Raw genomic sequence first — 42,316 nt, forward strand, 5'->3', positions numbered from 1 at the left:
GTGACTCCGCCGAACGACGCACCGTAGCCGATACTAGTGGGAACAGCGATGACGGGGACGCCTACGAGTCCGGCAACGACGCTGGGCAGCGCCCCTTCCATGCCGGCGCAGACGATGATGACGCGCGCGGAACTCAGGGCATTGCGATGGGCAAGCAGGCGGTGAATGCCAGCGACGCCAACATCGTAAAGACGCTCAACGCGATTGCCCATCAACTCGGCAGTGACCACCGCTTCTTCGGCAACGGGGACATCGCTGGTTCCGGCGGAAACGACCGCGATAATTCCCTTCCCCAGTTCGTCAGTATTCTGGCGTAGTACGAGTGTGCGCGCGACCTCATCGTACTCGGTTTTGCGAAGCTTCTTGCGAACGGCACGGACCTGCCCGGGGACGACGCGAGTAGCGAGCACGCTATTTCCCTGACTTGCGAGACGGAAAAAAATTTCCGCCAAGTGCGCGGGAGCCTTGCCGGGGCCGAAAATGACTTCGGGCATTCCAACGCGGAGCGCCCGATGGTGATCGACCTTTGCGAAGCCGAGATCTTCAAAAGGTAGATGCCGAAGCTGCTGCACCGCGTCGTCGGGTGAAAGCTTGCCGCGGCGTACTTGCTCGAACAGTTTCTTGATATCAGTGGCGTTCATGCTTTTCCAAACAGATTACACCACCAACTTGCCCTCAGTGGCCAAGGCAGGCTGCTGAAGAATTTGAAGCGCGCGCCACGCGGGGTCATCCTGAGTTGCTTTCTCAGGCCACGACGCGGCGCTTTTGCTTGCGAGTTCGCCGGACGATGGCGAAGTAGGTGAGATGTGCGGCTCCGGGACGCGTAAGGTCGAGGAAGAAGAGCGAGCGAACAAAGCGCTTGTGCACGCGTCCGGAGACGAAGGCGTCGTAGAGTTCGCTTCCCAGCATGGCTCCGAGTTGTTGAGCGACGAACTCACGCTTCTCGCCCGAGTAGGAACGGCGTTCGGTAATAAGCTGCGGCACTTTCCGGTACTTGCGGACGTTGTTTTCAAAATCCTTGTGCATGGCCATGAAGTCGATCATGTGCAGGAAGTCGCGATACGAGAAGCGCGTGGTGTTCTCCACTTCTTCGCGGGAGAGCGCGTAAAGCGCATAGAGGTCGCGCTCGCGAACCGCCGGACGAGCTGGGTAGAGCACGCGGGAACCGAAATATCCGAGTGCTTCTTCAATGCAGCGAAGGTACAAGTAGTCGTCGGAAATGACCTGGTTGGACAATTGCCGCTCGACGCGTTCGGCCTTCTGCAGGTTGCTGGCGCCGACGGCTCCGCGACAGGCGGCATGGATGAAGTGCGTGACTTCTTCCGTTCCGTGCATCATCTGAAAGCGGTGAACGAACAAGACGTTCCTTCCCGGTAGATAGCAGGAGCCGAACTGCTCGACGTGGCCGATGACGCGGTGAACGTCTTCGTCGCTGACGCGCTTTCGGTACAGAACCTTGCGAATGCCGTCCAGGGTGGTGCGACAGCAGACTTCCGGAAACAGATCGACGAGGAACTTCGGCTGCGTGCTGTTCGTGGCCGAATACTTGTCGATATTGAAATAACGGATGAGCGCGTCCGTAAGGTTGTAAACCGTGGGTGCGAAATCAGGTACGCCCGCGCGCTCCTGCCGCCATCGCTCAAGGCACAGGCGGTAGCTCTCGTACTTTTCCAGGGGCGTTGAGGTGAAAACGCAAATTACATCGGACGAGACGCGGACGGCGTCGATGCGCTCGGCAGGTTCACCGGCCGCACGCCAATAGAGTGGATCGATGTTTTGCAAAACGGTGAGCACGTCGTGCTTCGGCAGGAGGCGTTTCAGGAGTCTAGGCAGATGCTCGGGCGCGAGATGCGATTCGCCGAAGAGGACAACGATCACCGCTTCCGGGTTGTGCACGCTGATCTCCGCAATCTTTTCGACGGCGTGGCGGTCGCGTGCGCCGATGCGTCGCAGGTCGCCACGCGGCATGCAATCGAGACCATACACGCGAACGCCATGGGCACGGGCAGAAGCGAGCAATTCAGCGAAGGGTCGCCAGTCGTATCCCCAGTCGAGATCGAAACGTATGCGCTCGCGCAACTCGGATTCGTCGATTTCGCCGCGCTGCCATTCGTCCACGATGTGTTGATCGCGCGAGAAGATGGTTTCGAGTCCGAGCACGACGGAACGGCCGCAATCGGCGAGTTCGCGGATAACGCTGGCAGCGAACTGCTGAGAGGCTGGCAGGGCGTGGTAATCGCCAATCAGCACGATGTCGGCAGAGTGCAGCGACTGATTAACCTGCTGTGGCGTAAGGACGGATTCGTAGGCTTGGTAGGCGTCGGCAAAGGAGCGAAGATATTTGCGGCGACCATGGGAATCGGCGGCACGAATATGGCGCTCGACCTGCATAAGCGCGTGCAGTTGTGCGGCGCTCCTGCGTGATCGAAGTTTGGACGTGGCGGCCATTTCGCCGTTTGGCGGCCCCGGCAACTAAATTGGACAGCCAGAGCTGCTTTCCTTGCTTCTGCCCAGGGGAACGCACTAACCTACATTGGATGCATTCAAACGTAAGCACATTCGCACAGACGATCACAGTGGCAATCACCGGAGCCAGCGGCTCCGCTTTCGCGCGGCAACTGCTACTCACGCTGGACGGTGACGAGCGAGTGCGAACGGTGAACTTCATCGCCAGCGACAACTCGTTGCGCGTGATGGCGGAAGAACTTGGCTTGAAGGGGCGCGGCAACCTGGTTGCGCAGCTGCTTGGGCACGAGTCGCAGAAAATTCAACAGCAGAATAACGACGACATAGGCGCTAATGTCGCGAGCGGGTCCTATCCGACCGATGCGATGATCGTGATTCCCTGCTCGATGGGAACGCTGGCAAAGATCGCAAACGGACTGGCCGACCGCCTGATTGAACGCGCGGCGGACGTTTGCCTGAAAGAACGCAAACCGCTGGTGCTTTGCGTACGAGAGACTCCGCTGAACAAGATCCATCTACGGAATATGTCGCTGGCAGCCGATGCCGGAGCGACGATCTACCCGCTGATCCCCACCTTCTATAACAAGCCTGAGTCGCTGGATGAAATTGCGCGGGAGTTCGGCAACCGTGTGCTCAAGCACGTTGGAGTGCCCCAGCCGGACGCCTACACCTGGAGAGGGTAAGGCGCAAGAATTTTTGCTGATGGGCCGGAAACCCGCGCCAATCACGCGCCTGCCGATGTTGACGACATTGACAATACCAGCGATCGACCGTTATCATCTCGGTACACTTGGAGAGGAGGTGGTCCGATGGCAAAAGGTTCAGACTGTAGCCATAAACGACTAATAAGTGAGGTGGCTGAGGCTTAGGGCGCGTTCGCTCCCTAGCTCGCCGGACTTTCCGCCCGTCTAACAACGGGCAATCATTACGAAGTCTGTCGCAGGGCACGATGGTCAACCGGGCGTACATTGGGTTACGCGCGGGAAGCCGGAGTGAGCCCGCCTCAGGCCAATTCAAGACAGCTTACCGGCGCCCCGTCTGGCTACAGAGGCGGGGCGTTGATTTTGGTTTCGACAGGGACGCCTGCCACTACACCGGTTTTTTGTTGCCGGCACTGCCGAGTCCCTTGCGGATGACGTTTGCGGTGATTTCCCGAATGGTGAGAGTGGCGAGGTCCTCAAGGATGATCCACTTGACTTCGCTGACGTCGGTGGCTGCCTGGAGAGTTCCGGACACGGGGCGGCAGAGGAAATCGATCAGAACAAAGTGGTACTGCGTGCTCCCGTCAGGGTCCGCGAAGATACTGTCGAAGACGTCGAGCACTTCTCCGGCTTCGACAACAAGGCCGGTTTCTTCGAGGACCTCGCGCGCTGTGGCCTCCCGCAGCTTCTCGCCGAGTTCGACGACGCCGCCCGGGATGGACCATTCGCCTTTCAGCGGCTCGGTGGCGCGGCGCACAATGAGCGCCCGGTCACCATCGACTACGACGCCTCCCACGCCGACAATCGGTCTCTCAGGATAATCGCGCTTCATGGGCCAGTGCTCCTCCGGGAAAGACACAGTCAGAGAATTGTTTGCTCCTGCATCGTTTAAGAGAAGAATCTGCGGGGACGGAAGTCCACAATCTTCCACCCTTCTTTGCCGCGCTCGAGTTCGAAGCGAAGCTGGTTGCTGCGGCGAACGGCATTGCCCCCGCTGCGCGGTGTTCCTTCAATCTGGAACTCGGCTAGCACGATTCCCTTGAGACCGTCGGTCGAGGTCTGGATGATGCGGAAGTACACGCGAAAACTCTCATAGAACTCCAGGTAGGACTGTATCTGATCCTCGAAGCTTAGATAGCCGTCCATCTTCTCGGCATCGAACGCCGAGAGCACGCGGCGCTGGTTGTGTCCTTCGAGACCGTTGCGAATGTCGTTTAGCACAGCGTTGGCAACCTCCTCCGAAAAATCAGCCGTGGGAGAAATCTGCGGCCGCCCCGTTGAGGTCGTCTGGCGAGTTTGCAAAGTCGGAGTACTTGAAATGCGAGTGTTCTGCGCCGTAGCTGACCCGACGAAAACGGCGAGCAGCACCAACGCTGCTAAAGCGTGCTGAAGATAGCAATGGATCGACACGGCTCACCTCGTTTGAACTGCTGGCGTTTGAACGTTTTGATGTCGTCCAGAGTAGCGCACCATCCGGTAATCATAACCATATTTCGAGCAGTCGCCCGTGGACGAAGCGACGCTCATTTCACAGGCCAGAGCCGAAAATGGACGGCGAAACGTTGTATACTTCGCGCGTTGTCGCAGTAGGCCATAACAACTAACACAACCTCCCTTCCCCGCATCCAGCGGGACCAGAACATCCCCATCAGGCAAGCGCGAGAGGAGCATCGACATATGTTTGCGCGCATAGTTGAAATGAGTATCCGCCCAGACAAAATCAACGATTTCCGAACATTCGCGACCAAAGATATTTTGCCGGTATTGAAGAAGCAGAATGGGTTTGTCGATGCCATGGCGTTAATCGGCGACGATTCAACACACATTTTGAGCCTGACTTTCTGGAAGACGAAAGCCGATATAGAACGTTATGAGCGCGACGACTATGCAAACCTGATTGAGAAGACAAAACTGCTGCTGAACTCGGAACCAAAGGTCAGGGTGTACAACGTTCACACGTCAACTTTCCACCGCATCACCGAGGGCATGGCGGCCTAGTCAGGATTCGGCAATTGCCCGGGGCATGTGTGCTCCGCAGACCCGAGGCGCGAGCCTGCCGGCTCGCCCTCTTGCTGTGCAACGGCAGGTCGCCTCGCGAAACGTCCAGCAGCAGCGACCGTTGTGAAGTTACGTCCGTGAAACAGATTGCAGCAGCGCTGTGGCATTTCACATCTAAACCAGCGTCATGGCACTGGAAGAGTACAAACGCAAACGCCAATTTGAGCAGACGCCGGAGCCTCCGCCAAAAGTGGAAGAGAGCACTGGGCACCGCTTCGTCGTGCAGAAGCACAGGGCCTCGCATCTGCACTATGACTTCCGCCTGGAGATGGAGGGCGTGCTGAAGTCGTGGGCGGTGCCGAAAGGACCTTCGCTCGATCCCGCAGATAAACGGCTGGCAATGCAGGTGGAGGATCACCCCGTCTCCTATTTCGACTTCGAAGGCATCATCCCGCCGGGGAACTACGGAGCGGGCACGGTCATGGTTTGGGACACGGGGACGTGGGAACCATCGCCACCGAAGGAGGACGAAAAAACACCTTCCGGAACATCGGGCAGCAAGTCCGGCAACATGGAGAAGTGGGCGTCGGAGATGCTGAGCAGGGGCGACCTGAAGTTCCGCCTGCATGGCGAAAAGCTCAACGGTGAATTTGTGCTGGCGAAAATGCGTTCGCGCAGGCCAGGGAGTAAAGGGACGGAGTGGCTGCTAATCAAGCATCGCGATGATACCGTGCAGCCCGGCTACAACATCGATGAGTACGACTATTCGGTTCTGACGCGTCGCACGCTGGACGACATCGCGGCCGACGAGGGTTCGGAAGAATGGGAGAGCAACCGGAAGGCGGTACCGGGACAAGCGGCGAAGAGCGACTGGCTGGCAGCTTCGGTAGCGAAGCACGATAGGCTGGTGCGCAACAAACGATCAGATGGCAATACCGCTTCGGTGAAACGATCAAAAACCAACGCGAAGAACGCCGCCAACCCGGTCGCGAATACAACCGTCGCGGCAAAGAGCAACGAGCGCAGGATGACGAGTGCGGCTGCGAAAAAGGCGGCGAAGAGTGTCGGGCGGAGTGCCGTGGCTACGGGCCGAGTGGCGGTCGCCGAACCGAAGTCTGCTAGAGAACTGCGGCCTACGACGGTGAATACACGCCCGAAGAGCGCGGTAAAAAAAAACTCCGCGATAGCCGATGAAAACAGACGAGGCGAGTTGGCATCCCTGAAAGGCGCGGTGGCGGGGCCGATGCCAAAGGCAATTCATCCCATGCTGGCGACGCTGGTCGATGAGCCTTTCGATGACAAAGATTGGCTTTTCGAAGTGAAGTGGGATGGCTATCGCGCCGTGGCGTTCATCGAAGATGGGCAAGTGCGTCTGGTTTCGCGCAACCAGAACGACCTCACCACCGGTTACCCCGAACTGACTTCCCTTTTCGCATCGATCGAAGCGTACACCGCCGTGCTGGATGGCGAGATTGTGGCGCTCGATGAACAAGGGCGATCGAGCTTCAGCCTGATGCAGCAGCGCACGGGCCTGACCGCAGAAGGCAGCAGACGCATACGCGTCTCGAACCCTGATATCCCGGTGCTGTACTACGCCTTCGACTTGCTCTACCTGGACGGCTATAACCTGATGCGCGTCGAACTGGAGAAGCGCAAAGAGCTGCTGAACGAGATCGTGCGGCAGAGTGACCGTCTTCGCATCTCCGAGCACTTTGCCGGCAACGGGGGGCAACTGTTCAAGGTGGCGCGCGAGCGGCAGCTGGAAGGCATTGTTGGCAAGCGGCGCGCAAGTTGCTACATACAGAAACGCACGCGCGAGTGGCTGAAGATCAAGATCACCCACACGCAGGAATGCGTCATCGCCGGATACACCGATCCCAAGGGCTCACGCGAGCATTTTGGATCCGTCGTGCTGGGCTTGTATGACGACAGGAATCGTTTTATTCACGTTGGACAAGCGGGCAGCGGCTTCAGCGAGCGGACGCACGCCGAGATGTGGAAGCGATTGCAGGACATCGAGACCACGAGGAATCCCTTCGGCATGAAAGTGGAGAGCACACGCCAGGTGCACTTTGTGGAACCAAAGCTCGTTGCAGAGATTAAGTTCACGGAGTGGACGCATGAAGGGCAGAGCGGTGCGGTGAAGATGCGTGCCCCCGTCTTCCAGGGATTGCGTCTCGATAAGAAGCCGGTCGAGTGCCGATTCGAGTTTCCAAAATCGGCGCAAGCGGAGGTGCGTCGGGCGGAAGGGGGCGAGGCGGCGTAGAAGCAAGACAGTGCAAAGGAACTCCGCTTGCATTTACCGTTACTTGATGTCTTTCATCGCCAGCAGCGTGCCGTAGTCCTGGCCGCTGGGCGCGACCGCACGGGCCACGATGGCCTGGAAGCCTTCGCGATATTCTGGGTATCTTGCCACGAGTGCCCGCATCAGTGCCGTGTTCTCCTGGAAGGCTTTCGCACTATCCGAAACATCTGCCGATTGATACCTCACGACAAGATTGAGTTCGTCGCCGACGACGACCGGGAACATAGAGGTGAACTCGTAGGTGCGTCCATCGGACCCGGCAAAGTTGACGGGGCCACTGATCGGAATGTCTTTCGGCATCACCTGCTGGGCCTCATCGTAGAGCCGGTCCAATTTGAGAGTGCTGATGAACGGCACGGGGGCAAGCAAGTCGCGCGCCTGCATGTAGTAGAACCAGGCATTGTGCATCTGTCCCTTGTTTTTAAACTCGCGAGCCATGTTGGCGAACCACTCCCCATCATGTCCGCCGACCTGCAGTAACTTGGCGTAGAAGCCTCCCAGCTTCCATCCGGTTGAAAGCTGTTGCAGAACAAGTGTCAGCGCCGCGGGACCCTTCGTGCCCTGCACGTCCTGTACGACGATGGCGTAGCGGCCGGGCGGGAGATTAGGAATACGGAAACCTGCGCTGTTTGGCGTCTGCCCGTTTGCGCCGAAGACTCCGCAAAAGAACTCTGCGCTCTCCTGTGCGGCGGCGCCGGGAAGATCCAGCAGGTAAGTATTGCGAATTGCGGGCTGGTCGCCGGAAAGTACAGCGCGGTTGTCTATCACGGCCCGTTCGATACCACTGAAATCGTTGGCAATCGCCGGTATGGAATTTTGCTTGAGGCCGAAAATGTCACCCTGCACGGCCATGTTGAAGTACTGATGGGCAGCGCTTTCTACGGCACTGCGCGTCGCCGGGTCCATCTCAGGCCCCATGGTGCAGGTTTGAGACGCAACGGGCAAGACGCTCGCCAGCGAAATCAAGAGGAACAGAACGCAACGATACGAAAGTCGTAAATAATCGCGAATCATGGCTTTATAACGTTCCCGCATCAATGCTCGATGCAACTACGAAAAGAAAAGGATACATCCAAGTAGATGCGCAAACAGCGTGGCCTGGATGTTCGAGGCTGCACGTTTCCGCCCGAATGTCTCGACAGATTCACCTGGCTAATCCTACGCTCGCATCAAAATTACAAAGAGGCTGGCCATTGAGACGCCTGCCGAGTGCTAGAATCTGCGCAGAAGGCTCTCCAGCGCAGCGAATTGCTTCACCTCATGCTACGCCTTACATTCAAACTCGTGGCCATCGCCGCACTCTCGGGAGTGCTAGTGGCGCAAACTGCGCCTCCAGCCGCGCGCGGCACTGCAAGAACGCAGAATCGCAAGGCTAAACCGAAAGCGACCCGTACGCAGACGCGCACGGACCCGCCGCCCGTACAACCGCCTCCGCCCCAAACGCCGGAGCAGTTGCCGGCGGCTGCGCCGCAGGTAAGTTATCAGAACGGTCTTCTCAGCATTGCATCGCAAAACTCTACTATCGGCGACATCCTGAACGCGCTGAAGCGCACGATGGGCACCAGCATCGATTCACCTTCCAGCAACCTCGCCGAGCGGGTGGCGGTGAAGCTCGGTCCCGGACAGCCGAAAGACGTGCTGGCATCGCTGTTCAACGGCTCACGTTTCGACTACATCATTCTTGGATCGGCACAGCGTCCCGGCGCAATCGACCGCGTCATCCTTACGCAGCGACAGAGTGGCCCTTCGGCTTCTGCTTCACAGTCCGTCTCAGCGCAGAACTCAGGAGCGCAACCGCACATACGTAGCGGACAAGCTGCGAATTCCGATGCTGCCGATGTTGAAGTTGACGAGGGGAACGAGAGCGAGCAAGACAATGCTCCTGAGCGCGAGATGGGCGAGGACAACTCGTCCGAAGAACCGCCGCCAGATAATCAACCGCAGCAGCAGCCGGGCACGCCACAACCGGGTGAAACGCCAGCCGTACCGCAGGTCGTCAACCCGGGTGCATCGCAGAACCCAGGCATGCAGTCCACTCCCCCTACGGCTGAGCAGCCAACGCCACAGCCCGGTGAGCCGAACCCGACTCCTGCCAATCCGAACCAACCACAAGTGAAGAGCCCCGAACAGCTTCTCCGCGAGTTGCAGATGCTCCAGCGCCAGCAGCAACAACAACAGCAACAGCAACAACGGCAACAGCCCAATCAGCCACAGCAAGATCAGTCAGAGCCTCCGCAGTAAATACCTCGCTGGACGTGATGTAGCGCAGCCCGATGGGTGTCCCCTTTTAGCGTCACAAGCAAATTGTGACGTCGCTCACTGCTTAAAGCGGCTAATACGGTTAGCTTAGGGCGGTTCTGGGACTGCCGCCGATTGAGCGGAATGCATTCCCTGCTGCCAGCTTTGGCACGTTTCTGCCAATGCAGATTCCCAGGCACGAGGAAAACATGGCACTTCTCAACTCCAAACTCGGAAGACTGATCAAGGACTACTCCCTCGAGGAACTCACCGACCTGGCAGCCGAGATGCGCGGCTACGACCTGGTGGCCCTTTGCGCCGCAGGATCCGGCCATGCAGGCGGGACGCTCTCGATCATGGACATCACCGCGGCTCTGTACCTGAAAGTCGCCGACCAGGATCCCCAGAACGCCATGTGGGAAGACCGCGACCGCATCATTTGGTCGGGTGGACACAAGGCGCCCGCGCTTTACATCGGACTGGCATTTGCCGGCTTCTGCGAGAAGCAGGATGTGGCGCTGCTGCGCAAGCTTTCATCGCCGTTCCAGGGCCATCCGCACTGGCTCAAACTGCCGGGCGTGGAGTGCTCCAGCGGTTCGTTGGGACAAGGGCTCTCAATCGCCGTTGGCAACGCGATCGCTGCCAAGCTGGACAAGAAGAATTACCACGTCTTCTGCATCATGGGAGACGGCGAACAGCAGGAAGGCCAGATCTGGGAAGCCGCGATGGAAGCGGCACACTACAAACTGGACAACGTTATCGGAATTATCGACAACAACGGCCTGCAGATCGACGGCAAGGTCGAAGACGTGATGAAGATCGAACCGGTCGCCGACAAGTACAGGGCGTTCGGGTGGAACGTGATTCGCATTAACGGCCACGACATGAAGCAGGTGGTGGACGGCCTCACCGGAGCCAAGAACAACAAGAACGGCAAGCCCACGCTGTTGCTTTGCGATACCGTAAAGGGCAAGGGCGTCAGCTTCTGCGAGAATGTTGCCGGGTGGCACGGCAAGGCTCCGAACCGCGAAGAGATGATGAAGGGCTTGATCGAACTCGGCGTAGAAAACAAGGTTCCTTACGAAGCGATGTTCGCGCACGCGAAGGCGTACCAGGCACAGGTGGACAAAAAGCTCGAAGCCAAGATGCCGAAGTTCACCCGCAACTACTGGTGGAACGCCGACAGCACGATGAAGGTTGCCATGAAGCCTACCCGCATGGGCTTTGGCGAGTCATTGGCAGCAAACGGCGATGATCCGCGCATCGTGTGTCTTGGGCTGGATATTTCAGGCTCGATCACGATCAGCGAGTTCTACGCCAAGAATCCGGAACGCAAAGAACGGTGGCTTTCGATGGGCATCGCCGAGCAGTCGGCGACGGCAGCAGCCGTAGGTTTAGCCAAGGAAGGCAAACTGCCAGTCTTTGGCACCTATGCGACTTTCGCGGCGGCGCGCAACCTGGACCAGATCCGCGTCTCAATCTGTTACGGCAACTTCAACGTGATGATTGCGGGCGCGCACGGCGGCGTCAGCGTCGGTCCTGACGGCGCAACCCACCAGGCCCTCGAAGACCTGTTTGCGATGTGCAGCCTGCCGAACATGACGGTCGTAGTTCCCGCCGATTCGGTTGAAGCGAAGAAGGCAACCAGTTATCTCCTCATGCAGCACGTCGGGCCGAAGTACGTGCGCTTCGCGCGTGAAGCAACCCCGATCGTCAGCGATGCCAGCACGCCTTTCGTCTTCGGCAAAGCCAACGTCATACGTCTGCGGAGTGAGAACGATAACTTTGTCGAGGCGTTCGAAACCGTTCTTGAGAGTGATTACAAGAACGAGAACGAGGACCTGACGATCATCGCTTGCGGACCGATGGTTCCAGAGGCGATGCGTGCCGCGTACATCCTGAAAAAGGATTTCGGCTACGAGACGCGCGTCATCAACATGCACACCATGAAGCCGATCGACGAAGCGGCCATCCTGCACGCGGCGAAGGACACCGGCGTTGTAGTGACGGCGGAAGAGCACCAGATCGGCGCACTGGGCTGGCGCGTGGCGGGCGCGATCATGGAGAGCCCCGAGCTCTACCGCACTCCGGTCATCACGGGCTACATCGGCGTGAAAGACCGCTTCGGCGACTCCGGCGCACCGTGGGAACTGGTAAAGGAGTTCGAAGTCTCCGCCGAACACATCGCGCAGAAGGCCGCCGAACTGATGCGCTCGAAGAACGAGAAAGCCACTAAGGAACTGGTCGCCACCGCCCGGTAGTTTTGACTGATATTCCAAAAGGCTCTCCGCGCCGGAGAGCCTTCTTTTTATAGAAGTTCTACCGGCACAGATTCCGAAGGGACGCCACTACGTTCCTACCCCGTCGGCAAGAAAGGATGCTTTTGTGCTTACGATTCAAACGGTTATACTCCTGAGGCTAAATCCGAGAGGCTGAACGTGGTTTTGTACACATTTGACGAAGCATATGTGCAGGGCCTCAAAGCCGGAGATCCGGCTGCACAGCAGCACTTCGTCAATTATTTCAGCGAGCTTCTCGTCATCAAGCTGCGAGCCAGGTTTCTGTCGCACGACTTGATTGAAGACGTCCGGCAAGAAACTTTCGTTCGCGTGCTGGCAATCCTCAAGAAAGACCGTGGCATAGATCATCCGGAACGCCTGGGCGCTTTTGTTAATTCCGTCTGCAACAACGTTCTTCTTGAACAGTACAGAGCGAATGCCCGCACCGAGAGCCTTGAGGACGGAGACGATCCGCCGGACAAGACCATCGATCTCGACCGGAAGCTGGTTTCTGACGAGGCGAAGCGCATGGTTGAGCAGATTCTGGACGGCCTGGCGGAGCGGGATCGTCGCGTGCTGCGGGCGGTCTTCCTTGAGGAACAGAGTAAAGACCAGGTGTGTAAGGACTTCGGCGTTGACCGGGACTACCTGCGGGTCTTGCTTCATCGAGCAAAAACACAGTTCAGGGCGAAATATGCCCAGGCGGGACTGCCGAGTTTTTTTGCAAGTAAATAGGTTTGAGGCGAAACGATTGCGACTCTTGAATCACTTATTCACAGGCAATGAAGGTCTATGTTGCCGAACCCGTTTACGGGTGCCGCCACCCCCATCGGTAAGCGCTTCGAAGGGTGCAGGATTCTATGGATCATTCTGAAGCAATCAAGATGATCGCGGCTGAAAAGTATCTGCTCGGCGAACTCACTGCGAGCGAACGTGATGCTTTCGAGGATCACTACTTTTCATGTGAAGAATGTGCAGCGGACGTGAAGTCTGCCGCCGTTTTCGTGGACAACGTCCGCGAGGTTCTGCGCGCGGAGTTGGCGCCCAGGAAAGCCGAAGCGGCCGTGGACAACAAGCGCAGTTGGTTTGCCTGGCTGCGTCCGGCGTACGCCGCGCCGCTCCTGGCGATATTGCTTGTCGTTGTTGGCTACCAGAACTTTGTCACAATTCCGAGGATGAATCGCGGGAAGTCCGCCGCGGCTCCGCAAGCGCTTGCGACCTTCTCTCTGGTAACAGCCGGGTCTCGAAGCGGGTCCGGCATTACGATCGCGGTCGAAAAGAACACTCCCTTCGGGCTTTATTTCGATATTCCCTCCAGCAGCGAATTCTCGTCGTATTCCTGCGAAGTGCAGAGCGAGTCTGGCAAGCGGCTGTTTTCTGTAGGCGTCCCAGCGCAACAGGCGCGGGATTCCGTTCAGTTGCTGATTCCTGGTGCCACACTCGAATCCGGGCAGTATTATCTCGTCGTGCTTGGAAACCGTAATGAGCAAGCGGCAAGCACACCGGGGCAGGAAGTCGCACGGCTTCCTTTCGCAGTGCGGGTCAAGTAATTCAAATCGACGAGTAGTTCCGAAACTTCGGAGACAACAGACTGGAGTGTATGGATACTGCAAAGACCTTTTTCTACAATGCCAACGGTTGCGCATTAGGCGGCGAGATTCGCTGGCCCATCAGCCAAACCCTTGATCCTGTCGCGGCGACGTCGCTGCCCATTACAGGCGGCTACGGCTCAGCGAAGGCCGGCGAGTACAAACTTCAAGACATCATCGGCTACAAGAGCGCGAGCGGCGAAGTCTCAGGCAAGCGAGACGAACTGGACGGCGCACACAACACCGAGATCACCGCAACCATTGAAGGCCTGAATATCAACAATGTGGTCACCGCCGACCGCATCGTGGCTCGGCTCTCGTCGAAATGCAAACCGGACGACACCGAGGGCTGCATCGTCGCGGCCGGCAGCGAGTTCGTGAACTTACAGATTGCCGGTTACCCGGTCGAAGTCGAACTCGACTTGAGCCTTTTCGCCAACCTCGACACCCAGGACAAGTTCAAGAAAAAATACCAGGACGACCCTGACTTCCGGAAGACGGCGCAGAAGCGCTTTCTCTGGGACGACGTTGATGGAAATGCGCCGGAATGGCTGAAACAGCGCTATAAGTGGGTGACTCCTCGGGGGGCTCTGCCGGAGTCCAAGGGAATCATACCGTGCTCGCTGATCAAGTCCATCAAGTGCGCCTGCCCTGACGTTCAGATTTACGGCAACGTGATAATCGTGGCGAACTTTGGAACCATCTTCCTGGGCGAAATCCTGATGAAAGAAAATTCGCGGCGTCTCACGATGATGCGCCTGGCGATGGGCTCACCGGTGGGTGGAGACGTGACGGTCGCCGGCATCGAGGGCAACGGTACGCTCTACCCGTAACTGTGTTGTGTGCTCTTTAGGGATTGGCCCTTTGCCAATCCGGATTTCTAGCCTAGTGCAATTCTGACCTAGACCTGGGATTGGTCGATCACCAATCCCAGGAAGCCCCAACCTGCCCAAAACCATCCGCTATTGCCTTCTTCCACAAAAGATCCTATCGTTTGTCGCTGATTCAACCAACCATATGGCTAGCCGTTTACTACACGCGATTTGTGTGCGAACACAGCGCATCCCTTTGCCTCCGGTCGGAACTGTAATTGTTTGCGCTCTGTTGGGGTTGGCCGGATGTAATCGCCTTTCCCAGAGAAACCCAGAAGCGCTTTTCCACGAGGCGCGAGCGACATTCGAACGTGGCGAACTACCGCAGGCGTTCCTGCTAGCCGACCAAGGCTGGACTAAATTCCAGTACAGCAATCCTGATTCAGCGTGGCGCTTCCGCGTTCTCAAAGCCGAAACACTCATCTGGCAAGGCAAGAGCAAGGAATCCATCGCTCTGCTCGAAGAAAATCTGCCTGTGTCACTCGCATCGGACGAAATTTCTATTCGACTGAAAATCACACAGGGAGCAGCCAACTACTATCTCCAGCGGTTTAATGAGGCGGAGAGCCGCTTGTCAGAGGCTCAGCAACTCGCAACCGCCAGGCATCCCGATTTGCTTGCCGATGTGAATTTGGCGCAGGGGGCTCTTTCGATTCTGCGAAATGACCTACCCGCTGGTGAGCGCCACCTGTTGCGCTCGCTTGCAATCGCACGAGACCGCAATAAACAATTTGTTCAGGCGAATGCTCTTGGAAGTCTCGGCGTGATTGCGCTGAGGCGTCAGCACTATGACCAAGCCATCGACTGGCTGACCCAGTCCCGCAATATTTCTGAAAAGCTAGGTAACAAAACACAAACATCGAAAACGCTCGGCAACCTCGGCTGGTGCTATTTCAAGATGGGTGACACCGAAAAAGCGCTGTCGCTCTTTACCGAATCCGAATCGCTTGCCGCGCAGCTCGGGCTTCTAAAAGACCAACTCCTCTGGCTCACCAACATCGGCAGCATCCACTACGAGCAGCGTGAATACGCCGAGGCCGCGAACTACTACCGGCGGGCGCTGGAGATTGCCCGAAAGCTGGAGAACAAGAGTGCCGCCTCGATTGCCCTGAGCAATCTTGCCGCGACCGCGATTGAGACACGCGACTTCGACCGTGCCGAGCAGTACAACCGGGAAGCGTTTGAGATGAAGCGTGCGATCGGCGACGCCACGTCGGCACTGTACTCGTCGCAGAACGCGGCGCGCATCGCAGCCGGTCGCAACGACCGTGCCGGCGCTATCAGGATGCTGCAGCGCGTCGTACACGAAGCCGGTGAGAACGTGTCGCTCAGGTGGGAGGCGCAGGCCGAACTGGGAAATCTATACGCGGCCCAGCGAAACACTGCACGCGCTGATGCACAGTTTCGGACGGCCCTCAGGACCATCGACAGCGCGCGTTCGGGGATCAAGAAAGAAGAGCAGCGCCTGTCGTTTCTCGGCAGCGCCAAGCGCTTCTACAACGACTACATCGATTTCCTCATCGCCAACCATCGGACCGAAGAGGCGCTAAGGGTCGCCGAACACAGTCGTGCGCGCACGTTAGCGGAAGGACTTGGACTGGACGCCGATCCGAAAGCGACGGCTTTCAAACCCGTCCTCGTCGCCGGCAAGCATAAGGCAGTTCTGCTGTACTACTGGCTGAAGCCCGGTCAGTCATATCTCTGGGCCGTGTCGCCGTCGCGGACCGAGTTGTTCCGGCTGCCATCCGACACCGACATCATCACCAAGCTACAGGATTACCGCAATGTGCTGATGGGTCCGCGCGACGTTCGTGAAGCAGCCAATACGACAGGGCAGGAGCTCTATAACGTTCTCGTCGCGCCCGCTCAGAAACTGCTCGCCCCCGGCTCGCGGGTCATCGTACTCGCCGACGGACCGCTGCACGCGCTGAACTTCGAAACCCTTCTCGTGCCGGGACAGCAGCTTCATTACTGGATCGAGGATGCGGTCATTACCAATGGCAGTTCGATCGCGCTGCTCGCGGCTCCGGCGCGCAAGCATCCCTCGCGTGCGAAAAATCTTCTTCTCATCGGCGATCCGAAGTACACGGAGAGCGAGTTCCCACCGCTTCCGCAGGCCGCCCAGGAACTGAAGCGCGTCGAAGAGCACTTCGCGCCCGAACTGCGCCTGGTCCTTGCCGCCGGCGAGGCAAAGCCACGAGCATACGCGGCGAGCAATGCCGGTGCGTATTCGTATATTCATTTTGTCGCGCACGCCACGGCGAGCCGCACGAGTCCGCTGGATTCCAGCATCATTCTCTCGAAGGACGGCGACAACTCGAAGCTGTACGCGCGCGACATCATGCAGCAGCCGCTCTCGGCGGACCTGGTGACGATCTCGGCCTGCCATGGCGCCGGCACTCGCGCCTACTCGGGCGAGGGACTTGTTGGATTGTCCTGGGCGTTCCTGCGCGCTGGCGCCCATCACGTCATTGCCGCCCTCTGGGAAGTGAACGATGCCTCGACTCCTCAGTTGATGGATGGACTCTATTCCGAGATGGGCAAGGGCAAAGACCCAGCAACTGCCCTGCGCTCAGCTAAGCTGGCAATGCTGCACTCCAATTCCGTCTATCGCCGCCCGTTCTATTGGGCGCCCTTCCAGCTTTATTCCGGGTCGTAAGCGGCTGAATGAGAATAGGTCAGCATAAAAAGTCGAAACGACGTGCAAGGTCTAGCTGCTGAGGTACTCTCCTTACCCAGCATGAAAAAAATTCACTTTTCCTGAAACGTTTTGGTGTGCAGGTGCACTACTGACTGTAAGGGAATGCTGGCGGGTTGTGTTCCTGAAGTTGAGAACGCCTGACCAGATAGACGGGACTGGTGTGCTGGCTTGGGGGAGGCAGCGTGCCGGTCCCGAACTATTGCCAGCGTGCAATAACATTTCCTCGCGATGTCGATTCTGCCTCCGCAAAAGCGGCCGCCAAGGCGGCAGTCCTGAGCCCACGACCTCAGTTAGCTTGCGATGATGGTCCTCTGCGTACGTTGTTCGAATGCGGCTTTCACGTGTGGCTGCACAAGGTACCAGATAATCAGGGCGTCGATGCCGAACATGACGACGCTCCACAAAACGCCGAAGATATGGAAGTGAATGAGCGACACGAGCAGTCTCGCTGCATTCGAAACGGCTCCAATCGCGGCGAAGACGATGCTGATGATGCGCGCCCAGTTCATCAGCGAAAACAGTCCCCAGCCCAGTACGGCTGATATACCGGCAAGAACAAAGAACACCGCGCTCCCCAATCCTCCGAGCAGCAGGCCGAGTCCGAGTCCGCCAGCCATGGAGTGTTCGCCGGCCGCCGTGCCTCCGAGAACGGCTCCGACCATGCCGCCTCCGAGGAGCAGACCACCGCTGATCAAGAGAAGAAAAGCCGCCGAGATGAAGTGGAGAATTGCCAGTACCGTCACGCCCGTAGGCCTCTGCATATCGATCCCTCCGATTGTCTCCGCTCAACGGCGACGCTGGGCGCGTACGCTAGTCCAACTGAAAAACCATGTCAAGTGAAGATTGCGGGGCACGGCGGGTGCTTTGCCAGGTTGTGGGCCAACAATGCGCTTCCGTCGTGAAATCGGCAGTTATACTGAAATGAACAACCTATGCCAGTGAAACTTGAAGAAATTGTAGCGGCAGTTCGCAGCCGCCTGGTTGAAGCGAAAAGCACCGCCAATATGGCGGGTCTGGAGACACGCGCTGCGGCGCACTCGCCCCGCGGCTTTCGATGCGCACTCGTCGAAGCTGCGCGCACTCGCGTTGCCGTCATCGCCGAGTTGAAGAAGGCTTCGCCCTCGCGTGGGCTCATCCGCAGTCCCTTTCATGTGGCCGGAATCGCGAACCAACTCGAAACAGCCGGTGCTGTCGCGCTTTCGGTACTGACGGAAGAAGATTACTTTCAAGGCTCGCTCGCAAATCTCTGCGAAGCCTCGGCTGCGACGGACATGCCATGCCTGCGAAAAGACTTCATAGTCGATGAGTTCCAGTTGCTGGAAGCACGCGCGAACCGTGCGGACGCCGTGCTGCTGATCGTCGCCGCCTTGAGCCAGGCCGAGCTGATTCGCCTCTCCGTACGTGCCCGCGAACTTCAGTTGGACGTGCTCTGCGAAACGCACGACGCCGAAGAAGTGCAGCGCGCGTGCGACGCCGGAGCCGACATCATTGGCGTGAACAGCCGCAATCTCCGGACTATGTCTGTGGATCTGCGTACTTTCACGGATCTCGTGGCCAAACTTCCTGCGAACGCCCTTCGCGTCGCCGAGAGCGGAATCAGGAATGCCGAGGATCTCCAACGCCTCCGCGACGACGGGTATCAGGCGTTCCTCATCGGCGAGCAGCTTATGAGCGCCGAGATGCCGGGTGACGAGTTGAAGAAGTTGATTTCTGCGACCGGCGCTGCGGGAGCAAGCCGGTGACCTGGGTGAAATTGTGCGCCATGACGAACGCCGACGACGCGCGTGCCGCCGTGCGCGCCGGCGCGGACGCCGTCGGCCTGATCTTCGCGCCCAGCACGCGCCGCATCGACGTAGCCACGGCTGCCGCGATCACGGCGGAATTACCGCCGCATATCGAGAAGGTCGGCGTGTTCTCGAACGAGCGAGCCGACGTTATCCGCAACGTGGCGCAGCGCGCCGGACTCACGGCCGTGCAGTTGCACGGCGATGAGGACGCACAGTTCGCGCGCGAGTTGTTTACGAAACGTACGAATGCGCAACCGCAGACGCTGAAAATCATCAAGACAGTTCACGTCGTGGACGGAATGGAATCCGTTGTACGTGAGTTTGCGGAAGGCAGCGGCGTGGATACAGTACTGCTTGACTCCGTTACCTCGAAAACACGCGGCGGGACCGGAACAACATTCGACTGGCAGCAGGTCGCGGAACTTCTCGCGGGCGTCTCCGTGCACGTTCGTGTCATTGTCGCCGGCGGGTTGCGGCCTGAAAATGTGAGCGCTGCAATCTCGATCTTGCGCCCTTGGGGTGTAGATGTAGCAAGCGGGGTCGAGCGCGAACCCGGCAAGAAAGATTTCGAAAAGATGAACGCCTTTGTCGACGCAGTGCGACAGGCAGAGAAGAGAAGCTGACTGAATGGCTGTGCGCGAATCGAAAACGGCTGTTAAACGCACGAAGAAGAAGCCTGAGACAAACCGCAAAGCGAAGCTCGCGCCACGTGCCGCGAAGGTCTCCGCCACCGCTGGGCGCTTCGGAGCGTACGGCGGGCGCTACGTGCCGGAAACGCTCATGGCGGCGCTACAGGAATTGGAACAAGCCTACGAGCGCGCCAAACACGACCGCAGCTTTCAGGATGAGTTGCAGCGGCTGTTACGTGAATACGCGGGGCGTCCCACGGCTTTATCCTTCGCCGCGAACCTGACCCGAAAACTTGGCGGGGCGAAGATATACCTGAAGCGCGAAGACCTTCTGCACACCGGCGCGCACAAGATCAACAACTGCCTCGGACAGGGACTGCTCGCGCGCCGCATGGGCAAGCATCGCATCATCGCCGAAACCGGCGCTGGCCAGCACGGTGTCGCCACCGCGACCGTCTGTGCTCTCATGGGTATGGAGTGCGTGGTCTACATGGGCACGGAGGACATGCGCCGCCAGGAACTGAACGTATTTCGCATGAGATTACTGGGTGCGGAAGTGCGCGGCGTCGAGTCTGGATCGCGCACGCTGAAGGACGCTATCAACGAAGCCATGCGTGACTGGGTCACGAACGTGAGCAGTACGCATTACCTTCTGGGCAGCGTGCTTGGTGCACATCCGTACCCTATGATGGTGCGCGATTTCCATCGCATCATTGGGCAGGAAGCGCGCGAGCAGATTATGAATGCCGAAGGCAAGCTGCCGACGGCAATCATCGCGTGCGTTGGTGGAGGCTCCAACGCCATTGGCGTGTTCTACGATTTCATCGGCGAAAAGCGCGTGCAACTGATCGGAGTGGAAGCGGGCGGACGCGGCAAGGCGCTTGGCGAACATGCTGCTCGAATGAGCGGAGGAGCGCCAGGCGTTCTGCAGGGGACATACTCCTACGTGCTACAGGACGATGCCGGACAGATTGCCGCAACACACTCGGTTTCCGCCGGCCTTGACTATGCGGCGATCGGTCCTGAACACGCGATGCTCGCGGACACCGGCCGGGCGGAGTATGTTTCCGCCAGCGACGACGAAGCGCTTGCGGCCTGTAGTCTGCTGGCGCGGACGGAGGGAATCATTCCTGCGCTGGAGTCATCGCACGCCGTTGCCGAGTGCGTGAAGCGCGCGCCGAGGATGAGGAAGACGGACATCATTATCGTGAACGTCAGCGGCCGTGGCGACAAGGACATTGGAATCCTGCGCGAGAAGCTGAAATTCTGAGCGGTGGCGCTGTATGAAAGAGCGAGTGTCATGAATCGCAGAGCGTACGTTGTTGCAATCGTGTTAGTGCTGTTGCTGGGCGCGTGCCGCAGGGAAGGCGAGCACAAACCATCAAAACTTATCGCTCCGTTATACAGCGGACAGAGCTTGCAGACGGCGCAGCGGGTGCTCGAGTTGGAGGCCGGTAACTGGGATGTGCTGGAAGACAGGCGTCCGCTCCCCAGCGACAAGCGGCCACCGTTTCGTATCTTTACGATTTCGAAAAAGAACTGGCCGCACAACGCAAGCAAGGGCGAGCTGGTCATGACGTTTTTCAATGACCGCCTGATGACGACGCAGTTCTACACTGACAACCTCGAACAGTTTAAGGCGGCACTTCAGGGCCAGGATTCTCTTATCTTCAGCGAGGCTGGAGACACAAAGATTGAGCCTTCCACGCGTGTGTGGATCGGCAAGGATGCAAGTGGCCGACGCTACGTCGGATGGATTGACAAAGTACTCCAGCGCGAACACGATGACTGGGTCAGCAAGTACGCACAATCGTAATTTATAAATTTTTATGGCCATGGAATTTGCAAACCGTCCGGGACTTGTCGTTTATCTGACTTGTGGTGATCCATCGGTAAAGGCGACGCGCGACATCGCGCTGGCTGCCATTGGAGCCGGTGCAGACATCATCGAACTTGGCGTTCCGTTCAGCGACCCCGTCGCGGACGGTCCCGTCATTCAGCGCGCCAGTGAGCGTGCGATTACGAAGAAGACGACGCTCGCTGACGTACTGCAGATTGCGCGCGAGATACGCGAGCGCTCCAGAGCCGGGTTGATCGTCTTCTCCTACATGAACCCCATCATGCGCTACGGAGTGGAACGCTTCTGCCGCGACGCGCGCGAGGCAGGGGTTGATGGCGCGCTCGTCACCGACTTGCCGATTGAGGAAGCTGGCGACTACATACGCCACATGCGCGCGCAGTCGCTGGCGACGGTATTCCTGGCGTCGCCCACCAGCCCTGACGATCGCCTGCACAGCATCGCCAACGCCAGCACTGGATTTGTTTACGCCGTCTCGCGCACGGGAGTGACCGGTACGCAGAAGGAACTGACCGGTGATGCTGAGGGCCTGGTTGCTCGTCTACGCAAGTTCACCGGCCTTCCCATCGCAGTCGGTTTCGGAATTTCGACGGCGGAGCAATTCACGTCCGTTGGACGCTTTGCGGATGCGGCTGTAGTCGGTTCGGCCATCGTGCAAACCATCGAACGCAATCCGGACGAGCCAGCGGAAGCGGTCGCGTCATTCGTACACCGTCTTGTCAGCTCGCGCCGGCGCTGGGGAGCGACACCGGCTGGCGCTTCGGCATTGTAAAATCAAACGTGAGACGGAGTTCGCAACGACAGCAGCGATGGACATCAACGGCTGGCGCAAGAAGATCGATGAAGTTGACGCACGACTCGTGGAGTTACTGAACGAACGCGCCAAAGCTGCGCGCGAGATCGGTCGACTGAAGCGGCAGACGCAGGCGCGCATCTATGAACCTGACCGTGAGAAGATCATCTTCGAGAACGTGCAACGCGCAAATCGCGGCCCGCTCGTTGATTCCGAACTTAAGCAGGTTTACGAGCGCATCATCGACGTAATGCGCAACATTCAAACGCAAGAGATTGGTGCGAAAGTGCCCAATGTATCGGGTGAAACCGAGCTGGATCCGCAGGACTGAGTTCGCGCAAGCGCGCGAGAACAAAACAGCATGATCGTAGCGATGGCAGATTCGGCGAGTGAGGATCAGATCCAGCATGTGATCGACACCCTGGTCGAGCTGGGCCTCACGGTGCACCGCAGCACCGGCGTGCGTCAGACGGTGCTGGGCGTGGTTGGCGCGCGCGTCGACTTCGACATGCGGATGCTGGAGTTGCTGCCGGGCGTACAGGAAGTGCACCGCATCTCATCGCCATACAAGTTGGCGGGACGCAGCTTCCGTCCCGAAGGCACGCGTGTGCGGTTTGCGAACGGAGTCGAAATTGGTGGCGAGTCCGTGGTCGTCATGGCCGGACCGTGTTCGGTGGAGTCGCGCGAGCAGATCTTTGCGTCAGCGGAGCTGGTGAGCCGGAACGGCGCGCGCGTATTACGAGGAGGCGCGTTCAAACCTCGCTCATCGCCCTATGCCTTCCAGGGCCTGGGGCTCGAAGGCTTGAAGTTGCTGCGCGAAGCGGCGGACGCGCACGGGCTCCTGGCCATCAGCGAAGTCATGGAGATTTCGCAGATCGACACCATGCTGTCGTACGTCGACATTCTCCAGGTAGGCGCGCGGAATATGCAGAACTTCAATCTGCTGCGGGAGCTCGGCAACGTGCGCAAGCCCGTGCTTTTGAAGCGCGGCATCGCCGCAACGATCGAGGAGCTTCTACTCTCATCCGAGTACATCCTCGCTGGTGGCAACTACGACGTCATTCTGTGCGAACGCGGCATTCGCACGTTTGAAACTTACACGCGCAACACGATGGACATTTCGGCTATCCCCATCGTTCATAAACTCTCTCACCTGCCCATGACGGCCGATCCCTCGCATGGCACCGGGCGTCGCGATAAGGTTGCTCCTATGGCGCGTGCTTCCGTCGCAGCCGGAGCCGATGCGCTGCTCATCGAGGTGCATCCCGCGCCCGACAAGGCCCTCAGCGACGGCGCGCAATCACTCTATCCCGAGCAGTTCAGCGAACTCATGCAGCAGTTGCGCATCATCGCTCCCGCAGTCGAACGCACCATCGCTTAAGTGTCTTCGCGCACGTACAATCTTCAGATGCAAATCGAGCAGATCACCATCGTAGGCACCGGCCTTATCGGCGGCTCATTCGCGCTGGCGATCAAGGCAGCGGGGTTCGGCGGACGTATCGTCGGATGTGACCGGCCTGACGTTCTTGAACGCGCGCTGAAGTTGGGCGCCATCAATGCCGGCGAGGTCGATCCCGTCCGCGCTTGCGAAGGCAGTCAGTTGGTCATGCTTGCCACGCCAATCGGTTCCATCATCGACCACATCGAGCGGCTCGGTCCCGTGCTATCGCCGGACGTGCTCATCACCGACACCGGCAGCACCAAGGTTGAAATCGTTGCGCGCGCACAGCAGGTCTTCGGTGACGCTGGGTCGAGACGCTTCCTTCCGGGGCATCCCATCTCCGGCAAAGAGACCGGCGGCATCGAGCAGGCGCAGGCGGACCTCTTTGCGAATGCGACCTGGGTTATCGCGCCAGCGGGCGGCGCCTCGGCTGCCGTGCGACCGGAGTTCACGCGAAGCCTGCATGGCGAATACATGCGACTGCTGGAATCGATCGGCGCGCAAGTGGTGATGATCAGCCCGGAGCGTCACGACCGGATATGCGCCTACGTCAGTCATCTTCCGCAGATGCTATCGACGGCGCTGGCGGCCTGCGTCGCCGACGAGGTCGGGGGCGATGTGGCCCGCGATGCGCTCAGCGGACCAGCACTGCGCGACATGACGCGCATCGCCAGGAGCCCGTACGGCATGTGGCGAGACATCGCTTTCACGAACACACAAAACCTGCACGATGCGCTGCTCAAGGTGGAGCAACGACTGGCGCACCTTCGGGAGAACCTGAGGACGCGCGGGTTGCAGGGAGAGTTCGAGCGCGCGCACGAACTCTTCCTGCCGCCCAAGGCGAAAGATGAGTTCGAACCGCCGAAGTTCTAGCAGGCTGAACAAGACCGATTCTTTGAACACGGCACACCTTCAGCCCTGCATTTTTGACACAAAGATTTGCGTCAACGCAGTACCGTGGTTAGAATCACCTCTCGCTGTTGAAGTGGATGTGGGGTCCCTTACAGCGGTCCACCCGTTTTATCTCGGTCTGCATCTCACAATTTGTGTTGTCGTTTACGGCGCGAACATCATGAACAAAGTCTTTGCGAACGCTGAAGACGCCATCTTCGATATCCGCGATGGCGCCACGCTCATGGTCGGTGGCTTCGGCCTATGTGGCATCCCTGAAAATCTGATCTCCGCCCTTGTCAAGAAGGGCGTCAAGAACCTTCACACCATCAGCAACAATGTAGGTGTCGACGATTTCGGTCTCGGACTGCTTTTACGCAGTGGTCAGATTACGAGCCATAAGGGCAGCTACGTCGGCGAGAATCGCCTGCTGGAGGAGATGGTGTTGGGCGGCCGTATCGACCTGGAGCTGATTCCTCAAGGCACCTTTGCCGAACGTATCCGCGCAGGCGGCGCTGGCATCCCGGCGTTCTTCACGCCCACCGGTGTTGGCACCATCGTTGCGGAAGGTAAGGACACGCGCGAGTTCGATGGCCGGCTCTACGTCATGGAACGCTGGTTGCGCGCAGACTTCGCGCTTGTCAAGGCGTGGAAGGGCGATAAGTGGGGCAATCTCGTTTATCGAAAGACAGCTCAGAATTTCAATCCGATAATGGCGGCAGCCGCCAAGGTGACCATCGCCGAGGTCGAGCACCTGGTCGATCCCGGTGAGATTCCACCCGAGCAGGTACACACGCCGAGCATTTACGTTAAACGCATTTTCCAAGCCGTTGCTGAAGAGAAGCGCATCGAGCGCCGTACAGTACGGAAGGCCACAGCCTGACACGGGGGCGACGAAGGAGTGAGGACGGAGACTATGGGCGGCGGAATGGTTTCAAAGTTGGGCAAGCAGATGGATCCCGCGAAACGCGAGTTGATCGTCAAGCGCGTGGCGCAGGAACTTCGCGACGGCTTCTACGTCAACCTCGGTATCGGGATGCCGACGCTGGTCGCAAACTACGTGCCGGATGACATCGACGTAGTTCTGCAAAGCGAGAACGGTATGCTCGGTGTTGGCCCTTACCCGGTGGATGGCACGGAAGACCCCGACCTGATCAACGCCGGCAAGGAAACCGTCACCGAAATTCCCGGCACGGCGTTCTTCTCCAGCGCGGAATCCTTTGGCATGATTCGTGGCGGGCACATAGACTTCAGCGTGCTCGGCGCAATGGAAGTGGATGAAGAGGGTAACCTGGCGAACTGGATGATCCCCGGCAAGATGGTGAAGGGCATGGGCGGTGCCATGGATCTGGTTGCGTCGGCGAAACGCGTCGTCGTTGCCATGGAGCACACCACTCGTGACGGTCAGCCAAAGATACTCAAGCGTTGCACGCTCCCGATCACCGGGCTAAAGGTTGTCGATACCATCGTCACGGAAATGGGCTACATCAAGGTAGTCCACGGGCAGGGACTCGTGCTGGAGGAGATCGCTCCCGGCATCAGCATTGAGGAAGTGCAGGCCGCTACAGAACCCGCGCTGGTCATCAGCCCAACGCTTAAGACGATGAGTTTCTGAGCGCGCCTGGACTGAATACGCCGGAGCCAGAAGCTCCGGCTTCCTTATGCTCGCGCGGGACCGCGCAACACGCGTGCAGGCAGTAGCACGATGGCTTTCACTAGTTCGAGCACGCCATCCACAGCGATGCCAATCAGGCGGAAGGGCAGCAACAGCAGCCACACGAGGGGATACAGCACGATTGCGAGCAGCGCCAACGGCCAGCAGAAGACCAGCAGAACAAGCCATAGCAAGAACGTCATGACGCGCATTCCTCCTGCCGAATGATACGAGGCAAGTTCCGGTTTTGTTCCCTGACACTTCGGATGGTTCTGCTATGCGAACTCCATCCAAGCCAGGGATGCCCCGCCCCTGTGTGCCAGAGTTGCTATGCTACCTGGAAACAGCGTCGACCGCATCGGCCAGGTTGCGCAGCGATTCTCCAAACGGAGCCTTCGCCACGCCGCGTTCAGTGATGATTGCGGCGATGTACTTTGCCGGCGTCACGTCGAATGCCGGATTCTCGACCTTGCAATTGTCCGGCGCGATTTGTTTCCCGGCGAGATGGGTGACTTCGGTCGAGGCGCGCTGTTCGATAGGGATTGTGCTTCCATCCGGCGTCTCGAGATCCACGGTCGAGATAGGCGCGGCGACGTAGAACGGGATGCCGTGCTCCTTGGCGAGGATCGCCACCGAGTACGTGCCGACCTTATTGGCAGTGTCACCGTTCGCGGCGATGCGGTCGGCGCCGACGATGACGGCTCCTATCTTGCCCTGCGACATGATGGCCCCGGCCATATTGTCCGAGATCAGCGTTGTCGCGATGCCGTCCTTCATGAGTTCCCAGGCCGTCAGGCGAGCGCCTTGCAGGAACGGGCGAGTCTCGTCGGCGTACACGTGGATCGCCTTTCCGCTCTCCACGGCGGCGCGGATCACGCCAAGCGCTGTGCCGTAACCTGCGGTCGCCAATGCACCGGCGTTGCAGTGCGTCAGAACGCCGCCCGTGGCAGGCATCAGCACGGCGCCGTGGCGCCCCAGGGCTTCGTTTGCGGCGATATCTTCGGCATGCATACGCTTCGCTTCTTCGATCAGCGTTAACTTGATCTCTGCAAGTGGCCGTCCGGCAAGTTCATCCAGCCTGCGCTGCATGCGACGGATGGCCCAGAACAGGTTTACCGCGGTTGGGCGAGTCTCGCCCAACACCCGGCAGATGCGGCCGAACTGGTTGCGAAATTCGGAAATATTATCGGTGCGGAAATCGCGCGAACCTAGTGCGATACCCATCGCGGCCGCAACGCCAATGGCCGGGGCTCCTCGCACAATCATTGTGCGAATGGCGTCAGCCACTTCTTCGTAGGTCTTGCAGAGAACGTAGCTTTCTTCGGTCGGCAGCTTCGTCTGATCGATGAAGCGCACGCCAGCGTCAGTCCACTCCAGGGTGTTGATCATGAGTACCAGTCGCCTCGGCGGCAGAGCCTTGGCCAGTAGGATTGTCGGAGACCGTTCTAGTCTAAATGCAGGCGGCGGAAAGCGCGACTAGCCGCAATAATAGAAACCCTCCACTCGGGGCGGAGGGTTGGGTACCAGCCTAATGCGCAGCCAATCGCTCGTTACGTGATGTTCTCACCGGAGTTCACGCTGGAGGCCATCTGAATAATCTGAATGCCGTAGCCGTCAGGATCGCGCAGCAGCGCCCATAAACCAAACGGCTCGCGGCGCGGTTCGATTTCGATGTTGCCGCCCCTGCGTTTCATCTCGCTTGTCGCCTTGCGGATGTCGTTTACGTAGATCCCGAATGTGCAACCTGTAGTTGGGCCTACTTTCACTTCCTCGCCCTCGGGATGCAGGCCCAGAATGAGACTGCCGGCATCGAACTGGCTCCAGTTACTCTGCTTGAAGAGCAGCTTCAGTCCCAGCACGTCGCGATAAAAGGCGACGCTGCGTTCCATGTTTGTGATCACCATCATGATGATTCCGAGTTTGCCGATCGAAGTGTATTCTGCCATCTTTCTCCTTAGGCGCCCTTAGGCGACCGAACTTTGCTGGAACCGCACAGGACGAAGGTCGCGCGGCTACGCCTGTTCTTCGGATTGATGCATGGCGCAACGGTGCCGGGGCGTGTTCGCGACGGCCGTGCGCTCACACAACTCGCACTTCGCCGACACTGAAAATTTTGGCGGAGCGTCGTCTGCCCGTCGATTCAGCTTCAGATGTTCTGCCCGGACCTCGGCTGCACGAAATATCGTGACGAACGGAGCCGGCGCTGCGGCGCGCTCCACTGCGAGGCGTCCGCCAGCCTCCTCGCGCTCCACTAAGCTCATGGCGCCCACAACGTCGAAGCCGAACTCACGTGCGGCCTCAATGGCCTGAACCGTGGATGCTCCCGTCGTGCAGACATCGTCGACGATGACAACGCGTGCGCCTTTCTGTCGGAAGCCCTCTATGCGCTGGCCGGTGCCGTGCGCTTTTTCCAGTTTGCGTACCAGGAAACCATGGATCAGGAAGTCCGAAGTATTCCCCGGCTTTGCCGCCGGAGCAATTGCCTGCGCCTGTTGTGCGCTCAGCATGGCCACGCCCACCACGATCGGGTCAGCGCCCATTGTCATTCCGCCAATAGCCTGCGCGTGCCATCCGCGTGAGCGCATCTCGTCCATGAACACGTGGGCCGTCAGGCGTGCGCCCTCGGCATGCAACGTCGTGGTGCGGCAGTCGATGTAGTAGTCGCTGGTTCCGCCGCTGGAGAGCTTGAACGCACCCAGGCGGAAGGAGTTTTGCGCGAGCAGCGTGAGTAGTTCCTGGCGCGAATCTTTCATAATCAGTTCGGTAAACTCATTTCGGTAAACATAGCATGGCGCACGGATTCCGGCACGGTCGCGGAACTGCGACCGGTGCCTTAGCTGCCGTTCACTACGCGCTCAAGATGATGAAAGCCGTCACTGGCAAAATACATCATTGTGAAGAGCGTGAGATTGTAGCCAGCGTGGACAAGAAATGCGGCTGCCACCGAGCGTGCCATGGAACGAACCATCGTCAGGGCTACTCCCACAAGGAAGAGCACCAGCACCGGGGCCCAGGCTTTGCCCAACTGCGAAGCGTGTATAAAGCCGAACAGCGCTCCGGTGACGATGATGCCGAGCACCAATCCCAACCGGCGTGCCAGCGCGGGAAAAAGGAGTCCACGAAAGAAGAGTTCCTCGACCAATGGCGCGATTGCCACGCCGAAGACGGCCATCACCCATGCGCCCGTCGCAGTCGTAAAGAACTGGTCTATCGGCATCTGCTTGGGTATGGGCAACAGGTGAGAGAGTCCCTGGATCGAGAGTGCCAGCACTACTCCGCCGGCCAGGTATGCAGGCCACACCAGGTTCGGCCAACGCCAGTGAATAGCCTCGGAAAACTCCATGTCGTAATGACGCGTGAGCAGTCGCCGGATGTACGCGATCACGATCAGGTACGCAGCCCCCTGCCCTGGGACGATGACGCGGGGGTCGGTCGCAAGCTGGGCTGGCGTCAGGTGGCGAAACGGCGGCAGCACGGCGGCAATCGAGAGAGCCAGCAGCGTGCAGAAGAACACTGCTAGCACAGCCAGCAAGGCCAGCTTCACTACGTCGCCCAGCGACCAGACCGGGAAGCGTTCCTGAATTCCGGCGTACTCCATGTTCGCGGGCAACTCGGTGCGCGAATCTGATGTAACGGGAACTTCGCTGCCGCCGAACGGGTTCTCGGGAGTGGACAAAGGGTTTTGTCTCCGCTGCGTGTTGCAGCCTCATTCTACTAATAGACGTTACTTGTTGTTGGTGGCAGGCTGTTTGTTCTTGAGTGCCTCAGCCAATGCCTGGCCGGTGTAGCTCTTTTTGACTCGCGCCACCTGCTCGGGCGTGCCCTGCGCTACGATGCGACCGCCGTCCTCCCCTCCCTCAGGTCCGAGATCGATGATCCAGTCCGCATTCCGGATTACGTCCATGTTGTGCTCGATGATGATGATCGAGTTCCCCAAGTCCGTTAGCCGGTGCAGCACGTCCAGTAGTTTGTTGACGTCCTCAAAGTGCAACCCCGTCGTAGGCTCATCGAGCAGGTAAAGCGTGCGTCCTGTCTGGCGCTTGCTCAGCTCGCGCGCAAGCTTGATGCGCTGCGCTTCGCCGCCGGACAGCGTTACGGAACTTTGTCCCAGGTGGATGTATCCGAGGCCGACGTCCACCAGGGTCTGCAATTTCTGGCGCACCTGCGGAATGCTTTCGAGAATCGGCAGCACGTCGGCGATCGGCGTTTCCAGCAGGTCGGCAATCGAGTAACCCTTGTACTTCACCGCCAGCGTCTCGTGGTTATAGCGCTTACCGCCGCACACTTCGCAGAGCACGTACACATCAGGCAGGAAGTTCATTTCGATGCGACGCTCGCCCTCGCCCTGGCAGGCCTCGCAGCGGCCGCCAGCAATGTTGAACGAGAAACGCCCTGCCTTGTAGCCGCGCTCGCGCGATTCCGGCAGCATTGCATACAAATCGCGGATATTCGTGAACACGCCCGTGTAGGTCGCCGGATTCGACCGTGGTGTGCGTCCGATCGGCGACTGGTCGATGCGGACGACCTTGTCGATATTCTCCACGCCCGTAATCGTCTTGTGCGCCCCGGGTTCCTCGCGGGAACGGTAGAGCCGCTTGGCGATGGCTCGGTACAGGATGTCATTCACGAGCGTTGATTTCCCGGAGCCGGACACGCCGGTTACGACCGTAATTAAACCAAGCGGGAAGGTCACGTCAATGCTGCGCAGATTGTTTTCGTGCGCGCCCAATATGCTGATTACCTGCCCATTGGACTGTCGGCGCTCGTGCCGTACGGCAATGTGCTTCTTGCCCGAGATGTATTGCCCGGTCAGCGAATCGGGAGCGTTCTCAATCTCCTCCGGCGTGCCCGCTGCGACTACGGCACCGCCATGGCGTCCGGCGCGCGGGCCCAGATCGATGACGTAATCCGCGCGGCGAATCGTCTCTTCGTCGTGCTCCACTACTACCACCGTGTTGCCCAGGTCGCGCAAGGCCTCCAGCGAACGCAGCAAGCGGTCATTGTCGCGATGGTGCAACCCGATCGAGGGCTCGTCGAGCACGTAAAGCACGCCCCGCAACTTCGACCCAATCTGCGTTGCGAGTCGTATCCGCTGAACCTCACCTCCGGATAGCGTCTCTGCCGAGCGGCTCAGCGAGATATATCCGAGCCCAACTTCCAGCAAGAAGCGCAGGCGCTCGGCAATTTCGTGCACCACGCGTCCCGCAATCTGTCGCTCGCGCCCATTCAGACTGACTTTGTCGATGGCCTCAACGGCACGCGAAACCGGGAGCGTGGTGAAATCGGCGATAGACATGCCGTTCACTTTTACCGCGAGGCTCTCCGCGCGCAGCCGCTTCCCGTGGCACACAGGGCACGGTGTCGCCGACATGTAGTTCATCAGCCAATCGCGATAGCTGTCGGAAGTGCTGTCGTCGCTCTGCTGCTTGAGAAATGCGACGACGCCGCGGAAGCCGCCGCGCCGCTCGGAAGCACTCTGCGGGCCGTGCAGGATAAGCGTCTGCGTCGCTGCCGGCAATTGCTCGAACGGCAACGAGAGATCGAATTTGTAATCCTCCGCTGCCATTTTCAGCACATGCTGTAAATATGCCGAGCCGGAGCCCGGCCCAAGGCCGCCGTCCAGCAGCGGCTTCGACCAGTCCAGGATGAGCTTGGCGGGATCGAAGTCGTAGCGCGATCCCAGTCCGTTGCACTCTGGGCAAGCGCCGTAGACGGTATTGAAGCTGAACGAGCGCGGTTCCAGTTGTGGCACGCTGATGCCGCAATCCGGGCAGGCCAGCCGGGACGAATACATGTGCTCTTCGCCGCCGACGATCACCACCTGCACAAGGCCGCCGCCAAGCTTTATGGCGATATCCACCGAGTTGGCAAGGCGCTTTTCAATTCCCGGCTTAACCAGCAGACGATCGACAACGACCTCTATGGTGTGATTTTTGCGCTTGTCGAGCTTGATATCTTCTTCTATGTTGAGCAGTTCGCCGTCAATGCGCGCTCGCGTGAAGCCGTGTTGGGCGAGCTTTTCCAGTTCTTTCTTAAATTCGCCCTTGCGGCCGCGAACGATTGGCGCCAGCAGCATCACGCGCTCATCGCTTTTCAGCTCGAGCACGCGGGCTACGATCTGCTCCGCCGATTGTCGGGTGATCGCCTTACCGCACTGCGGGCAATGCGGCACTCCGACAGACGAATAGAGCAGGCGTAAATAGTCATAGATCTCAGTGATTGTCCCTACGGTCGAACGGGGGCTGCGCGATGTAGTCTTTTGCTCGATGGAGATAGATGGGCTTAGTCCGTCGATGGAGTCAACGTCCGGGCGTTCCATCTGGTCCAGGAATTGACGCGCATAGGCCGAGAGGGTTTCGACGTAGCGCCGCTGGCCCTCCGCATAGATCGTGTCGAACGCCAACGACGATTTGCCCGACCCGCTCAATCCGGTGATGACCGTGAGCGTGTTTCGAGGAATCACGACGTTGATGTTCTTCAGGTTGTGCTGGCGCGCGCCGCGCACCGTAATATTGGTAATGGCCATCAGTCAGGTTCTTTTACACCCCGCTTACCCCAAGCAGGACTTACCGAAAGGCCAAGGTGGGACTGTCTTGCAGCACAGTCGGCCATGTCCCTTCCGTTACGTGGACGGTTCCCTAGAGATGTCAGAGAGTAGGGAAGACAACTCGACACAGGTATCTTAGTTGGCAATAGCGGTGAGCGTCAAACAAGCGCATATATGATGGCGATGTTAGACGCGACGAATGCAACACGTTGACAGAAGAAGCAGTGGCAGCACGGCGGTGGGTGTCTACACATCTCATCGCAAGTAGAACTGCATCAATGAAGGTGAGACGAAATTGAATACTTTGCTTATGTCCGGGGCTCTTGTGATAACCATCATTCTGGCGCTCGCTATTGGGATTGGCAGCGGATACGGCGTCATCCTCGGAATCTTGTACGCGTTCAATCGCAACCGCGGCGAAAATACCCCTCCATCCCTGGTACCAAGCACAGGCGCCAGCGGCGACTGACACCAGCGCTCGGCGCGGCAACGCTGCCCCGCTTAAGGGATGCGCTGCTGGTTACGTCGCAATCATTTGACGCGTCATGGCAGGCATGGCGTCGTTTCTTTTGGCGCATAGTCGAACCACCCTGTGTTTCCGCCAAACACGAAACACAAGGTGTCTCCCCTTCGCGCCTTCGGCGCTCCAATCGACACGACGCTCTAGTTTGCCAACAATTTCTGCCGCCCTCGGCGGCTTGTCCTCCTCTAAAACCGAGAGTACCTGAGCCCGAAGGGCGCTAGTCCTGAGCCCAGGACGTAATCCTGGGTCAGCATATCTTGTATCCGAGTCTTCTCGGAACTCGTTTCAGATTTGGGTCCCCCATTGAAACGGCGCACGTGGCGAATCTGAGTCCCGCATTGAAACGATTTCCCGGGCAACGTCACTACCTCTTGTCATCTTCGGCTGTTCCCACCGTGGACCGGGTTGACGCGTGAAGGAGATTCAGTTGACGAACTGCCGAGTGATGGTCGTAGATGAGAATGCCGGGTTTCGGGACGTCATCGTAAGCCTGATCGCCGAACGCGGCTTCGAAGCTTACCCGGCGGCTGATGGCATTGACGCCTTGCGACAAATCTACGACGTGATGCCCAGCGTTATCGTTGCGGACGCGATACTCCCGGATATTTCCGGGTTCCGATTCCTGCCGTTTGTTCGGCGCAGATTTCCAGCAATTGGAGTAATCGCAATGAGGGGTGAGTCGACGAGCGTTTTCCAGCCGACCGAAGTGGTTGCGGATGAGGTCTTCCCGAAAGAGCCAGCTAATTTCGATCGCCTTCTGCAATCGGTGGAAGAGCTTGCAAGGGGTGCTGCCCAGGAACTTGAGGCCAGGCGCTCGCACGTGCGCCTCATTGAGATTGCCGAAGGCGAAGTGACGCGCATTGGCTCCGGGCAGTGCACCCTCTGCGAAGTACTGCTCAGATCCGTTAAAAAGGCTCTGCTGAACTCCGTGCTGGCAGTCTCTTGGGAGCGTTCCCGGAATCAGGACACTGAGACAGCGGCCGAAGTCGGCGCGGCAGAGCGCACCCTGGACCGTGCCTTGAACGATCTGAATGCCCACAAAACCGAGATGCATTTCGAAAAGGCGGACTGAGCGAAACAACTCAATTCGACACTGCGCTCTGCTGCGCTCAGAACGACCGAGGAGTGAGGGTTCCAACCCGAGTCGAAGAATCACCTTTGCATCTCCGTGCTGCATCAAAGAGGCCCTTCGACTTCGCGACTTCGTCGCTCCGATCAGCAAGACAACAGCGCGTTGCAACGGCCTACCACGTTCTCAAGTCTCCGGCGCCCAGCAGAATGTGTCGCGCTATATTAGATCTCGCTATGACCGTGATTGTCTCCATGCTCCGGGGCGTCAACGTTGGCGGACACAAGAAGATCAGGATGGACGCGCTCCGCGCGCTTTATGAATCCCTGAACCTGCAAGACCCACACACCTTCATACAGAGTGGCAATGTCGTCTTCAGAACGAAAGAGCGGAGCCTCGTGCGACTTGCCGGGAAAATTCAGGACGGGATTGAGCGGAGCTTCGGCTTTCGTCCCGACGTCATCCTCCGCACCTCTTCCGAGTTGAGGGACGTCATTAGACGAAACCCGTTTGCGACACGGCACGGCATTGATCCAGCCAGACTCCTTGTTACCTTCCTCGCCAGCGATCCCAGCCCTGAAGCTCGCAACAAGCTTCTCAGCATCAAGACTGATCCGGAGGAGTTGCGAATCGACGGTCGTGAGCTCTATGTCTATTATCCGAATGGCATGGCACGCCCGAAGCTCTCGTGGGCGCTGATCGAGCAGACGCTGAAGACATCCGGGACTGGCAGAAACTGGAACAGCGCTACAAAACTCCTCGAGCTTGCGGAGAGGCTGGAAGCTTCTGAGCCTCCTTCAAATCATTTTAATTCTAGGTAGAATCGTGAATGCGATAGGAGATTCGGGTGAATGCTGCGATTGGCGGCCTTGACTTTTCTCCTCTCGAGCGAAGCGAGGGTCTGGCGTGCTGACTGAGACACTGATCGAAGGGCTGAAACCATACACAATAGGCGAGAAACTACGCGGTCTGCGGCTCAAGAAGAGTATGGGGCTGGTGGAACTGGGAAAGCACACCGGCCTGTCCGCTGCGCTGATCTCCAAGCTCGAACGCGGAAAGCTCTTTCCGACTTTGCCCACGTTGCTGAGGATCGCGATGGTGTTCGGCGTTGGTCTCGACTACTTCTTCACGGAAGAGCGCCAGCGGCACGTGGTAGCGATCGCGCGGAAGCAGGAGCGCACTCGCTTTCCCGAGACACCGGGCACTTCGGATATCTCGTACTTTTTCGAGAGCCTCGACTTCAAGGCGACAGAACGAAAGTTTGGAGCGTACTTTGCCCAATTCGAACCCGTCGCGCACAGGAAGGCGAAACCTCATCAGCACGCGGGAGTGGAATTCGTTTACGTCATCGCGGGAAAACTGGCGATCAAGATTGGCAGCGACGAGCACGAACTCCGCGCTGGCGACGCGATTTACTTCGACAGCACGGTTCTGCACAGTTACCGGCGCGCCGGAAATAGACCGTGCAACGGAGTCGTCATCACGATGGCCTCATAGTTCTGCCAGACAATATCGCCACCGCTGGACGCGGTGGCGATATTGTTTGCGGCAAGCGTAAGAACGATTCAGCGCTTCGGTCTATAGATGTGCGTGGCCTGCCCGTAGAACGATTCCGCCGCTTCCATCACCGTCTCAGATAATGTGGGATGGGGATGGATAGTGAGCTTCATATCGGCTGCGACGGCTGCCATCTCTACGGCGAGTACGCCCTCGCTGATCATCTCCCCTGCGCCAGGTCCGCAGATACCCACTCCGAGCACGCGTTCCGTCTTGGGATCGATGACGAGCTTCGTAACGCCTTCCGTGCGGTCCAGCGTCATTGCGCGTCCCGAAGCGCCCCAGGGAAACTTGGCGACCGTAACCTCGCGGCCTTCGTTCTGCGCCTGCGTCTCTGTGAGACCACACCAGGCAATCTCAGGATCGGTGAAGACGACGGCAGGAATGGCATTTGGTTCGAAGGCAACCTTGTGCCCGGCGATGTGCTCCGCCGCGACGCGCCCTTCGTGCGAAGCTTTGTGCGCAAGCATCGGGTCGCCCACGACATCGCCAATCGCGTAGATGGCTGGGTCGGCGGTCTGCAACTGCTTGTTGACTTCAATGAAGCCGCGTTGGTTAACCTTGACTTTTGTGTTCTCCAGGCCCGGCACTTCTGAGTTCGGACGACGTCCGACCGAGACGAGCACCTTCTCAAACACCTGCTCCTTCTCGGTAACGTCAGCCCCGTCGAAGGTGACGCGCACGCCGCAGTCCTCCTCTTTCATGCTGCTCACCTTCGTGTTGAGCATGATGGAGGCGAATTGCTTTTGAAGGCGTCGATGCAGTGGCGTAACCAGGTCGCGGTCAGCGCCGGGCAGAAGTCCGGACGTCATCTCGACAACGGAAACTTTCGTACCAAGCGATGAATATACGGTGCCGAGTTCCAGACCGATGTAGCCGCCGCCAACGACGAGCAGCGTTTTGGGAATGTTCTCCAGCGCGAGGCCCCCGGTCGAATCCAGGATGCGCGACGATTTGGGAAACGTGGGAATCGTCGCAGGACGCGAGCCAGTGGCGATAATGATGCGATCGAACGAGAGCGTCTCTTCGCCGCCCTTCGTTTTCTCCACCTTCAGCGTCGTTGAGTTCACGAATGTTGCGCGGCCCTGTATGAACGTGACGCCGCGTTGTTTGGAAAGCTGGCCGAGGCCGCCCGTCAGTTTTTTGACCACGCCTTCTTTGAACGAACGCAGCTTCTCCAACTCAATCTTCGGCTCGCCAAAAGTGACGCCCCAGTTCGCCGCATGTTGCGATTCGTTGATGAATGCGGCCACGTGCAGAAGTGCCTTCGACGGAATGCATCCCCGATACAAACAAACGCCGCCAGGGTTCGTCTCCATGGCAATCAAGGTGACCTTCATCCCAAGATCTGCCGCAAGAAAAGCGGCGGCGTAGCCACCTGGCCCGCCGCCGACAACCGCGATTCTCAAACTTTCATTTGCCATTTCGTACGCAAACCTCGTGCACAGCGGTTAGGAGATTAAGACCTCTGAACTGAAGTCGATTAACTATTATCCCTGTACGGAAAGCAGGAACGGTTGCTCCAGCGCCTCGACGACCCAGCGCAGGAAGCGCGCCGCATCGGCGCCATCGATAAGCCGATGATCGTAAGAGAGTGACAGCGGCATGATGAGGCGCGGCTCGAACTTGTCCTTCACCCACACGGGTTCCATGCGCGAGCGCGACATGCCAAGGATGGCCACCTCCGGAAGATTAACGATCGGCGTGAAGGCCGTGCCTCCAATGCCACCGAGGTTGGTGATGGTGAAGGTGCCGCCCTCCATGTCTTCCGGCGTGAGCTTCTTGTTGCGGGCCTTGGTTGAAAGCTGCGACAACTCGGCCGCCAGTTCCACGATGTTCTTTTTGTCCACGTTGCGGATGACGGGCACGAGCAGCCCGCGGTCGGTATCCACGGCGACCCCGATATTGATATAGCGCTTGTAAATAACCTCTTCGTTGGCGGGGTCAATCGTGGCGTTGACCTGAGGGAAAACTTTCAGCGCGGATGCTATGACTTTCAAAGCGATGGCCGTAACCGTCATTTTGCCGCCTGCGGCTTCCACTTTCGGAGCGAAGCGCGCGCGCAGTTCTTCGAGTCCGGTGATGTCGGCTTTGTCGAATTGCGTGACGTGCGGAATCGAAATCCATGCTTCGGCGAGATGTTCCGCCGTCTTGCGGCGCACCCCACGCATGGAAACCTTTTCGATTGGACCCCACTTGGAGAAGTCGGGAAGCTTGGTGCGCGGGAACGGCAAACCGCCGGTTTCAGGAGCCGCCTTGGGCGCTGCCGCACCGGATACGATGCCCTTGGCAAACGACTTCACATCACCTTCGGTGATGCGTTCGCCCGGGCCGGTTCCCTTCACGTTGTAGATGTCCAAGCCCAACTCACGGGCCAGGCGACGCACGGAAGGCGCTGCGGCGATGGGCGGACGCTGATCGGCACCGGCCGTCTTTTCCAGTTGCGGAGGATATGGCGCGTGCTCCACGCCGGCATGTGCATCCGGGGGGAAGGCTTCGCGCTCGGTCTTGCCTTCCAGCTTACGAGCTGCCTGGTAAGTTTCACGAGCCACTTGCGTGCTGCTGGCCTCGTCTTCCGCTTGGCTCGGCGGAACCGGCGCGGGAGCAGCTTCAGGAGATGGCGCAAGGGGAGCACTCGCGGCCGGTGCACCCGCAGCAGCTTGGTAGGAGAAGATTGTCTGCCCTACTTTGATTTTCTGGCCGGCGCTGACGCTGACATCCTTGACTGTGCCGTTCACGCTGGATGGAACTTCGATCACGGCCTTATCGGTTTCCAGTTCCATTACCGGTTGGCCTTCAGCGACGGCGTCCCCCGGCTTGACCATGAGTCGAACAAGGTCGCCCTGCTCGATGTTTTCGCCCAATTCCGGCAGTTTGTACTCAAGAGTGCCACCTGCGGGAACTTCTGCAGGTGTAGCCATGGGCTTCGGAGTATCTTTCTTCTCTGCCTTCGGCTTCTCCTGTTGGGACGCTTCCTGCTTGGGTGCGGCTTCCTGCTTTGGGGTGGCGGGTTTCGCTTCCGCAGCCGCGGACGCACCGTCGCCCTCGACGGTAAAGATGACCTGGCCTACGTGTACCTTCTCGCCCTGTGCTACGCGGACGTCCTGCACTTTTCCGCTGACGGTGGAAGGCACTTCGATAACCGCCTTGTCCGTCTCCAACTCCATGACCGCCTGACCGGTGCTGACCGTATCACCGGGATTGATCATCACCCGCACAAGATCTCCGGCCTCGATGTTTTCACCCAGTTCCGGAAGTTTGAACTCAATCGCCAAGGTCGTTCCTTTCTTATCGCAGTGCGCGGCGGCGCCGTGGCACTGGCCCGAAAGCGCGGCGAAGTTGCCTGCTGCCTTCGGAGTTGAGCCCTTTTTGGCGAGCGCACGCAGGCGCTCGCCGGGCGTCCATACCGTTATACCGTTACCGGATTTGGCTTGTCGGCTTTGATGCCAAGATCCTGTATGGCCTTCTGCACTACGTCGGCCTTGATCTTGCCATCACGGGCCAGGGCACTGAGAGTCGCAAGCACAATGTACCTGGCATCCACTTCGAAGAAGTCGCGCAATGAAGCACGTTTTTCGCTGCGCCCGAAACCATCCGTGCCAAGCGCCACCAGCTTTCCGGGAACCCACTGCGAAATCGATTCGGGCAGTGTCTTGACGTAGTCCGAAGCCGCGACAAAGACTGTGTCCTTGGGCGCAGTCTGCAAAGACTGGGTCACGTACGGCACGCGCGGTTTTTCCGCCGGGTGCAGCATGTTCCAGCGATCCGCGTCGATACCGTCGGTGTAGAGATTTTTATAGCTGGTGACGCTCCACACGTCGGCGGCCACGCCGTACTTATCTTCCAGCATCTGCTGTGCCTTGAGAACCTCAAGCAGGATGGCACCGCTACCAAGCAGTTGCGCCCGCAGCTTTGCATCCTTCTTCTCCGACGGCTTCAAGCGGTACAGACCCTTCAGAATGCCCTCGCGCGCGCCTTCCGGCATGTGCGGCATCTCCCAGGGCTCATTCATCACCGTGATGTAGTAGAAGATGTTTTCCTTGTTCACGTACATACGGCGTATGCCGTCCTGAACGATCACCGCGATTTCGTAGGCAAATGCCGGGTCATACGCAACCAGGTTCGGCACCGGATAAGCGAGCAGATGGCTGTGCCCATCCTGATGCTGAAGGCCTTCACCGGCGAGGGTTGTTCGTCCCGCCGTTCCTCCGACCAGGAACCCACGCGTGCGCATGTCGCCGGCGGCCCAGACCAGATCGCCTACGCGTTGCAGCCCGAACATAGAGTAGTAGATGAAGAACGGAATCGCATTGATGCCGTGCGTGGAATACGCCGTGCCAGCGGCCATGAACTCGGCCATGGAACCCGCTTCGGTGATGCCCTCCTCAAGAATCTGTCCGTCCTTCGCTTCCTTGTAGTAGAGGAGAGTGTCCATGTCGACCGGCTCGTAGAGCTGCCCAACGCTGGAGTAGATGCCGACCTGACGGAACATGGCTTCCATTCCAAAGGTGCGCGCCTCATCAGGGATGATGGGCACGATGAGTCGGCCAACCTGCTTGTCCCGCAGCAACTTCGAGAGCATCCGTACGAAGACCATTGTCGTGGAGACCTTGCGGCCTTCCGTGCCCTTGTAAAACTCTTCGAAGATATCTTCCGGCAAGGGCTCAAGCGGCGCATCGCCTGATTTGCGCGACGGCATATAGCCACCCAGTTCCTTACGACGGGCCTGCAGGTACTGAATCTCGAGGCTATCGTCCGCAGGGCGATAGAACGGAGCGCCATGCAATTGCTCGTCGGGAACGGGGATGCCGAAGCGCGAGCGGAAAATACTGAGCTCTTCGTCGTTAATCTTTTTCTGCTGGTGCGTAATGTTCTTGCCTTCGCCGCTCTCTCCGAGGCCGTAGCCCTTGATGGTTTTGGCGAGGATGACAGTTGGTGAACCCTTGTGTTCGGTCGCAGCCTTGTATGCGGCGTAAACCTTGAGCGGGTCGTGTCCGCCAAGACGCATCTTGGCCAGTTGCTCATCGCTGAGGTGTTCGACCATTTTCAGCAGGCGCGGGTCTGTGCCAAAGAAGTTCTGGCGGAAGTACGCGCCCGTCGAGACGAAATACTTCTGGTATTGCCCGTCGGTAATCTCGCCCATACGCTTGACGAGCAAGCCGTCGCGATCTTTTTCGAGCAACGGATCCCAATCGCTGCCCCAGATAACCTTGATTACATTCCAACCAGCGCCGCGGAAAATCGCCTCCAGTTCCTGGATGATTTTTCCATTGCCACGCACCGGACCATCGAGGCGCTGGAGGTTGCAATTGACAACGAAGATAAGGTTGTCGAGCTTCTCGCGGGAAGCGAGCGTGATTGCGCCCAAAGACTCCGGCTCATCCGTCTCGCCGTCGCCAAGGAACGCCCAGACTTTTCCAGTGTTCGACTTCTTCAGTCCGCGGTTTTCAAGATAGCGATTGAAACGAGCTTTGTAGATAGCCTGAATGGGGCCGAGTCCCATCGAAACCGTCGGGAACTCCCAGAAGTTCGGCATGAGCCAGGGATGCGGATAGGACGAAAGCCCGCCACCTTCGGCAAGTTCGCGCCGGAAGTTTTCCAGCTTCTCGATGGAGAGGCGTCCCTCAAGAAAGGCGCGAGCATAGATGCCCGGCGAAGCGTGTCCCTGGAAGTAGATGATGTCGCGGTCGCCATCCTCGGTCTGTGCGCGGAAGAAGTGATTGAAGCCGATCTCGTATAGCGTCGCCGCAGAAGCATAGGTAGAGATGTGACCGCCGATGCCCTCCGACTTCTTATTGGCGCGCATCACCATCGCCAGCGCGTTCCAGCGCACCAGGCTCTTAATGCGACGCTCGACTTCCTGACTGCCCGGAAACGGCGGTTGCGCCTCCACGGGAATCGAGTTCTGGTACGGCGTTGTGGCGGTAAATGGCAGGCGGTAGCCGGCGCGCGCCGTGTAGAGTTCCAGTTGCTGAAGCAGTCGCCCGGCGCGTTCCACGCCGCCAGTCTCGAGCACATAGTCGAGCGAATCCAACCACTCGCGAGTTTCGAGTACTTCCAGTCCATCGTGCTTTTCGGAGTTATTCACTTGTGTCCTCAGATCAGGGCTGCCCGTCCGCGCATAGGAATGCGAGGGGCCGAAACGAAAACCATCCAAATTGTTTCTACATATTAAATGCTCTTGGAGCTTCTGGGGATTCTGTGATTACAAACGAGAATTGCGGGAATCCAGAGCGACAAGAGCAGAGGAAGTCTCGTGATGCGATATTCAGAGGAGAGTCTTGGAACGGCAACTGCGATACACTAAACTAGCTTCTTGCATTGAAGGCAACAAGGGCCCGTAGCTCAACGGTTAGAGCAGAGGACTCATAATCCTTTGGTTCGGGGTTCAAATCCCTGCGGGCCCACCAACCTCAGT

At 58.7% G+C, this 42,316-nt stretch carries 38 protein-coding genes and 1 tRNA gene (1 of these 39 only partly in view); 24 read left to right on the forward strand and 15 right to left on the reverse strand.

What is annotated here, in order from left to right; translation table 11 throughout:
- Together larB and VN622_03080 are read right to left on the reverse strand one after the other, a co-directional pair.
- Positions 1-641, reverse strand: the 5' portion of a protein-coding gene (larB, locus tag VN622_03075; protein ID HWR34839.1) for a nickel pincer cofactor biosynthesis protein LarB. Its footprint begins 106 nt before the window's first position; only the first 641 of its 747 coding nucleotides appear in the window; it begins with the start codon at positions 639-641; its stop codon lies off the left edge, out of view.
- Between the two features lie 103 nt (positions 642-744).
- Positions 745-2,448 (reverse strand): ChaN family lipoprotein, encoded by a 1,704-nt coding sequence (locus tag VN622_03080; GenBank protein ID HWR34840.1) that lies wholly within the window; start codon positions 2,446-2,448, stop codon positions 745-747.
- Positions 2,449-2,537: 89 nt separating this feature from the next.
- On the opposite strand from VN622_03080, the gene VN622_03085 reads away from it, so the two are divergent.
- On the forward strand, positions 2,538-3,149 hold the full coding sequence (locus tag VN622_03085; GenBank protein HWR34841.1) for a UbiX family flavin prenyltransferase: 612 nt from the start codon (positions 2,538-2,540) through the stop codon (positions 3,147-3,149).
- A gap of 406 nt (positions 3,150-3,555) precedes the next feature.
- Here the strand turns inward: VN622_03085 and VN622_03090 are convergent, their stop codons facing one another.
- Positions 3,556-3,999, reverse strand: coding sequence for an NUDIX hydrolase (locus VN622_03090; GenBank protein HWR34842.1), 444 nt, complete (start codon positions 3,997-3,999; stop codon positions 3,556-3,558).
- 56 nt (positions 4,000-4,055) lie between these two features.
- A complete protein-coding gene (locus tag VN622_03095) occupies positions 4,056-4,577 on the reverse strand; it encodes a hypothetical protein (GenBank protein HWR34843.1) in 522 nt (173 codons plus the stop codon).
- A gap of 267 nt (positions 4,578-4,844) precedes the next feature.
- Here VN622_03095 and VN622_03100 point away from each other — a divergent pair, with 267 nt between their 5' ends.
- Positions 4,845-5,165 (forward strand): antibiotic biosynthesis monooxygenase, encoded by a 321-nt coding sequence (locus tag VN622_03100; GenBank protein ID HWR34844.1) that lies wholly within the window; start codon positions 4,845-4,847, stop codon positions 5,163-5,165.
- A gap of 187 nt (positions 5,166-5,352) precedes the next feature.
- The gene (ligD, locus tag VN622_03105) at positions 5,353-7,431 is read left to right on the forward strand and encodes a non-homologous end-joining DNA ligase (GenBank protein ID HWR34845.1); all 2,079 of its coding nucleotides are present in this window, start codon (positions 5,353-5,355) and stop codon (positions 7,429-7,431) included.
- Between the two features lie 39 nt (positions 7,432-7,470).
- Here the strand turns inward: ligD and VN622_03110 are convergent, their stop codons facing one another.
- Positions 7,471-8,505: a hypothetical protein gene (locus tag VN622_03110; GenBank protein ID HWR34846.1), complete on the reverse strand. Its 1,035-nt coding sequence runs from the start codon at positions 8,503-8,505 to the stop codon at positions 7,471-7,473.
- Positions 8,506-8,679: 174 nt separating this feature from the next.
- On the opposite strand from VN622_03110, the gene VN622_03115 reads away from it, so the two are divergent.
- The 6 genes from VN622_03115 to VN622_03140 all read left to right on the forward strand — a co-directional run bounded on the left by VN622_03115 (position 8,680) and on the right by VN622_03140 (position 17,107).
- Complete coding sequence (locus VN622_03115; GenBank protein ID HWR34847.1) at positions 8,680-9,711, forward strand: hypothetical protein; 1,032 nt, start codon at positions 8,680-8,682, stop codon at positions 9,709-9,711.
- 206 nt (positions 9,712-9,917) lie between these two features.
- The gene (locus VN622_03120; protein HWR34848.1) at positions 9,918-11,969 is read left to right on the forward strand and encodes a transketolase; all 2,052 of its coding nucleotides are present in this window, start codon (positions 9,918-9,920) and stop codon (positions 11,967-11,969) included.
- Positions 11,970-12,146: 177 nt separating this feature from the next.
- Complete coding sequence (locus VN622_03125; protein HWR34849.1) at positions 12,147-12,722, forward strand: sigma-70 family RNA polymerase sigma factor; 576 nt, start codon at positions 12,147-12,149, stop codon at positions 12,720-12,722.
- 125 nt (positions 12,723-12,847) lie between these two features.
- Positions 12,848-13,537, forward strand: a complete 690-nt coding sequence (locus VN622_03130; GenBank protein ID HWR34850.1) for a zf-HC2 domain-containing protein — start codon at positions 12,848-12,850, stop codon at positions 13,535-13,537.
- Positions 13,538-13,587: 50 nt separating this feature from the next.
- Entirely contained in the window at positions 13,588-14,409 is an 822-nt protein-coding gene (locus VN622_03135; GenBank protein HWR34851.1) for a choice-of-anchor P family protein, read from the forward strand.
- Between the two features lie 184 nt (positions 14,410-14,593).
- Positions 14,594-17,107: a CHAT domain-containing protein gene (locus VN622_03140; protein HWR34852.1), complete on the forward strand. Its 2,514-nt coding sequence runs from the start codon at positions 14,594-14,596 to the stop codon at positions 17,105-17,107.
- A 332-nt stretch (positions 17,108-17,439) separates the two neighbouring features.
- Here the strand turns inward: VN622_03140 and VN622_03145 are convergent, their stop codons facing one another.
- Complete coding sequence (locus VN622_03145) at positions 17,440-17,910, reverse strand: hypothetical protein (protein HWR34853.1); 471 nt, start codon at positions 17,908-17,910, stop codon at positions 17,440-17,442.
- A gap of 171 nt (positions 17,911-18,081) precedes the next feature.
- Between VN622_03145 and trpC the strand changes: the two genes are divergently transcribed.
- The 10 genes from trpC to VN622_03195 all read left to right on the forward strand — a co-directional run bounded on the left by trpC (position 18,082) and on the right by VN622_03195 (position 26,163).
- Entirely contained in the window at positions 18,082-18,891 is an 810-nt protein-coding gene (trpC, locus tag VN622_03150) for an indole-3-glycerol phosphate synthase TrpC (protein HWR34854.1), read from the forward strand.
- Complete coding sequence (locus VN622_03155; GenBank protein HWR34855.1) at positions 18,888-19,559, forward strand: phosphoribosylanthranilate isomerase; 672 nt, start codon at positions 18,888-18,890, stop codon at positions 19,557-19,559. Before trpC ends, VN622_03155 begins: the two co-directional genes overlap by 4 nt.
- Positions 19,560-19,563: 4 nt before the next feature.
- On the forward strand, positions 19,564-20,835 hold the full coding sequence (gene trpB, locus VN622_03160; protein HWR34856.1) for a tryptophan synthase subunit beta: 1,272 nt from the start codon (positions 19,564-19,566) through the stop codon (positions 20,833-20,835).
- Positions 20,836-20,865: 30 nt separating this feature from the next.
- Positions 20,866-21,381 carry a hypothetical protein gene (locus VN622_03165; GenBank protein ID HWR34857.1) on the forward strand — a complete coding sequence of 172 codons (516 nt, stop codon included), beginning with the start codon at positions 20,866-20,868 and terminating at the stop codon, positions 21,379-21,381.
- A 13-nt stretch (positions 21,382-21,394) separates the two neighbouring features.
- Entirely contained in the window at positions 21,395-22,195 is an 801-nt protein-coding gene (gene trpA / locus VN622_03170; GenBank protein HWR34858.1) for a tryptophan synthase subunit alpha, read from the forward strand.
- A gap of 37 nt (positions 22,196-22,232) precedes the next feature.
- Positions 22,233-22,547, forward strand: a complete 315-nt coding sequence (locus VN622_03175) for a chorismate mutase (protein HWR34859.1) — start codon at positions 22,233-22,235, stop codon at positions 22,545-22,547.
- A gap of 30 nt (positions 22,548-22,577) precedes the next feature.
- On the forward strand, positions 22,578-23,597 hold the full coding sequence (aroF, locus tag VN622_03180; protein HWR34860.1) for a 3-deoxy-7-phosphoheptulonate synthase: 1,020 nt from the start codon (positions 22,578-22,580) through the stop codon (positions 23,595-23,597).
- Positions 23,598-24,530: a prephenate dehydrogenase gene (locus tag VN622_03185; protein HWR34861.1), complete on the forward strand. Its 933-nt coding sequence runs from the start codon at positions 23,598-23,600 to the stop codon at positions 24,528-24,530.
- Between the two features lie 199 nt (positions 24,531-24,729).
- Positions 24,730-25,431, forward strand: coding sequence for a CoA transferase subunit A (locus VN622_03190; protein HWR34862.1), 702 nt, complete (start codon positions 24,730-24,732; stop codon positions 25,429-25,431).
- Between the two features lie 45 nt (positions 25,432-25,476).
- Positions 25,477-26,163, forward strand: coding sequence for a CoA transferase subunit B (locus VN622_03195; protein ID HWR34863.1), 687 nt, complete (start codon positions 25,477-25,479; stop codon positions 26,161-26,163).
- 44 nt (positions 26,164-26,207) lie between these two features.
- Here the strand turns inward: VN622_03195 and VN622_03200 are convergent, their stop codons facing one another.
- The 6 genes from VN622_03200 to uvrA all read right to left on the reverse strand — a co-directional run bounded on the left by VN622_03200 (position 26,208) and on the right by uvrA (position 32,728).
- On the reverse strand, positions 26,208-26,414 hold the full coding sequence (locus VN622_03200) for a hypothetical protein (protein HWR34864.1): 207 nt from the start codon (positions 26,412-26,414) through the stop codon (positions 26,208-26,210).
- A 121-nt stretch (positions 26,415-26,535) separates the two neighbouring features.
- Positions 26,536-27,591, reverse strand: coding sequence for an S-methyl-5-thioribose-1-phosphate isomerase (gene mtnA, locus VN622_03205; GenBank protein ID HWR34865.1), 1,056 nt, complete (start codon positions 27,589-27,591; stop codon positions 26,536-26,538).
- Positions 27,592-27,752: 161 nt separating this feature from the next.
- Complete coding sequence (locus VN622_03210) at positions 27,753-28,148, reverse strand: VOC family protein (protein ID HWR34866.1); 396 nt, start codon at positions 28,146-28,148, stop codon at positions 27,753-27,755.
- Between the two features lie 66 nt (positions 28,149-28,214).
- Positions 28,215-28,955 carry an orotate phosphoribosyltransferase gene (gene pyrE, locus VN622_03215; protein HWR34867.1) on the reverse strand — a complete coding sequence of 247 codons (741 nt, stop codon included), beginning with the start codon at positions 28,953-28,955 and terminating at the stop codon, positions 28,215-28,217.
- 80 nt (positions 28,956-29,035) lie between these two features.
- On the reverse strand, positions 29,036-29,878 hold the full coding sequence (locus tag VN622_03220) for a type II CAAX endopeptidase family protein (protein ID HWR34868.1): 843 nt from the start codon (positions 29,876-29,878) through the stop codon (positions 29,036-29,038).
- Positions 29,879-29,926: 48 nt separating this feature from the next.
- On the reverse strand, positions 29,927-32,728 hold the full coding sequence (uvrA, locus tag VN622_03225; protein ID HWR34869.1) for an excinuclease ABC subunit UvrA: 2,802 nt from the start codon (positions 32,726-32,728) through the stop codon (positions 29,927-29,929).
- Between the two features lie 331 nt (positions 32,729-33,059).
- Here uvrA and VN622_03230 point away from each other — a divergent pair, with 331 nt between their 5' ends.
- The 4 genes from VN622_03230 (at position 33,060) to VN622_03245 (ending at position 35,838) form a co-directional block, all read left to right on the forward strand.
- The gene (locus VN622_03230; protein HWR34870.1) at positions 33,060-33,218 is read left to right on the forward strand and encodes a hypothetical protein; all 159 of its coding nucleotides are present in this window, start codon (positions 33,060-33,062) and stop codon (positions 33,216-33,218) included.
- Between the two features lie 481 nt (positions 33,219-33,699).
- Positions 33,700-34,344 (forward strand): response regulator, encoded by a 645-nt coding sequence (locus VN622_03235; GenBank protein HWR34871.1) that lies wholly within the window; start codon positions 33,700-33,702, stop codon positions 34,342-34,344.
- A 233-nt stretch (positions 34,345-34,577) separates the two neighbouring features.
- On the forward strand, positions 34,578-35,162 hold the full coding sequence (locus VN622_03240) for a DUF1697 domain-containing protein (GenBank protein HWR34872.1): 585 nt from the start codon (positions 34,578-34,580) through the stop codon (positions 35,160-35,162).
- Positions 35,163-35,247: 85 nt separating this feature from the next.
- Positions 35,248-35,838, forward strand: coding sequence for an XRE family transcriptional regulator (locus tag VN622_03245; GenBank protein ID HWR34873.1), 591 nt, complete (start codon positions 35,248-35,250; stop codon positions 35,836-35,838).
- A gap of 68 nt (positions 35,839-35,906) precedes the next feature.
- Here VN622_03245 and lpdA read toward each other — a convergent pair whose 3' ends face one another.
- The 3 genes from lpdA to aceE all read right to left on the reverse strand — a co-directional run bounded on the left by lpdA (position 35,907) and on the right by aceE (position 41,986).
- Positions 35,907-37,322, reverse strand: a complete 1,416-nt coding sequence (lpdA, locus tag VN622_03250) for a dihydrolipoyl dehydrogenase (GenBank protein HWR34874.1) — start codon at positions 37,320-37,322, stop codon at positions 35,907-35,909.
- A gap of 66 nt (positions 37,323-37,388) precedes the next feature.
- Positions 37,389-39,173, reverse strand: coding sequence for a 2-oxo acid dehydrogenase subunit E2 (locus VN622_03255; protein ID HWR34875.1), 1,785 nt, complete (start codon positions 39,171-39,173; stop codon positions 37,389-37,391).
- Positions 39,174-39,307: 134 nt separating this feature from the next.
- Complete coding sequence (aceE, locus tag VN622_03260; GenBank protein ID HWR34876.1) at positions 39,308-41,986, reverse strand: pyruvate dehydrogenase (acetyl-transferring), homodimeric type; 2,679 nt, start codon at positions 41,984-41,986, stop codon at positions 39,308-39,310.
- Between the two features lie 246 nt (positions 41,987-42,232).
- Between aceE and VN622_03265 the strand changes: the two genes are divergently transcribed.
- Positions 42,233-42,308: transfer RNA gene (locus tag VN622_03265), tRNA-Ile, on the forward strand.
- Positions 42,309-42,316 lie beyond the last annotated feature (8 nt).

It is taken from the genome of Clostridia bacterium, assembly GCA_035561135.1.
In the GTDB taxonomy this organism is placed as follows: Bacteria; Acidobacteriota; Terriglobia; order Terriglobales; family Acidobacteriaceae; genus DATMYA01.

What these genes read in the sequence shown, in the direction of transcription:
- VN622_03080 (HWR34840.1), bottom strand. Translation starts at nt 2,448, where the DNA reads ATGGCCGCCACGTCCAAACTTCGATCACGCAGGAGCGCCGCACAACTG.
- VN622_03085 (HWR34841.1), top strand. Translation starts at nt 2,538, where the DNA reads ATGCATTCAAACGTAAGCACATTCGCACAGACGATCACAGTGGCAATC.
- VN622_03090 (HWR34842.1), bottom strand. Translation starts at nt 3,999, where the DNA reads ATGAAGCGCGATTATCCTGAGAGACCGATTGTCGGCGTGGGAGGCGTC.
- VN622_03100 (HWR34844.1), top strand. Translation starts at nt 4,845, where the DNA reads ATGTTTGCGCGCATAGTTGAAATGAGTATCCGCCCAGACAAAATCAAC.
- ligD (HWR34845.1), top strand. Translation starts at nt 5,353, where the DNA reads ATGGCACTGGAAGAGTACAAACGCAAACGCCAATTTGAGCAGACGCCG.
- VN622_03110 (HWR34846.1), bottom strand. Translation starts at nt 8,505, where the DNA reads ATGCGGGAACGTTATAAAGCCATGATTCGCGATTATTTACGACTTTCG.
- VN622_03120 (HWR34848.1), top strand. Translation starts at nt 9,918, where the DNA reads ATGGCACTTCTCAACTCCAAACTCGGAAGACTGATCAAGGACTACTCC.
- VN622_03130 (HWR34850.1), top strand. Translation starts at nt 12,848, where the DNA reads ATGGATCATTCTGAAGCAATCAAGATGATCGCGGCTGAAAAGTATCTG.
- VN622_03135 (HWR34851.1), top strand. Translation starts at nt 13,588, where the DNA reads ATGGATACTGCAAAGACCTTTTTCTACAATGCCAACGGTTGCGCATTA.
- VN622_03140 (HWR34852.1), top strand. Translation starts at nt 14,594, where the DNA reads ATGGCTAGCCGTTTACTACACGCGATTTGTGTGCGAACACAGCGCATC.
- VN622_03145 (HWR34853.1), bottom strand. Translation starts at nt 17,910, where the DNA reads ATGCAGAGGCCTACGGGCGTGACGGTACTGGCAATTCTCCACTTCATC.
- trpC (HWR34854.1), top strand. Translation starts at nt 18,082, where the DNA reads ATGCCAGTGAAACTTGAAGAAATTGTAGCGGCAGTTCGCAGCCGCCTG.
- trpB (HWR34856.1), top strand. Translation starts at nt 19,564, where the DNA reads ATGGCTGTGCGCGAATCGAAAACGGCTGTTAAACGCACGAAGAAGAAG.
- VN622_03165 (HWR34857.1), top strand. Translation starts at nt 20,866, where the DNA reads ATGAATCGCAGAGCGTACGTTGTTGCAATCGTGTTAGTGCTGTTGCTG.
- trpA (HWR34858.1), top strand. Translation starts at nt 21,395, where the DNA reads ATGGCCATGGAATTTGCAAACCGTCCGGGACTTGTCGTTTATCTGACT.
- VN622_03175 (HWR34859.1), top strand. Translation starts at nt 22,233, where the DNA reads ATGGACATCAACGGCTGGCGCAAGAAGATCGATGAAGTTGACGCACGA.
- aroF (HWR34860.1), top strand. Translation starts at nt 22,578, where the DNA reads ATGATCGTAGCGATGGCAGATTCGGCGAGTGAGGATCAGATCCAGCAT.
- VN622_03190 (HWR34862.1), top strand. Translation starts at nt 24,730, where the DNA reads ATGAACAAAGTCTTTGCGAACGCTGAAGACGCCATCTTCGATATCCGC.
- VN622_03195 (HWR34863.1), top strand. Translation starts at nt 25,477, where the DNA reads ATGGTTTCAAAGTTGGGCAAGCAGATGGATCCCGCGAAACGCGAGTTG.
- VN622_03200 (HWR34864.1), bottom strand. Translation starts at nt 26,414, where the DNA reads ATGCGCGTCATGACGTTCTTGCTATGGCTTGTTCTGCTGGTCTTCTGC.
- mtnA (HWR34865.1), bottom strand. Translation starts at nt 27,591, where the DNA reads ATGATCAACACCCTGGAGTGGACTGACGCTGGCGTGCGCTTCATCGAT.
- VN622_03210 (HWR34866.1), bottom strand. Translation starts at nt 28,148, where the DNA reads ATGGCAGAATACACTTCGATCGGCAAACTCGGAATCATCATGATGGTG.
- pyrE (HWR34867.1), bottom strand. Translation starts at nt 28,955, where the DNA reads ATGAAAGATTCGCGCCAGGAACTACTCACGCTGCTCGCGCAAAACTCC.
- uvrA (HWR34869.1), bottom strand. Translation starts at nt 32,728, where the DNA reads ATGGCCATTACCAATATTACGGTGCGCGGCGCGCGCCAGCACAACCTG.
- VN622_03230 (HWR34870.1), top strand. Translation starts at nt 33,060, where the DNA reads ATGTCCGGGGCTCTTGTGATAACCATCATTCTGGCGCTCGCTATTGGG.
- VN622_03240 (HWR34872.1), top strand. Translation starts at nt 34,578, where the DNA reads ATGACCGTGATTGTCTCCATGCTCCGGGGCGTCAACGTTGGCGGACAC.
- lpdA (HWR34874.1), bottom strand. Translation starts at nt 37,322, where the DNA reads ATGGCAAATGAAAGTTTGAGAATCGCGGTTGTCGGCGGCGGGCCAGGT.